The following is a 57671-nucleotide window of genomic DNA, read 5'->3' as shown; positions in this document are numbered from 1 at the left end:
TACTGTCCATCAAGGTGCCGTCCCAATCGAAGACGATCAGGTCGAATTGTTTTCTAGCCATAATTAGTGGCGGCCAGGCCGCCGGTCCCCTGTTGTTTTTTATTGGTGCGCTTTCGTACTTGCGCGATTCGATTGCTGTGCGCCAGGTGGTGTTACACCGGGGCGCCCAGACTTGTCAGGAAGCGCTCGCACTCGACCGGCATCGGCGCGCGCAAGGTCATGCGCTCGCCCGAATCCGGATGCGTAAACGTGATCTGGTGCGCGTGCAAAAACATGCGTTTGAGCGCGCCACGGCTTTCATTTGCCTTGTGCAATTGCTTGTTGAACGCGAAGTCACCGTATTTTTCATCGCACAGGATCGGGAAGCCCGACGACGCCAGGTGGACCCGGATCTGGTGCGTGCGCCCCGTCTTGAGCTCGGCTTCAAGCAAGGCGAAATTGTGCCATTTTTTTAACAAACTGAAAATCGTGTGCGCTTCCTGGCCGCCGGCCTGGACCAGCACGCGCTTCTCGCCTTCCGCGCTCGTGTATTTATGCAGCGGCAAGCGGATGTGCTGGCGCTTGTTCACCCAGTCGCCTTTTACGGCCGCAAAGTAACGCTTGTCGGTCGTGCCTTCGCGCATCTGGTCATGCAGATGCGTCAGCGCGCTGCGTTTCTTGCCGATCAACAGCAAGCCCGAAGTTTCGCGGTCGAGCCGGTGCACCAGTTCCAGAAACTTCGCTTGCGGCCGCGCAGCGCGCAATTGTTCGATCACACCGTACGACACGCCCGAGCCGCCATGCACGGCCACGCCGCACGGCTTGTCGATCACGAGCAGGTGCGCGTCTTCGTAGACCACCGCAAATTCGGCGCCGGGCGCGGCGTTTTCGGTCGACTTTTCGGCGATGCGAATCGGGGGAATACGGACGGTGTCGCCGGCGACCAGGCGATACAACTGGTCGATACGGCCCTTGTTGACACGCACTTCGCCGGAGCGAAGGATGCGGTAGATGTGGCTCTTTGGTACGCCTTTACAGACACGCAACAGGTAGTTGTCGATGCGCTGGCCGGCTTCTTCTTCGTCGATTGTCACAAACTGCGCTTGCAGTGCTGCGGGGGATGAAGGGGGGACGCTATCGTTCTGCATTGCCATTCGGTCTGTCTTCCCAGAAATTCTCTCTAAGTCCTTCATTTTGAATATATAATCGACAGGCGGTGGTCAAACCTCTGCTGGTGTAAGAATTAAAATGAAATTTTACACTGGGGCACGCCCCATCGGCCCCGCCAAGTGCAAATTCGATGGAAAGAACGTGTACGCACATCCTTGCGCCAATCAAGGTTGCAACCGATTTGTAATCGGATTGCGCGCAATGATGCCGGATTGGATTGTCAGGATTCTTAAGGATAAGTACCAGCAAGCATCCTTAACAAAGTGCTTGCCGGTTGATGGTGTCGATAACGCTTGTCGTTTTCGCCGACCCCGCTGCTGCAGCATCCACACCGCTTGAGCAAGGCTGTCTCTTCGCCTCCAGGCCGGCTGATGGTTGCTGGCGCCCAGGTTCGGCTGGCTGTGGCACACCCTCCCTTGTTCGCTGCTGTGCCAACCCCAATGTGGTGGCAGGTGACGAACAAAAGTTGCGGCGTGTTTAGACAATGACGTTCGGCCCCACAGCGCCCTGTTGCGGCAGCGAAATCACTTTGCTGTTTTTGCTGTATCGCACGCCCGGGCATACCCCCTCCTGTCACCCGTCCCCGCATACATCCCTGTAGCTGCGCCGCCCGTGAGGGCGGCCTTCACACGGCCCCCGGGTCACGGAGTACTAAAAATGAAACGCATGTTGTTTAACGCGACGCAGCAAGAAGAGCTGCGCGTCGCCATCGTCGACGGCCAGAAGCTGATCGACATCGATATCGAGACTGCCGGTCGCGAACAGCGCAAGTCGAATATCTACAAGGGTGTCATCACCCGCATCGAACCCTCCCTCGAAGCCTGCTTCGTCAGCTACGGCGAAGACCGCCACGGCTTCCTCCCCTTCAAAGAAGTCGCCCGCACGTATTTCCGTGAAGGTGTCGACGTGCGCAATTGCTCCATCAAGGAAGCGCTGCGCGAAGGCCAGGAAATCATGGTCCAGGTCGAAAAAGAAGAACGCGGCAACAAGGGCGCTGCCCTGACCTCGTTCATCTCGCTGGCCGGCCGCTACCTGGTCTTGATGCCGAACAACCCGCGCGGCGGTGGCGTATCGCGCCGTGTCGAAGGCGAAGAACGCCAGGAACTGCGCGAAACGATGGACAAGCTCGATTTGCCGCAAGGCATGTCGGTGATCGCCCGCACTGCCGGCATCGGCCGCAATGTCGAAGAACTGCAGTGGGACCTGAACTACCTGATGCAACTGTGGCGCGCAATCGAAGGCGCCGGCAAGTCGTCCAACGGCGCGTTCCTGATTTATCAGGAGTCGTCGCTCGTCATTCGCGCGATCCGCGATTACTTCCAGCCGGACATCGGTGAAGTGCTGATCGACACCGACGAAATCTATGAACAGGCGCAGCAGTTCATGAGCCACGTGATGCCCGACATGGCGCACCGCGTGAAGCGTTACAGCGACGACGTGCCGCTGTTCTCGCGTTTCCAGATCGAACACCAGATCGAAACCGCCTACGCGCGCACCGTGCCGCTGCCATCGGGTGGCGCGATCGTGATCGACCACACCGAAGCGCTGGTCTCGATCGACGTCAACTCGGCCCGCGCCACGCGCGGTTCGGACATCGAAACGACCGCCTTCAACACCAACTGCGAAGCGGCCGACGAAGTGGCGCGCCAGTTGCGCCTGCGCGATCTGGGCGGCCTGATCGTGATCGACTTCATCGACATGGAAGTGGCCAAGAACCAGCGCGAAGTCGAACAGCGCCTCAAGGACGCGCTGCACCATGACCGTGCCCGCGTCCAGATGGGCAAGATTTCCCGCTTCGGCCTGATGGAACTGTCGCGCCAGCGCCTGCGTCCGTCGCTGTCGGAAGGCTCCCACGTGACCTGCCCGCGCTGCTCGGGCACCGGCCACATCCGCGATACCGAATCGTCGGCCCTGCAAGTCCTGCGCATCATCCAGGAAGAGGCGATGAAGGAAAACTCGGCCGCGATCCACGTGCAGGTGCCGGTCGATGTCGCTGCATTCCTGCTCAACGAAAAGCGCGGCGAAGTACTCAAGATCGAGAACCGCCATCGCATCACCGTGATCCTGATCCCGAACAAGCATCTGGACACGCCGCATTACAAGCTCGAGCGCATCAAGCACGACGATCCGCGCCTCGAAGATGCGCACGCCAGCTACGCGATGGCCGAGTCGGCCGATACCGACATGGCCTACGCGAAACGCCAGAAAGAAGAAACCAAGCCGCGCCAGGAAGCCGTCGTCAAGACGATCACGCCGGCCCAGCCTGCGCCACTGGTCGACCGCAGCGAAGCAGCCAAGCCAGTCAAGCCAGCCGCCGCCCCTGCCGTGGCGGTGCCCGTGCCTGCGCCGGTGGAAGAAGAAGGTTTCTTCGCCAAACTGCGCAACTTCTTCTTCGGCAAGCCCGAACCGAAAGGCGTCGCACCAGCTGTCCTGGTCGAAGTGCCTGTCACCACCCCTGCCCAGGCAGAGCGCGACCGCAACAATCGCAGCAAGAATGGCCGCACCGGTGGCCGTCCGGCTGGCAAGCCGGGCCGTGAGCGTGAAGAGCGCGAGCCGGTTGCCAAGACTGGCGCACCGGGCGAAGAGCTGGCCAAGGGCCCGGACGCCGAAGCGCGTCCGCCACGCCCGCCGCGTCCTCCACGTCCACCGCGCGAAGGCCGTGAACCACGTGAACCACGCGACCCGGCCGACGCCGCGCCACGCGCCGAAGGCGCCGAGCGTCCTGAACGTGCCGAACGCAAAGAGCGCCAGCCGCGCCAGCCACGCGAGCGCACCGAGCGTACCGAACGCACCACCCAGGTCATCGAAGCCAAGCTCGACGAAATCAATGTCAGCCAGGTGGTGTCGAACACCACTGTCGCCGTGACCACCACCGGTCCGGAAGGCAGCCAGGAAGTCGTGCAGCAAGTCATCAAATCGGTGACCACGATCGGCCCGGATGGCGAAGAAGTCGAGATGGATGGCGACGAGCCACGCCGTCGTCGTCGTCGCGGTGGCCGTAACCGCAACCGTCGCGATCGTGACCAGATCGAAGGCGAAGGCGGCGAAGGCAACGAAGACGCACCAGCGTTCGCGCCGGTAGCGGACGAAGAAGTGGCCAAGGTCGCGGCAGCAGCGCGCGCTGCCAAAGCCAAGCCGGCCCAGGGAGGCGCCCAGGCGCCATGGCCGTTCCCGACCTCGGCATCGATCGCTGCCAGGGATGTTGTGGCGCAATCGTCAGTAGCAGCGCCAGCACCAGCGGCAGCGCCGGTGGTGGCCCACGCGGCGCCGGTCGAGGGCAATATGTTCCCGACATCGGCATCAATGGCGGCAGCGGCGGCCGAAGCTGCGCCGACCAACGTCGAGCCAGTCAACTTCCCGACGGCAGCGTCAATGGCGGCGTCGGCAGCGGTATCGGCACCAGCACCGGCATCGGCCGAACCGGTCATGTTCCCGACGGCGGCATCGGTGGCGGCTGATCATGCTGCGGCAGAGCCTGTCGTGGCCGAGCCTGCACCTGCACCGGCGCCGGTCGAACCGGCGCCAATGGTGGAAGTTGCCGCTGCGCCGGTGGTGGAACCCGTGGCTGCCGTGGCGGTCGAGCCGGCGCCGGTAGCAGCAGCGCAAGTGACCACGGCGCCTGCGCCAGTGGCTGCAGCGCCAGCGCCGAAGCTGGACGACATGCTGGCCGAAGCCGGCCTGCAACTGGCCGCGACCGACCCTGAAAAGCTGCGCGCCGCCCAGGCCGCAGCAGCGCAAACAGCCACGCCGGTGCGCGTGGGCCGTGCCCGCAAGCCGGTCGTCGTACCGGTCGATGAGCCACTGGTGCAGGTCGATACCAGCCGCGAGTAAGCAGTAAGCAGTAAGCAGTAAGCAGTAAGCAGTAAGCAGTAAGCAGCAGTACCGTACGTCGTTCCCGCGCAGGCGGGAACCGAAGTTTATTAGCGTGACGATAACGCTAGCAACTTAGGTTCCCGCATGCGCGGGAACGACGCATTTGGGCCGCGTTACCACCTCCAACGACACACCCTCGCCCGGCAGTATTCACGGGCGCATGCTATCGTATTGGAATGGCTGAAAAAATCATCCTTATCAATGACCTGCGCTCATCGAAGCTGCGGGTCCCGGCTGTGCCGGAAGCACCGACTGGCCTGCTGAGCGACGCGCTCGGCAGGCCGCTGCACGACTTGCGCATTTCCGTCACCGACCGCTGCAACTTCCGCTGTGTGTATTGCATGCCGAAGGAAGTGTTCGACAAGGATTACCAATACCTGCCGCACGGCGACCTGCTGTCGTTCGAAGAGATCACGCGCGTGGCGCGCCTGTTCGTCGCGCACGGCGTCGAAAAGCTGCGCCTGACGGGCGGCGAGCCGCTGCTGCGCAAGAATCTCGAACGCCTGGTGGGGATGCTGCGTGCGTTGCCTAAGCCCAGCGGCCGCCCGCTCGACCTTACATTGACGACCAACGGCTCGATCCTGGCGCGCAAGGCGCAAGCCCTGAAAGACGCTGGCCTGGACCGCGTCACGGTCTCGCTCGACGCGCTCGACGATGGCGTGTTTCGCAGCATGAACGACGTCGACTTTTCGGTGGCCGACGTGCTGCACGGCATCGACACCGCGCATGCCGTGGGGCTGGGGCCGGTCAAGGTCAATATGGTCGTCAAGGGCGGCACCAATGTCGACCAGATCCTGCCGATGGCGCGCCACTTCAAGGGCTCGCCCACGATCCTGCGCTTCATCGAATTCATGGATGTGGGCGCGTCGAACGGCTGGGACATGCGTGACGTCGTGCCGTCGGGCGACGTGGTGCGCCGCATCTCGGCCGAGCTGCCGCTGGCACCGGTGGCCGCCAACTACAGCGGCGAGACCGCGTCGCGCTGGCGCTACCTCGATGGCGATGGCGAGATCGGTGTGATTTCCAGTGTCACACAAGCGTTCTGTGGCGACTGCAGCCGCCTGCGCCTGTCGACCGAAGGCAAGCTGTACACATGCCTGTTCGCCACCCGTGGCCACGATCTGCGCGAATTGCTGCGGGCCGGCCACGACGATCTGGCACTCAGTGGCGCGATCGCGCAACTGTGGCGCGGGCGGGCCGACCGCTATTCCGAAACCCGCACGGCAGAGACCGGCATTGGGCAGCTGGACGGGCCACGACGGGTTGAAATGTCGTATATCGGTGGCTAATTGACGATGCACACAGGCTTGATCAGCGGATTGGTTCTGGCGGGCGGCCGTGGCTCGCGCATGGGGAACGTGGACAAGGGCTTGCAGCCGTTCCGTTCCAGCACGATGGTCGAGCACGTACTGGCGCGCCTGCGGCCGCAAGTCGGGCCGCTGGCCATCAGCGCCAACCGCAATCTCGAGACCTACCGCGCGTTTGGTGCGCCCGTGCTGACCGACGAGATGGCCGACTTTCCGGGTCCGCTGGCCGGGCTCGAAACGGGTTTGCGCCACTGCGCCACGCCGTATCTGCTGACCGTGCCGTGCGATTCGCCGTTCCTGCCATCCGATCTGGCCGCGCGCCTGTTCGCTGCGCTGCAAGAACAGAATGCGGACGTGGCCTACGCCGCGACGCACGAGGCAGGCCTGCGGGTCCAGCCGCATCCGGTGTTCTGCCTGGTGCGCGCTGACCGTCTGCCTGCCCTGTCCCGTTATCTGGCCGAAGGCGGCCGCCGGGTCGAAGGCTGGTACGGCGAGCTCAAGGCCGTCGAGGTCGTGTTCGACGACGCGGATGCGTTTCGCAACATCAACACGCTCGACGAACTGCGCGGGCTCGAGCAACCTGCCTTCCCCGCCAGCCTGGCCCAGGTGGCCAGCTGCATCAACGGCTACGACCCGGACGCGCTGCCGGTGCGCGATGCCCAGCGCATCATCCGCGAATTCGTCCAGCCGGTGCGCGCCATCGAGATGGTGGCGCTGCGTGCAAGCCTGGGCCGCGTGCTGGCGCGCGACCTGGTCTCGCCGATCAACGTGCCGGCGCACGACAATTCGGCAATGGACGGCTACGCGCTGCGCGGCGCCGATCTTCCGCAGGCTGGGGTGGCGGGTTTCAAGGTGGTCGATATCGTCTATGCGGGCAAGCCGTCCGCTGTCGTGCCCGGTCCCGGTGAGTGCGTACGCATCACGACGGGCGGCGTGATGCCGGCTGGCTGCGACAGCGTGCTGCCGCAGGAATTTGCCGACAGCGGCGACGACGTTGCGATGACCGTGCGCGCCGGCGCCATCCGCGCCGGCGACAACCGCCGGCGGGCGGGCGAAGACCTCAAAATCGGCAGCGCAGCGCTGAAGGCCGGCCGCATCATCCGCCCGGCCGACCTGGGACTATGCGCCTCGCTGGGCTTTGCCGAAATCCCGGTGCAACGGCGCCTGCGCGTAGCATTCTTTTCCACCGGCGACGAGCTGCGTTCGATCGGCGAGCCGCTGGCCGAAGGCTGTGTCTATGACAGCAACCGCTACACGATCTACGGCATGCTGACTCGCCTGGGCTGCGAGATCATCGACATGGGCGTCGTGCCCGACAGCCCGCAAGCGCTGGAAGACGCGCTGCGCACCGCCTGTGAAAATGCCGACGCGATCATCACGTCGGGCGGCGTCTCGGTCGGCGCCGCCGACTACACCAAACAGGTGATGGCGCAGCTGGGCGACGTCACGTTCTGGAAAGTGGGCATGCGCCCGGGCCGCCCGCTGGCATTCGGGCGCGTCGCATCGAACGGCCGCAGCGCCTTCCTGTTCGGTCTGCCGGGCAATCCGGTGGCCGTGATGGTGTCGTTCTATTTCTTCGCGCGCGACGCGCTGCTGCAGATGATGGGCGCGAACGCGCCGCTGCCGCTGCTGCAAGCGCGCTCGTCCGAGGCGATCCGCAAAAAGCCAGGCCGCACCGAATACCAGCGCGGCATCGTCGCACGCGGCCCCAACGGCGCCCCCGAAGTGCGCCTCACTGGCGCCCAAGGCTCAGGTATCCTGCGCTCGATGTCCGAAGCCAACTGCATGGTCGTGTTACACGATGAGCAAGGCAACGTGGCAGCCGGCGACATGGTGGACATCCTGCCCTTCGAAGGCCTGTTCTAAGCACCCGCATCAACCCAAATGTTGCCCGCCAGCCCTTACGATCCAATTAGGGTCAGAGTCGAATTGTTTGACAACTTTGGGTAATTGCCCATTAATTCGACTCTGACCCTAATTAATTTTGGCCGGTTTTGCGACCAAATCGAGTCACCCTGGAAATTGAATTCCAACCGGAATCAGATTCGGCGTTTTGCGGCTGCAAACGCGCCAAAACAATTAGGGTCAGAGTCGAATTCTTTGACAACATTGAGAAATTGCCCATTAATTCTACTCTGACCCTGATTGTTTTTTGGGGCTTGCGGGCGCTGTGCCGGGGTGTCAGTCTTCGCGTTCCAGGCCGTCAGAGCCTAGGAGTAATTGTGCGGCTTCGGTCGGCAACGCCTCCACCGACTTGAGCTTGCGGGCCATCTGGCGGCTGCGCACCTCGGCGTTTTCGATGTTTTTGGCGGCGCGCTCCAGCGTCGTCCTGGTTGCGGCCAGCACGTCGCCGAACTTGGTGAACTCGGTTTTTACTGCGCCCAGCACCTGCCACACTTCGGATGAGCGCTTTTCCAGCGCCAAGGTGCGGAAACCCATTTGCAGGCTGTTGAGCAAGGCGCTCAGTGTCGAGGGGCCGGCGATCGTCACGCGCAGCGTACGCTGCAGGTCGTCGGCCAGGCCCGGGCGGCGCATCACTTCGGCGTACAGGCCTTCGGTCGGCAAAAACAGGATCGCGAAATCCGTCGTCTGTGGCGGCGAGACGTATTTGTCGCAGATGGTCTGGGCCTCGCGCCGCACCGCCCGTTCCAGCTCGGCGCCGGCGCGGATGACGCCCTCGGCATCGGCGATGTCGGCTGCGGCCTGCAAGCGCTCGTACTGCTCCTTCGGGAACTTGGCGTCGATCGGCAGCCACAGTGGCGCGCCGCCTTCGACGGCGCCCGGCAGCTTGATCGCGAACTCCACCCGCGCGTTCGATCCCGCCACCGTCTCGACGTTCTTCGCATACTGCTCGACCGTCAACACCTGCTCGAGCAGCATCTCCAGCTGCACTTCGCCCCACGTGCCGCGCGTTTTCACATTGGTCAAGACGCGCTTGAGGTCACCCACGCCGATGGCCAGTTGCTGCATCTCACCCAGGCCCTGGTGGACTTTTTCCAGCCGTTCGGAGACCTGGCGGAACGACTCCGTCAGCCGCGTTTCCAGCGTCGCGTGCAGCTTTTCGTCGACCGTCTGGCGCATCTCTTCCAGGCGCTTGCCGTTGTCCGCCTGCAGGTCGCGGATTTTGGATTCCAGCGTGTTGCGCACTTCGAGCATGCGCTGGGCGTTCGATTCGGTCAGATTGCCCAACGTTTGCTGCAGCGTGTCGGCAAAGCGCTTCAGCGCGCGCGCCTGCTCTTCACGCCCGCTGCTCGATTGCAGCTGCATCTGCTGGCGCATGCTGTCGAATTGCTGGACCGATGCATTGTGATATTGGGCCAGGTGGCCGGCGGTCTCCTGGCGCGTCGACTGCGCGCTGGCCTGCAGTTCCTGGCGCAGCTCGCGCTCGAGCCGTTCGATGTGCGCGCCATCGCCGCTGCCGCGCAGGCGCAGCAAGGCCAGCACCAGCAACGCGATGATGAGCGCGAGGCCCGCCAGGATCAGGATCTCTGCTGTCGTCATCAAATCAATCGGCCTTGTTGCGCATCCAGTCGGCGGTCTGGAAGAAGGACGTCATCAGGCGTAGCCGCAGCGCCTCGTCGTAGCCCAGGTCTTCCATCGCCCACGCCATCGCGCGCAGCCACGCGTCGCGCTCCTTCGTGCCGATCGCGTACGGCAGATGGCGCGCACGCAGGCGCGGGTGGCCGTAGCGCTCGATGTACAGGTCCGGGCCGCCCATCCACCCGGACAAAAACATGAACAGCTTGTCGCGCGAGCTGTCGTTGGGCACCGGGTGCATCACGTGGATGTTGGCGAAATCCGGCTCGAGCTGCATCAGGTCATAGAAGCGGTCGACCAGCGCGCGCAGGCGCTCGGCGCCGCCCATGATGTCGTACAGCGTCTGCGAGTCGGTCGGCGCGGCGGTCTGCATATCCGTCATTGCCTACGCTTCCCGCAAGGTCTGCAGCGGCGGCTGACGCAGCACGCCGCGCAGGCCGAACCAGCCGCCGATGATCGCGCACAGGATCCCCACCACCAGGCCAGCCAGCCACACGCTTGGCGCGAACGTCCACGGGAATTTAAATTGGTACGTCGCCAGTGCCCAGCCCAGCGCTGCGGCGCCGGTCGCGGCGAGAAGGCCGGACAGCCCGCCCACCAGCACGAACTCGATCCGCTGCGCCCGCGCCAGTTGCTGACGCGTCGCGCCCAGCGCCCGCAGCAGGCCACCTTCACGCGTGCGCTCGGACGTCGATCCCATCAGCGCCGCATACAGCACCAGCACACCCGAGGCCAGCGTGAACAGGAACAGGAACTCGACCGCGACCACCACCTGATCCAGCACGTCCTGCAGCTGGCGGATGATGCCCGAGACGTCGACCACGGTCAGGTTCGGGTACGCGCGCGTGAGCGCATTGCCCAGATTCGCGCCTTCGGCCGGCACGTGGAACGCCGTCATGTAGGTGGTCGGCGCATTGGCCATCGCCGCCGGATTGATGATGACGAAGAAGTTGGCGCGCATCGAGCCCCATTCGAGCTTGCGCACGCTGGTGATCTTCGCGTCCACCATCAGCCCCGCCATGTCAAAGCGCAGGCTGTCGCCCAGCTTCAGGCCGAGGCGCTCCATGATGCTCTTTTCGACCGAGGCTTCGGCCAGACCAGGGGCGTCCTTGAACCACGCGCCCTCGACGACCTCGTTCCCCTCTGGCAGGGCATTGGTCGTCGACAGGTTGAATTCGCGATTGGCCAGGCGGCGCGCCTCGCCATCGGCGAAGGTATCGCTCTTGATGGCAGCGCCGTTGATCGCCGTGAGGCGCCCGCGGATCATCGGGAACAGCACCGGTTCCTTCACGTTGGCCGCCACCAGCTGGCCTTCGACGCCCTTGGTTTGCTCGGGCAGGATGTTGATCACGAAGCGGTTCGGTGCGTCGGCCGGCGTGGCCGACTGCCAGGCCGTCATCAGGTCGCCCCGCACGACGGTCAAGAGCAGCAGCGCCATCAGGCCGAGCGACAGCGACACCACCTGCACGACCGTGGCGCCGGGCCGGCGCTGCAGCGACGTGACGGCAAAGCGCCAGGCCTGCTGCGGGAACAGGTTGCGCATGCGGCGCAGGAGTTTGAGGCCAAGCCAGGCCACGAGCGCGAACAAGGCGAAGCCGCCGAGGAAGCCCCCGGCCGTGATCAGCGCCAGCGTCAGGTCGCCCGCCTGCCAGAACAGCAGCAGGAAGAAGGCGCCCACGCCCAGGCCATAGGTCGCCAGCGCGGCCGGTTGCGGCGTGCCGGCTTCGCGCCGGATCACGCGGTTGTGCGGCACATTGCGTAACTGCAGAATCGGCGGCAGCGCAAAGCCCACCAGCAGCAGCATGCCCGTGGCCACGCCCTGAAGCGCCGGCAGGAGCGAGACCGGCGGCAGCTCGGTGCGAATCAGCGACGCGATCAGTTCGAGCAGCACGAAGTGCGCGCCAAAACCCACCAGCACGCCGATCACGCTGCCCAGCAAGCCGACGAGGGCAAACTCTGTCACGTACATGACGGTGACCTGGTTCTGGGTCAGGCCCAGGCAACGCAGCATCGCGCAGGCATCCAGGTGGCGGCCCATGAAGCGGCGCGCCGCCATCGCCACGGCCACCGCCGCCAGCATCGCCGACAAGAGGCCCACGAGCGACAGGAACAACCCCGCCCGATCGAGCGTCGCCCGCATTTCAGGGCGCCCGTTCTCCAGCGTTTCGATGCGCACGCCCTTGAGGTTGCCGTCCTTGATCTGCGCGCGCAGCCAGGTTTCGTAGGCTTTGATGGCCGCCAGGTCATTGCGGTTGGTCGAGGCAATCTGCAGCCGGAAGTCCACGCGGGCGAAATCGTCAACCAGGCCCGTGGCTTTCAGATCGTCGGTCGACAGCATCACGCGCGGCGCAAAGTTCGCGAACGACCCACCTTTATCGGGCTCGGTAGCGATCAGCTGTGCGATGCGCAACTGGCTGTTGCCCAGCGTGAGCATGCCGCCCACTTGGGTCGACAGCTGCGCGAGCAGGCCCGGATCGACCCACACCGTGCCGGGTGCCGGCACGGCGCGTGTCGGCTCGCCGCGCGCGCCACTGGCCGCGACAGGATCGGTCGTGATCTTCATCTGGCCGCGCAGCGGATAGCCTTTTGATACGGCCTTGATCGACGAGAGCTGCGCCAGCGACTCGTCGCCCTCGCCTGCCTGCGCCATGCTGGGGAAGGTCACCGTGTCGGCCAGCAGCAGGCCGCGCCGCGTGGCTTCGTCGCGCCAGGCCTGGGGCACCGGGTCATCGGTCTTGACCAGCAGGTCGGCGCCCAGCAACTGGTGCGCGTCGCGGTCCATGCCGGCGCGCATGCGGTCGGTGAAGAAGCCGACCGACGTAAGCGCCGCCACGGCGACGATCAGCGCCACGAGCAGAAAGCGCAGTTCACCGGCGCGCCAGTCGCGCGCCGTCATGCGAAGTGCCTGGACGAACATGGCGTCGCTCCGTGGTTGGATTAGGCGTTAGCGAAAAAGTCGTCGACTTCGGCCAGGAAGGCGCGCTTGCGCTCCGGGTCGATGAAGGCGGCCTGGAAGCTGTTGCGTGCCAGTTGCTGTGCGTGCGAGGCATCCAGCGGCAAGGCATCGAAGGCAGCGAAGTAGTTCTCGTTGACGTAGCCGCCGAAGTAGGCCGGATCGTCCGAGTTGACCGTGACGGCCAGGCCCGCGTCGAGCAAGGTACGCAGATTGTGCGAACCCATGACGTCGAACACGCGCAGCTTGATGTTCGACAGCGGGCACACCGTCAGCGCCATCTGCTCGCGCACCAGGCGCTCGACCAGGGCCGGGCTTTCCAGACTGCGTACGCCGTGGTCGATGCGCTCGACCTTGAGCACGTCGAGCGCGCTTTCGATATAGGCTGGCGGCCCTTCTTCGCCGGCATGCGCGACCAGGCGCAGGCCCAGGTTACGGGCGCGCTCGAACACGCGCGCGAACTTCTCGGGCGGATGGCCGACCTCGGACGAATCGAGGCCCACGCCGATGAACTTGTCACGGTATGGCAGCGACTCGTCGAGCGTGGCGATGGCGTCGTCTTCCGACAGGTGGCGCAGGAAGCACATGATCAGTTCGGCGCTCAGCGGCGCATCCTGGCAGGCGCGCCAGATACCGTTGATGACGGTCTCGAACGGCACGCCGCGCGCGGTGTGCGTTTGCGGGTCGAAGAAGATTTCGGTGTGGCGGATATTGTCGGCATGCGCACGCGCCAGGTAGGCGGCGGTCATGTCGTAGAAGTCCTGCTCGGTCAGCAGCACGCTGGCGCCCGCATAGTAAATGTCGAGGAACGATTGCAGATCGTTGAAAGCGTAGGCATCGCGCAACGCTTCGACCGAGGCATAGGCCAGCTGGACGTTATTTCTTTGTGCCAGAGCAAAAATCAGTTCTGGCTCGAGCGAGCCCTCGATATGGATGTGCAGTTCAGCCTTGGGCATGTTCTGCAGCAGGGTGCGCAAGCGGTCGTCAAGCATGGTGTTCTCCAACAGGTGTTCAGTGAATAAGGTCGCGGTGAAGCGACCGGCAAGTGTAACGCATGCGTGCGATCGGCTCATGCCATAGCGAAAAAGTGTGGGTTCATCGTTTGGGCAGCGCACGATTGGCGTGCGTCGCCTGTTGTACAGCCGGCGAAAACTCGCTACGCTTTGCATGAACCTGCATGTGCTCCAGGCCGCGTTCCTGCACCTTCCGCGCGCACGGTCCGCGCAGGTCAAAATCCGATTTTCTGTTGTTAAATCAGACACTTGTTGCAGCTTCATTATGTCGTGCAACAGGACTTTGACTTCGGAAACTATTAGGCACATAATAAATTTCAGTGACGCAAAACGACGCTCTCCACACTGCAGTCTGTTCGATATGTTCGGATCGACAACAAGCAATCGCACGCGCACCTTCCATGACGCCGACCACACTGGCGCCGCACGTGACGAACGAACAAGGAGTACGCCGAAATAACCGGGGCCCCGGGCAGCGCCATGCGCTGTTGTGACAGTGATTCGTTGTTGGCACATTAAAGGAACTTCAATGAGCATCTTTGAAAACTACACGGCCCGCTATGAGCGTACTCGGGAAGAGGAATACTCGATGTCCGAGTTCCTGCAGATGTGCAAGCGTGACCCCCTGACGTATGCCAGCGCACCTGAACGCATGCTCGCCGCCATCGGCGAACCCACGCTGGTCGATACCCGTCTCGATTCGCGCATGTCGCGCATCTTCGCCAACAAGGTCATCAAGATCTATCCGGCGTTTCGCGAGTTTTATGGCATGGAAGAAGTGATCGAACAGGTCGTTTCGTATTTCCGCCACGCGGCGCAAGGCCTGGAAGAACGCAAGCAGATCCTGTATTTACTGGGCCCGGTGGGTGGCGGCAAGTCGTCGATTGCCGAGAAACTCAAGAGCCTGATGGAGCTGGTACCCTTTTATGCGATCAAGGGTTCGCCCGTCAACGAGTCGCCGCTGGGCTTGTTCAGCGAAGACGAAGACGGCAAGATTCTCGAAGAAGATTACGGCATCCCCCGCCGGTATCTGCGCGCGGTGCCGAGTCCCTGGGCTGTCAAGCGCCTGCACGAATTTGGCGGCGACATCAACAAGTTCCGCGTCGTGCGGCGCTACCCGTCGATCCTCAAGCAGGTCGCCATTTCCAAGACCGAGCCGGGCGACGAAAACAACCAGGATATCTCGTCCCTCGTCGGCAAGGTGGATATCCGCAAGCTCGAGGATTTTTCGCAGGACGATCCGGATGCCTACAGCTATTCGGGCGGCCTGTGCCTGGCCAATCAGGGCCTGATGGAATTCGTCGAGATGTTCAAGGCGCCGATCAAGGTGCTGCACCCGCTGCTCACGGCCACGCAGGAAGGCAATTACAAAGGCACCGAAGGCTTTGGCGCGATCCCGTTCGACGGCATCGTGCTGGCCCACTCGAACGAATCTGAATGGAAGACCTTCCGCAACAACCGCAATAACGAGGCATTCCTCGACCGCATCTATATCGTCAAGGTGCCGTACTGCCTGCGGGTGTCGGATGAAGTGAAAATCTACGACAAGCTGCTGCGCAATTCGTCACTCGACAAGGCGCCCTGCGCGCCTGGCACGCTGCGCATGATGTCGCAGTTCGCTGTGCTCTCGCGCCTGAAGGATCCCGACAATTCCAGCATCTATTCCAAGATGCTGGTGTATGACGGCGACAACCTGAAAGATACCGACCCGAAAGCCAAGTCGCTGCACGAATATGTCGATTACGCGGGCGTGGACGAAGGCATGAACGGCTTGTCGACCCGCTTTGCTTTCAAGATCCTGTCGAAGGTATTTAATTTCGACAATACCGAAGTGGCGGCCAACCCGGTCCACCTGCTGTACGTGCTCGAACAGCAGATCGAGCGCGAGCAATTCCCGCCCGAGACCGAGCAGCGCTATCTGTCGTATATCAAGGAACACCTGGCGCAGCGCTACGTCGACTTCATCGGCAAAGAGATTCAGACGGCCTACCTGGAAAGCTATTCCGAGTATGGGCAGAACATCTTCGACCGCTACGTCACGTTCGCCGACTTCTGGATCCAGGACCAGGAATTTCGCGATCCCGATACCGGCGAGAGTTTTGATCGCGAGTCGCTCAATGCCGAACTGGAAAAGATCGAAAAGCCGGCAGGGATTTCGAATCCGAAGGATTTCCGCAACGAGATCGTCAACTTCAGTCTGCGTGCGCGTGCCACCAATGCTGGGAAGAATCCCGCCTGGACCAGTTATGAAAAGTTCCGCAGTGTGATCGAGAAAAAAATGTTCTCGAATACCGAGGAACTCCTGCCGGTGATTTCATTCAATGCCAAGGCGAATACCGACGATGCGAACAAGCACGCCGATTTCGTGGCGCGCATGGTCGAGAAAGGCTACACGCCGAAGCAGGTGCGGTTGCTGTGCGAATGGTATCTGCGCGTGCGCAAATCTTCGTGAGCAACCGCGCGTAAGCAACCGCGTTGCCGACTGACCGCAGGCCGCCGGTCGGCAACGTCCCACGCTGTGCGTGCGTCGCACGTGCGTTCGCGTAGCGTATTAAGATAGGGGCGCTGCTGGTTGACTGGCAGCGCTACAGCGCCAACCAGCGTGTCCAAAACGCCAGATCCGCGCTTACATTGAGCAGGAGGCCTGTTTTGACTCACCTCATCGACCGTCGCTTGCAGGGCAAGAACAAGTCTGCGGTCAACCGCGAACGCTTCCTGCGCCGCTACAAGGCGCAGATCAAGGATGCCGTCGGCCGCGCTATCAAGGGCCGCTCGATCACCGACATCGAAAACGGCGAAAAGGTCACCATTCCCGTCAAGGATGTGAACGAACCGCATTTCGGCCATGCCCATGGCGGCGTATGGGAAACGGTCAACCCCGGCAATACCGAATATCAAAAAGGTGACCAGTTCACCCGTCCGCGCGGCGGTGGCGCTGGCGCCGGCCGCGGCCGCGCTGGCAACAGTGACCAGACCGTCGAGGATGATTTCATTTTTGAATTGTCGCGCGAAGAATTCATGAATTATTTCTTTGAAGACCTCGAGCTGCCAAATATGGTCAAGACACAGTTGACCCAGACCATTGAATACAAGAATCAGCGCGCTGGTTACAACGTCTCGGGCACGCCCTCGAATATCCACGTGCTGCGCTCGCTGCGCGGCGCGTTGGGCCGGCGCATCGCCGTGGGCGGTCCGGCGCGGCGCCAGTTGGCCGAAGCCCAACAACAATTGCAGGCCTTGTTCGACGAAGGCGCACCGGGCGACGACCAGGGCGTCATCGAACTGAGGGACCACATTCATCACCTGCGCATCCGGCTCAATGCGATTCCGTTCATCGACCCGTTCGACCTGCGCTACGCCAATCGGATCAAGGTTCCCAAGCCAAGCACACAGGCAGTGATGTTTTGCATCATGGACGTGTCGGGATCGATGGACGAAACACGCAAGGACACGGCCAAGCGCTTCTTCATCCTGCTCTACCTGTTCCTGAAACGCGTGTACGAGAAAATCGATGTGGTCTTCATCCGCCACCACACGGCTGCGGCCGAGGTCGACGAGAACGAGTTCTTCCATTCGCGCGAATCGGGCGGCACCGTCGTCTCGTCCGCCCTGCACCTGCTGCAAAAAGTCATCACCGAACGCTATGGCAGCGCCGACTGGAACGCGTACGTAGCGCAAGCCTCCGACGGCGATAACTGGGACAACGATTCGGTGCTGTGCAAGCAGATCCTGTCCAATGCGATCATGCCGCGCGTCCAGTACTACACCTATGTCGAAATCACGGACGGCCCGCCACAGAACCTGTGGGAACAATACTGCGACGTCGCCAGCCAGCACCGTAACTTTGCGATGCAAAAGATCGTGACCCCGGCCGATATCTATCCCGTGTTCCGGGAATTGTTTAAAAAGCAGGCCAAGTAGCCGCGCGAACAGCCGAACCAGACAACAGCAGCGAGGTGCACCATGCCAAGATATCCGGACAACCCGCGCGCCCTGCCCGAACAGTCGGAATGGACTTTCGACCTGATCGAGCAGGCGCACGAAGAAATCAAACGCGTGGCCCAACGCTACGGGCTCGACACCTACCCGAACCAGCTCGAGATCATCACCGCCGAGCAAATGATGGATGCCTACACCTCGGTCGGGATGCCCGTGTCATACAACCACTGGTCTTTCGGCAAGCATTTCCTGAGCACCGAGAAAAGCTACCGCCGTGGCCAGATGGGCCTGGCCTATGAGATCGTCATCAATTCCAATCCCTGCATCGCTTACCTGATGGAAGAGAACAGCCTGACGATGCAGGCCCTGGTGATTGCCCACGCTGCCTATGGCCACAATTCCTTCTTCAAGGGCAATTACCTGTTTAGAAGCTGGACCGACGCTGACGCCATCGTCGACTATATGGTGTTCGCCAAGAACTACATCGCCGAATGCGAGCAGCGGCATGGCATCGATGCGGTGGAAGAATTGCTCGATTCATGCCACGCCCTACAAAACCATGGCGTGGACCGCTACAAGCGCCCGGCCAAGCTGTCGGTGGCGCAAGAGGCGGCGCGCACCAAAGAGCGCGAAGACTATGCGCAGTCGCAGGTCAACGCCATCTGGCGCACGCTACCGCTGCGCGAAGAGCAGGTGCAGAGCAGCGCGCCCGTGCGCTTTCCGCCCGAGCCCGAAGAAAACCTGCTGTACTTCATCGAAAAATATGCGCCCCTGCTGGAGCCGTGGCAGCGCGAGCTGGTGCGCATCACGCGCAAGATCTCGCAATACTTTTATCCGCAGCGCCAGACCCAGGTCATGAATGAAGGCTGGGCCACGTTCTGGCACTACACGATTTTGCAGGACCTGTACCAGGAAGGCATCGTTGGCGACGGCTTCATGCTCGAATTCTTGCAGAGCCATACCAATGTCGTCTATCAACCACCGGCCAACAGCCCCTATTACAGCGGCATCAACCCGTATGCGCTTGGCTTCGCGATGATGAGCGATATTCGCCGCATCTGCGAACACCCGACCGATGAAGACCGCACCTGGTTCCCTGACATCGCCGGAAGCGACTGGCGCAAGACGCTGGACTTTGCAATGCGCAATTTCAAGGACGAAAGTTTCATTGCGCAATACCTGTCACCAAAGCTGATCCGCGAGTTTCACTTCTTCGCCGTACTCGACGACGACCGCAGCGATAAATTGTCGATCTCGGCCATCCACGACGACGCCGGATACCGCCATGTGCGCCACAAGCTGGCCGAACAATACAACTTGGGCAGCCGCGAGCCGAACATTCAGGTGTGGCAAGTCAATACGCGCGACGACCGGGCGCTGACGCTGCGCCATACGCAGTACAACCGGCGCCCGCTCAACCAGCAGGCCCAGGAGGTACTCAAATACGTTTCCCGCCTGTGGGGCTTCGACGTGCGCCTTGAAACAGCCGATCTCGACGGCCACGTCATCAGCTTCATCGAATGTCGCCGCGAAAAGCGCACGCGCTGACAGCGATCTTGGTGGGTAGACGAATGGTGGACGGCGATGTCGTCCACCATGCGGCGCGCCTGTCCGTTCCTTGCACCCGCTAACACTAGGTGCATTGACCGTCAATTTTCTTGCGGCTTGAGTCGTCCACGGCGCCTGCCGCCCCTCCTTCCAGAGCTCTTCACCTGCAAATGCCAGGCGTGCGTAGCAATACGTACGTGCCCGCGTTCTCTTGGTATCGCCAATTTCGGCATTTCATGGTATGTTGCCGTCATCACATGTTGGCGCTGTCACATCTACGTCATGGCAATATGGTGGTGAAGCACCTAGCAAAACTAAGTAATATAGTTTGGCGAAGCAGGTGTGGGGGCTCGCAGCTGTCACTCCTGTCAAGTTGAACCCTTTTTGGGCGCACGGTTGAGTTATCTCAATGGTGACAAGTCATATAACTTTTATCTATAACTTGTAACGGCAGGCATCTGTTCCAGATGATTCCTTGGCCGACGCACCGCGCGGCGAATGGTGATAGTTTGCAGAAAACCCGTCGCCCAGTCATAGAAAATTTGCCGGACAGCACAATTAACGATAATTATTCGGAAAAACCAGCCTGAGCATTGATGTTCCATGTGACGAGGAGAATCCATAGATAAAACGAACCATTTTCCGGACCTCCAGACCCCGCCGTGTAGCCCATCCATCCTTGTATAGATGAGCTGGTTTGCCTGCTTTTACAAGCAGTTAGCGGTCCTTTCGCTGCCGTAAAAATGTATGTGCAAAAAAGAAATCGTAGGTATAATTCCTCGAATGTCCCGGATGCGGCTCTAGGTTTCCGTCGTATTTAGTGGGTTTGGTAGCAACAAAAAAGAGTTGGCATTGGAGAAATATGGCATGAATTTTTCGAACGAAAAGCAACCCGGGAAAAATTTCACAGGATTCATCGTTGTGCTCATCTTCCACATCCTTGTGGGTTGGGCACTCGTTGCTGGCCTGGGTACCCGGATCGTCAGCACGGTGACCGAAGCTGTGGAGACCAAGCTGATTGAAGAAGTGGCTCCACCGCCACCACCGGAAACCCCGCCACCGCCGCCACCGCCGGAAATGAAGGCGCCACCGCCTCCATTCATCCCGCCGGTCGAAGTGCAGGTGCAGCAGCCACCACCGCCGCAGAACGTGATCGCCGCCGCGACGTCGACGCCGCCACCGACCACGTCGCTGGCACCGCCTGCACCACCGGCACCATCTGCGCCGCCAGCACCACCGGCACCGCGTGGCGTCAGCCGTAGCGAGGCAGTAGCAGACTTTAATACTTGCGCACGTCCGGAATATCCGCGTTCGTCGCAACGAAATGAAGAAACGGGTACCACGACCCTGCAATTCCTGATTGGTGTCGATGGTCGCGTGTTGGAAGCCAAGCTGGCGAAGTCAAGTGGCTTCCGAGACTTGGACCGGGCCGCGCAATCGGCTCTGAGCAAATGCCGATTCAAGCCAGCCATGGTCGATGGCAAGCCGGAACAGGCGTGGACAGCGGTGCAGTACGTCTGGACGCTGGAATAAAACCGGGACAAAGCACCGTCTCAAACTTTGATTGTCGTTGTCGTAAGTTCAGCGAACTGTCTATTTAAATATTTTGGAGGAAGCATGTTTAAGAATACCCGTTTGTCCGCTTTCCTGGCGGCTGTCCTGTTGTCGGTAACCGCAGCATCGGCGCTGGTGTCGGCACCAGCCTTCGCTCAAGCAACCCCGGCAACGGACGCAGCTGCTCCAGCGGCGACCGATGCAGCTGCACCAGCTGTTGATCCGGCTGCTGCTCCTGCTGTTGACGCTGCTGCTACCGCCGATGCCGGCGCGCCAGCTGCTGCGCCAGGCACCGAAAAAACCGAAGAAGTCTACAACCCGTACGGCCTGCAGGCCATGTGGGAACACGGCGACTTCGTCAACAAGGGCACCCTGATCATCCTGTCGCTGATGTCGATCGGTTCGTGGTACATCATCATCACCAAGCTGATCGATCAGCAAAAAGTGATGAACCAGGCTAAAGACATGAAGGCCAAGTTCTGGAAAGCACCGTCGATCGTTGCTGGTTCGGCTCAGCTGAAAGAAGGTTCGCCATTCCGCTTCATCGCTGAAACCGGCACCAAGGCTACCCAGCACCACGACGGCGCCCTGCTCGAGCAGATCGACCTGTCGACCTGGGTTACGATGCAGATCCAGCGCGCTGTTGACCGTGTTCAGTCGCGTCTGCAAGATGGCCTGTCGTTCCTGGCAACCGTTGGTTCGACCTCGCCGTTCATCGGTCTGTTCGGTACCGTCTGGGGCATCTACAACGCACTGACCGCCATCGGCATGTCGGGTAACGCATCGATCGACAAGGTTGCAGGTCCAGTCGGTGAAGCACTGATCATGACCGCCTTCGGTCTGTTCGTTGCAGTTCCTGCCGTGCTGGGTTACAACTGGCTGGTCCGTCGTAACAAGACCGTGCTGGAAGATGTCCGCTCGTTCTCGGCTGACGTGCACTCGGTGCTGATCTCGGGCGCAATGTCGACCTCGAACGCAGCAACCAGCGCCAAAAAGATTGGATAAATTATGTCGATGAGTGTCGGATCCGATAACGGAGAAGATGAGCTGAATTCAGAGATCAACACGACGCCACTCGTTGACATCATGTTGGTTCTGCTGATCATCTTCCTGATCACGAGTCCGGTGGTTCTTAAACTGCAGACGGTTGCACTGCCTGCAGAAGAGAACCAGGTCACACTGACCAAGCCGGAAGACGTTAACATCACCGTCAATAAAGACGGCGAAATGTACTATAACCAGCTGCACCTCGCGAATACGGACGAGCTGTTCAAGTTCCTCGCGGAGCAGTCGGTGAAAGTGCCGCAACCGGCAGTGAAAGTTCGTGGTGACCAGGAAGCCCGCTACGAAGCGATCGGTCGGGTCATTTACACGGCACAACGTGCTGGGGTGCAGAAGGTTGGTTTCGTGATCGAGCCACCGGGCTGATAGCCCTGCACGCGGCGCCAGGCTCATCGAGTCGGGCGCCGCGCCCTTCTCCCAACATTTGAAAAGGAAACACCATGAGTATGAGCGTAGGTTCGAGCTCCGCTAAGGATGCTGATCCGGAACCGATGATGGAAATGAACATGACGCCGTTGATCGACGTCCTGCTCGTTCTGATCATTATGCTGATCATCACGATTCCGAAGCAGAACCACTCGGTCAATCTGAACATGCCAACGGGTACCCCGCCACCGCTGACGGATGTCAAGCCGGTCGTGGTCACCATCGACGTGGACTTTGACGGCACCATCCTCTGGGATGGCGAAGTGATTCCGGATCGTGCAGCCCTCGAAGCAAAGATGAATGCAGTCGCAGCGATGGCTGACCAGCCTGAAGTGCACCTGCGTCCAAATAAGCTGGTAGAGTATAAGGTTGTAGCTGGCGTGATGGCATCTGCCCAGCGCATCGGCGTCACCAAAATCGGCATGGTCGGTAACGAGCAATTCCAGTAATCGTTCCATGTTTTGACCAACACGGCAGGGCTACCCCCTGCCGTGTCCATTTTGAAATAAGGATTTTTCAGATGATCAAGTTCCGTCTCGCTCACCTCAGTATCGCGATGGCCGCACTCGGCTTCGTTGCCGCCACGCCGGTGATCGGCCTGTCCTCCGCTGTCGCTGCAGAAGCACTGCGCGCGGAGATCGGCAAACCACTGCAGCAAGCCCAGGCCCAAATGAAACAGGGCAAGCACAAGGATGCACTGGCGACCCTGCGTGGACTGGACAAAGTGGGCAACAAGACCGCCAACGAGACCTACACGATCGAGCGCGTTCGCGCTGCGGCAGCCTCGTCGGCCGGTGACTTTGACACCGCCGCCAAATCGTTTGAAGCACTGCTCGATTCGGGCAAGCTGAACGCCACCGAGCGTTCGCAGTTTTCAGAAGGCCTGGTCGGCATCTATATGCGCGCCGGCGATCTGAATAAAGCCAACAGCACGATCCAGTCCCTGCTCAAGCAGAAAGACGATCCGAAGCTGCGCGCTTACCTGCTGCAAAACTACTACAAGCAAGGCAACACTGCCGCGCTCGAGCAAGAACTGCGCACCATCGAAAAAAGCGGCCGCCTGAGCGAAGATCAGCTCGGCATGCTGGCCAATATCCAGCTCAAGAAAAACGATACGGCCGGCTATGTCCGCACCATCGAAAAGCTGGCGGCAAGCTATCCGAAAGCCCAGTACTGGACCGACCTGCTCAACCGTGTGCAGCGTCAGCCAGGTTACTCGCAGCGTCTGAACATCGACGTCTACCGTCTCAAGCTGGCCAACAACCTGCTCAAGAAGCCAAGCGAGTTCATGGAAATGGCCCAGCTGGTGCTGCAGGCGAAAGCCCCGGCTGAAGCGCTCAAGATTATTGACCGCGGCTACAAGGCCGGCGCACTGGGCACCGGTACCGATGCCGCGCGTCACCAGCGCCTGAAGGAACTGGCCGAGAAAAACCTGGCCGAGCAAAACAAGAACTTTGCTGCGCTCGAAGCCGAGTACGCCGCCGCCAAGGACGGGGACCAGATGGTTGGCCTGGGTTACGCGCTGGTGCAGGCTGGCCAGGCCGACAAGGGCCTGAAGATGATGGAAGCGGCGATCAAGGCCGGCGGCCTGCGCAACGCTGAAGAAGCCAAGCTGCGCATGGGCGAAGCCTACGCCGTGGCAGGCAAGAAGTCGCAAGCCATCGCTGCCTTCAAGACCGTTGGCGGCAAGGACGGCACGGCCGAACTGGCCCGTTACTGGATCCTGGCAGTCAACCACCCACTGTCGTAAGCGCACGTTGCAATCGGCTGACTGCCTCGCCTGGCTTTAACGGCGTTGAGTTGGCAGGTAGGGTGGACGGCATAGCCGTCCACCCTACGTTGCAATTGACCAGAACGCCGCCCTCGGGCGGCGTTTTTATTTGGCCAGCGTCCGAATGCCGTGGCATGCACCGTCAGTGGCCATCCATTCCTTCCATGCAACGTCGGTTTGCCGCGCAGTTCCCGTATAATCAGGCTTTTGGCGCCGCATACCGACAGCATGGCGCGCAACCGGAACCAGACTTGATGAAGGTATTTCGCGGACTTCCCAACGACAGGGCGCGCGCACCGTGCGCGCTCACGATCGGCAATTTCGACGGCGTCCACCGGGGCCACCAGGCCCTGCTGGCGCAAGTGCGGGGCGCAGCCGACCGGCTCGGCCTGGACGCGGCCGTGATGACGTTCGAGCCCCACCCCCGCGAGTATTTTGCCCATAAACTGGGTGACCCGTCCAAGGCCCCGGCCCGCGTGGCCAATCTGCGCGACAAGCTCGAAGACCTGGACCAGGCCGGCATCGACCGCGTCATCGTCGAACATTTCAATGAACAGTTTGCCGCCATGTCGCCGCAGGATTTCGTCCAGCGCGTGCTGGTCGATGGCCTGCACGTCAAGTGGCTGATGGTCGGCGACGATTTCTGCTTCGGCGCGCGTCGCGCCGGCAATATTGCCATGCTGACCGAGGCCGGCCGCAAACATGGATTCGAAGTCCACACGCTGGGCACCGTGATGCAGGGCACCGAACGCATCTCGTCATCGGCCGTGCGCGCGGCGCTGGCCGGGGGCGACTTTTGCGCCACCAGCAAATTGCTCGGCCATCCCTACGCGATGTCGGGCCATGTGATCCATGGCGCCAAGCTCGGCCGCACGCTGGGCTTTCCGACCCTGAACCTGCGTGTCACGCACCGCCCTGCCCTGTCCGGCATCTTCGTCGTGCAGGTGCACGGCTTGGCCGAGCATCCGCTGCCTGCCGTGGCCAGCCTGGGCGTGCGCCCCACCGTCGAAGACGCCGGGCGCACCTTGCTCGAAGTGCATGTGTTCGACTATGCCGGCCAGTGTTACGGCAAGCTGGTGCGCGTGGAATTTCTGGCCAAGCTGCGCGACGAAGAAAAATACGCCGACCTGGCCACGCTCACGGCCGCGATCGACAACGACGCGCTGCAGGCGCGCGCGTTCTTCGACCGGCGTAACGGCGCCCTGAACGCGACCGACCGAATTTGAGTGCGCTTCCCGGCCAGTCGATGATTGGCAGGAAGCGCCTCCCCCAGTTTGCCAGACCCAATTCGACGCGGCGCACGGCGCCGTGCACACGAACACCCAACAAAAGAACCTTATGTCCGATACCAAACAGCACAACCCTGCCAAGGGCGCCAAGAAGCCTGAGAGCAAATACCCGGTCAATATGACCGATACCCCGTTCCCGATGCGCGGCGACCTCGCCAAGCGCGAACCAGGCTGGGTCAAGCAATGGCAAGACAAGAAAATCTACGAGCGCGTACGCAAGGCGGCCAAGGGCCGCCCAACCTTCATCCTGCACGACGGGCCGCCGTACGCGAATGGCGATATCCACCTGGGCCACGCCGTCAACAAGATCCTGAAAGACATGGTGTTGAAGTCGCGCACGATCGCCGGCTTCGACGCGCCATACGTGCCGGGCTGGGATTGCCACGGCATGCCGATCGAGATCCAGATCGAAAAACTGTACGGCAAGAACCTGCCGACAGCCGAGGTGCTGCAGAAGGCCCGCGCCTACGCGCTCGAGCAGATCGACCGCCAGCGCGCCGGCTTCATCCGCCTGGGCGTGCTCGGCGAATGGGACAACCCGTACATGACCATGGCCTACAGCAATGAAGCCGACGAGCTGCGCGCGCTCGGCACGCTGCTCGAAAAAGGCTATGTCTACCGTGGCCTCAAGCCCGTGAACTGGTGCTTCGACTGCGGTTCGGCGCTGGCCGAAGCCGAAGTCGAATACCAGGACAAGCGCGACCCGGCGATCGACGTCGGCTTCCCATTTGCCGAGCCGGAAAAAATCGCCGCTGCCTTTGGCCTGGACCAGCTCCCGGCAGGCGACGGCTTCATCGTCATCTGGACCACGACGCCATGGACCATCCCGTCGAACCAGGCGCTCAACGCCGGTCCGGAAGTGCAATATTCGCTGGTGCAGACCGAACGTGACGGCAAGCCGCTGCTCTTGATCCTGGGTTCCGAGCTGGTCGAGTCGTGCCTGACGCGCTACAAGCTCGAAGGCACCGTGATCGCCACCACCGTCGGCGAAGCGCTGGCCGGCATCAACTTCAAGCACCCGCTGCATGCGCAGGACGCGTTCTATGACCGTCTCTCGCCGCTGTACCTGGCTGATTACGTCACGGTCGACAGCGGTACCGGCGTCGTGCACTCCGCGCCTGCCTACGGTCTGGAAGACTTCGTGTCGTGCAAGGCGCATGGCATGCAGGACGACGACATCCTCAAGCCGGTCATGGGCGACGGCCGTTTTGTCTCGACGCTGCCGCTGTTCGGCGGCCTGACGATCTGGGAAGCGAGCAAACCAATCTGCGCCGCGCTGACCGAGGCCGGCGCGCTGTTCGAACTGAAGATGTTCGACCACAGCTACATGCACTGCTGGCGCCATAAAACGCCGATCGTCTACCGCGCCACCAGCCAGTGGTTCGCCGGCATGGACCTCACGCCAAAAGACGGCGGCCCGACCCTGCGCCAGAGCGCGCTGGCCGGCATCGCCAAGACCCAGTTCTTCCCGGACTGGGGCCAGGCGCGCCTGCACGGCATGATCGAGAACCGCCCGGACTGGACGCTGTCGCGTCAGCGCCAGTGGGGCGTGCCGATGGCCTTCTTCATCCATAAAGAGACCGGCACGCTGCACCCGCGTACGCCGGAGCTGCTCGAGCAAGTGGCCAAGCTGTTCGAAGCCGGCGGCATCGATGCCTGGCACACGCTCGACCCGGTCACGCTGCTGGGCGAGGACGCCGCCATCTACGAAAAGAACAAGGACACGCTGGACGTCTGGTTCGATTCGGGCTCGACCCACCAGACCGTGCTGCGCGGCTCGCACAAGGAACAACTGGGCTTCCCGGCCGACCTGTACCTAGAAGGCTCGGACCAGCACCGCGGCTGGTTCCACTCGTCGCTGCTGACGTCGTCGATGCTCAACGGCGAGCCACCGTACAAAGCGCTGCTGACGCACGGCTTCACCGTCGACGAGCATGGCAAGAAGATGTCGAAGTCGCTCGGCAACACGATGGCGCCGCAGAAAATCTCCGACACGCTCGGCGCCGACATCCTGCGCCTGTGGGTGGCCTCGACCGATTACACGGGCGAGCTCTCGATCGGCGAAGAGATCCTGAAGCGTGTGACCGAATCGTACCGCCGCATCCGCAACACGCTGCGCTTCCTGCTGGCCAACACGTCGGACTTCAACCCGGTCCAGCACGCGGTGCCGATGGGCGAGCTGCTCGAGATCGACCGCTATGCGATCGCCTCGATGGCCCAGTTGCAGAAGGACGTGGCAGCGCACTTCGAGCGCTACGAATTCCACCCGGTCGTCTCGCGCCTGCAGAACTACTGCTCGGAAGACCTGGGCGGCTTCTACCTGGACATCCTGAAGGACCGCCTGTACACGACCGGCATCGATTCTGCCTCCCGCCGCTCGGCGCAGACCGCGCTGTGGCACATCGCGCATGCGCTGCTGCGCCTGATGTCGCCGGTGCTGTCGTTCACGGCCGAAGAAGCATGGGCCGTGTTTGCGGACCAGGAAACGTTCAACGCCAGCGACGAGACCATCTTCACGCAAACCCTGTGGACGTTCCCTGAGCTGCCGGATGGCGACGCGCTGCTGGCCAAGTACGCCTTGCTGCGCCAGGTGCGCCTGGACGTGACGAAGCAACTGGAAGAAGTACGCACCTCTGGCGCGATCGGTTCATCGCTGCAAGCCGAACTGGCCATCAAAGCGTCGGGCGAGAAGTACCGCGCGCTGGCCAGCCTGGACGACGACCTGAAGTTCGTCTTCATCACGTCGCAGGCGAGCGTCACGGAAGTGGCGGGCGAGGCTGACGAAGCCGTGGCCGTCGTGCCGTCGGACGCCGAGAAGTGCGAGCGCTGCTGGCACTATCGCCGCGACGTCGGCCACGATGCAGCGCATCCAACGCTGTGCGGCCGCTGCGCGAGCAATCTGTTCGGCGCCGGCGAAACGCGCCGCTTCGCATAAGTTCCGAGACCAGACACCATGGCAACCAAAAAGAAACCTGCGCCTTCGGGCGCCACCCTGATCAAGCGCAGCACGAACAAGAGCGTCGGCGCCAGCATGTTCCCGTGGATCGGACTGTCCCTGATCATCGTCCTGCTCGACCAGGTCACCAAGCTCACCGTCGAACGCACCTTTGCCTACGCCGAGACGGTGCCGATCACGAGCTTCTTCAACCTGATCAAGGTCTACAACCCGGGGGCGGCGTTCAGCTTCCTGGGTGACGCGAGCGGCTGGCAGCGCTGGCTGTTCCTGGGTATCGCCATTGGCGCCGTGGTGTTCTGCCTGGTCATGATGAGCAAGAACGCGACGCAGCGCCTGTTCTGCTTCGCGCTCGCCTTGATCATGGCCGGCGCGATCGGCAACGGCATCGACCGCGTCGTGCACGGCCACGTGATCGACTTCCTCGATTTCTACTGGACCGGCATTGGGCACTTCCCGGCCTTCAATATTGCCGACATCGGCATCTCGGTCGGCGCCGTGCTGTTCGTGCTGGATGAATTCCGGCGCGTAAACAAGTCGTGACCGGGATAGAAGAATGAGCATGGACCTCGAAGGCAAGCGCATCGTCCTGGGCCTCACCGGCGGCGTGGCCTGCTACAAGGCCGCCGAACTGTGTCGCGCCCTGGTCAAGCACGGCGCCAGCGTGCAGGTGGTAATGACCGAGGCGGCAACGCAGTTCATCGGCGCCGTCACCATGCAGGCGCTGTCGGGCAACCCGGTCTACCTGGACCAGTGGGATGCGCGCATGGCCAACAACATGGCCCACATTGACCTGACCCGCGGCGCCGATGCGATCCTGATCGCGCCCTGCTCGGCTGACTTCATCCGCAAACTCGTGCACGGCGCCGCCGACGACCTGCTCTCGCTGCTGTGCGTGGCGCGCCCGCGTCACGTGCCGCTGCACGTGGCGCCCGCGATGAACGTCGAGATGTGGGACAACCCGGCCACGCAGCGCAACGTGGCGCAGCTGCGCGCCGACGGGATTTGCCTGTTCGGTCCCGGCCGCGGCGCGCAAGCCTGTGGCGAAACGGGCCTGGGGCGCATGCTCGAAGCGGACGAACTGGTCGACGAACTGATCGCCTCGTTCCAGCACAAGGTGCTGGCGGGCCGGCGCGTGATGATTACGGCGGGGCCGACGTTCGAGCCGATCGATCCGGTGCGCGGCATCACCAATCTGTCGTCCGGCAAGATGGGTTACGCCATCGCGCGCGCCGCGCGGGAAGCCGGCGCCGATGTCACGCTGGTCTCCGGGCCGGTATCGCTGCCCACGCCGCACGGCGTGCGCCGCATCGACGTGCTCACCGCGCAGCAGATGCACGACGCCGTGATGGCCGGTGTCCCGGGCCAGCACGTGTTCATCGGCGTGGCCGCGGTGGCCGACTGGCGCGTGGTCAATGCCAGCGACCAGAAACTCAAGAAGACGCCTGATGGCGCCCCGCCGGCGCTGGAATTCGCACAGAACGCGGACATCCTGGCCTCGGTCGCGGCCACCGTGTCGCTGTCGGGCTGGCCGTATTGCGTGGGCTTTGCCGCCGAATCCGAGCAGCTCGAAGCCTACGGCGCGGCGAAGCGCGAGAAGAAGGGCATTCCGCTTTTGGTTGGTAATATCGGGCCGCAGACGTTCGGGCAGGACGACAACACGATCATCCTGTTCGATGAACACGGCCACGTGCTGCTCGAGCGCGCCGACAAGCTCACGCTGGCGCGCCAGCTGGTGTCCGAGATCGGCAAGCGCCTCGAACAACGCTCCCTGCTTACCTGACCTGCTTACCTGCTTACCTGATTACCTGATTACCCAAGAATTTGTCATGAAACATATCGACCTCAAAATCCTCGACCCACGCATGCAGGACCTGCTACCGGCCTACGGCACACCGGGCAGCGCAGGCCTGGACCTGCGCGCCTGCCTGGATGCGCCGTTGACCATCGCGCCGGGAGAAACCGTGCTGGTGCCAACCGGTCTGGCGATCCACATCGGCGATCCGGGTTACGCCGCGATGATCCTGCCGCGCAGTGGCCTGGGCCACAAGAGCGGCATCGTTCTGGGCAATCTGGTAGGCTTGATCGACTCGGATTACCAGGGCCAGCTGATGGTCTCTACCTGGAATCGCAGCAGCACCGCCTTCGTATTGCAGCCAATGGACCGGCTCGCGCAGCTGATCATCGTGCCGGTACTGCAAGTGGCGTTCAACGTGGTGACCGACTTCGCGTCAAGCGACCGTGGCGTCGGTGGCTTCGGCAGCACCGGCAAACAATAACCATCCATGAGGAGCACCCTGATGCGCATCCAGCGCCTGCATCGACTCACTTCCCCGGCCTTCGTCGTCGCCACCGCAGCGCTGCTCGCTGCCTGCAGCACGCCGGGGCCAATGCAATCGTCGACCGGGCCGGGCGCCGTGCCGGTCGAACAGGTGCCGGGCAAGCCCGAGGTCACGCCGCAGATGGCTGCCGCGGGCGAGGTGCTCCAGCGCATGGCCACGCAGCACGACCGCCTGTACCGCGTCGCCGCGCCGCTCCTGATCGACAACGCCGCGCTGTGCACCAAGCATGCGCGCAACCTGCTGGGCTTCACCGCCAAAAACCGCTACACGTATCCCGGCCAGTACAACGAGGCGGCATGGGTGGTGCTGGGCATGGACGAGCGCCTGCAGGTCACCAATGTGCTCAATGGCAGCGGCGCGGCCAAGGCTGGCCTGCGCCAGGGAGATCGCCTGCTGGCGGCGGCCGGCACGCCGCTGCCAGCAGGCCCGAATGCGCTGAGCAAGGCCGGCGCCGTGTTCGGCCCGATCATGGCCAAGCAGGCCAGCCTGCCGCTGTCGATCGAGCGTGGCGGCAAGCCGCGCGACCTCACCATTCCTGTCACGCGCGCCTGCGCCTTCGCCATCGAGCTGGGCAACGCCGACAACATCAACGCGTACGCCGACGGCAGCCGCGTGATGGTCACGCGCGGCATGCTGGGCTTCGCGCAGGACGACGACGAACTGGCCTACGTGGTGGCGCGCACGATGGCGCACAATATGCTGGGCCACGCGGCAACCCAGCGCAATGCAGCCACCATCGGCAGCATCATCGACAACCTGACCGCGATCACGCCCGACACCTCGATGCTGATCGGCAGCGGCGGCATCAAGGCGATGCCCGCGGCCGACGACGTGGCGGCCGACCGCCTGGCGATCTACCTGCTGGCACGCGCCGGCTACCGCTACGAGGGTGCCTCAAGCTTCTGGAAGCGCCTGGCGGCGGCCTACCCGGCCAAGATCCTCAATGGCTACACGGCGAATCATCCGGCCACGCCAATGCGCGTAGCCGCCATCGACAAGACCGTGGTGGAAGTCAAGGCCAAGCAAAGCGCGAAAAAACCGCTGGTGCCTTGAGCGCTGGTCTGCGCGCCGACACGTGCGGCGCTTTTTTTGTATGATTGTCCATCTTATTCACCCGCCCCGGCGACACGAACACCATGGACAGCATCGACCTCGACGTACTGAAAACCTGCGCCGCCTGGCTTGACGGCGGCCAGCGCTGCCAGCTGGTCACGGTCATCAAGACCTGGGGTTCCAGCCCGCGCCCGGTAGGCGCCACGCTGGCCATCTGCGAAGACGGCCAGGTGGTCGGCTCGGTCTCCGGTGGCTGCATCGAGGACGATCTGATCGCCCGCGTGCGCGACAACGGCATCGAAATCACCCTCCCCGAGATCATCAGCTACGGCATCAGCGCCGACGAAGCGCACCGCTTCGGCCTGCCCTGCGGCGGCACCATCGAGCTGGCCATCGAACCGCTGTCGGTCGACAGCGGCATCAAGGCGCTGCTGGCGCGTCTTGGCCAGGGCGAACTGGTCGAGCGCAGCGTGCAGCTGGCCACGGGCGCCGTCACGCTCGCCACGGCCGAGGCCACGGCCATCCAGCGCGTCGAGGACGGCGTGCTGCACACGCTGCACGGCCCGCGCTGGCGCCTGTACATCATCGGCGCCGGTCCGCTGTCGCGCTTCTTGGCGCAAATCGCCGCCGGCATGGATTACCGCGTCACCGTGTGCGACCCGCGCGAAGAATACCGCAGCGGCTTTCACATTCCCGGCGTGACGCTGGTGCACGCGATGCCCGACGATCTGGTGATCGATGCGAAGCTCGATGCGCGCAGCGCCGTCGTGGCGCTCACGCACGACCCGAAGCTCGATGACCTGGCGCTGATGGAAGCGCTCAAGTCCGAGGCCTTCTACGTCGGCGCGATCGGCTCGCGCGCCAACAACGCCAAGCGGCGCGAACGTCTCAAGCTGTTCGACCTGACTGACGTCGAACTCGCGCGCCTGCATGGCCCGATCGGCCTTTACATCGGCAGCAAGACGCCGGCCGAAATCGCGGTCTCGATCATGGCCGAAATGACGGCCGTGAAGAACGCGGTGCCACAGACCTTGCTCATGCCGCACGCGGCTGCACTGACGCTCGCCAGCGCGGCCTGATATCGATGGCAAGAAGCGGCTGGCACATTGATGCCTGCCCTGCCACAATGGTCAACTTAACAACTGGCCATTTTTTCGACCTGATGAACACCGCGAACATGCTGCGCCTCGTTGCGCTCGCCGCCATCTGGGGCGGCTCTTTCCTCTTCATGCGCATCGCCGCGCCGGTGCTCGGCCCGGCCGTGCTGATCGAATACCGGCTCGCGCTGGCGGCCGTGTTCCTGGCGCTGGTGAGCTGGGTGCTGCATCTGCGCGGGCGCGGCGCGCCGCTGAACGTGCGGCGCCATTGGAAGCATTACCTGATTCTGGGCCTCTTCAACTCCGCCCTGCCCTTTCTGCTGTTCGCGTTTGCCGCGCGTACGCTGTCGGCGTCTGTGCTGGCGGTGCTCAACGCCACCGCGCCGATGTGGGGCGCGCTGGTCGGCGCCGTGTGGGCGCGCCAGCAAGTCACGCGGCGCAGCGCTCTTGGCCTGCTGCTGGGCACCGCGGGCGTGGCGCTGCTGGTCGGCTTTGATCACGTGGCCGAACGGCCCGGCGCGGGCCTGGCCGTGGCCGCCGCATTGATCGCCGCCTTCAGCTACAGCGTCGCCAGCCAGTATACGAAGTCGGCCGCCGCCAGCAAGGGCGGCGTGGCGCCGTTCGCCAATGCGCACGGCTCGATGTGGGCCTCGGCCCTGCTGGTGCTGCCGCTCGTCGCGTTCTTCCCGGCGCCGGGCGAGCCGACCATTGGCATCATGGGCGCCGTGGTGACACTGGGCGTGGTCTGCAGCGGCATCGCCTACATTGTGTATTTCAAGCTGATCGAAGACGTGGGCGCCACGTCGGCGCTGACGGTCACGTTCCTCAGCCCCGTGTTCGGCATCCTGTGGGGCGCGCTGTTTTTGCATGAGGTCATCGGCTGGCACACGATCCTTGGCTCCGCGATCGTCCTGTTGGGCACGGCGCTGGTCACCGGGTTCAAGCCCGCCTGGCGGCGCGTGCCGGTGTCGACGGGCATTTGATGACGCCGATGACCGACACGCACGTGATTGCGCTGCCGCCCGGCTACCGCGTCGCCGACGCGCTGGCGTTCCACGGCCGCGATCCCGAACGCGTGGCCGAACAGATCGACGCCGATGGCTTGCGCAAGGGCGTGCTGTTCGGTGGCGTGCCAACGCTGTTCGACATCCGGTTCGGGGCCGGTGCCGCGCACTGCCGCGTGACGTTCGACGGGCCGGCTACACAGGATGTGCAGGCACGGACGCGCGAGGCGCTGCTGAATGTGCTGGGCCTGCGGATCGACCCGGCTGCATTCGGCGCCCTCGTCCAGGACGATCCCTGGCTAGGGCCAGTGGTGGCGCGCCAGCCAGGCCTGCGCATCGTGCAGTCGGCCACGATCTTCGAAGCGCTGACCTGGGCCATCATCGGCCAGCAGATCAACCTGACCTTTGCCATTGCCCTGCGCCGCACGCTGATTCAACTGGCGGGCCGCGCGCATGCATCTGGCTTGCGGTGCTATCCGGAGGCCCCCGACGTAGCCCGGCTCGACATCGGCGAACTCACGAGCCGCAAATTCTCGAACGCCAAGGCCGAGACGATCCTGCGCGTGGCGCGGATGGTGGTCGATGGCAGCCTGGTGCTCGAGCGGGGCACTGGCGTGGAAGACATTTCTTGCCCTGCGAGCGCCGACGTCAGCGAAACACTATTGGCCATCAAGGGCATCGGCCCCTGGACCGTCAACTACGTGCTGCTGCGCGGCTATGGCTATCCCGATTGCTCGCTGCACGGCGACGTCGCGGTGCGCGCCGCGCTGCACACGTTGTCGGGCAGCGCAGCCCGGCCAACGGTACGGGAAGCCGAGCAGATGCTGGCACGCTACGCGCCACACCGCACGATGGCGGCGGCGTACCTGTGGGCGAGCCTGGCCGACACGCCATCGGCGGACGAGCCCGCGTAGTTTTTAGTTTCTAGTTCCAGCGCGGCAGCCCATCGTACTGCTGCGCGCCTTCGCCCGAAAACCGGATCAACGCCGCCAGCGGCGCGATGGCCAGGTTATCGCACCCGTACTTTCCGCCCAGGGCACTGGGAATCCTGAGGCAGTAGGTGCGCCCGTCGGTGAGCGGCCCCAGCGCGGCTTCGGCCAGGCACACTGCCTCGGGCATATACCAGTCGTTGAGAAAATCCTGGTTGTACGACAGCGCGTCGAGCGCGGCGCGGTTGCTGGCGAGCGGCTCGCAACAGAGCTCGTGCGGACGCAGGCACCAGAACCGGTCGTCCTCGTCGCGAATGATGAGATTGCCGAAGGCATTGGCGCCGAGCACTTCGACTGCGCTCATGCCCACCCAGCCCCAGGATTGATTGATGTCGTCTACATTGATCATGGTGCGCCCCTGACTTGTCGTCCGTTGCGGGTTGGACCGGGCACGGCCCCCTGCATTGCAGGGGCGGCACGCGGGGTTGATCTGCATCGAGGCGGTTACAGCGGAGCAAGAGGTACACAAGACGGGGCCAGAAAAACGAAAAGCCGCTGATTCTTTCGAATCAACGGCCTCTAATCTTGGTTGCGGGGACAGGATTTGAACCTGTGACCTTCGGGTTATGAGCCCGACGAGCTGCCAGACTGCTCCACCCCGCGTCTGTGAAATGAATTATACGCGCCCCTGGGTCATTAAGCAAATCTAATCCTCCTTGCATCCCCTATTGAAGAAACTTATCACTCGCTTGAGCGCGCGACCATCAGCCGCAAACACCCCCTGCCCCTGCCGACGCCGCATTCGGTGTACAGTATTGTCACGACCAACCTGCCCTATCCACCATGAAATTCTGCTCCGAGTGCGCCCACCCTGTCGTGCTGGCCATTCCCGAAGGCGACAACCGGCCGCGCTACGTGTGCACGCACTGCGCCACGGTCCACTACCAGAACCCGAAGCTGGTCGTCGGTTCGATTCCCGTATGGGAGCGCGATGGCGAACTCCAGATTTTGCTCTGCAAACGCGCCATCGAGCCGCGCTACGGCTACTGGACGCTGCCGGCCGGGTTCATGGAAAACGAAGAGACCACCGAACAGGCGGCGCAGCGCGAAACCGAAGAAGAAGCCGGCGCCAATATCGAACTTGGCCCGCTGTTTTCGTTGCTCAACGTTGCCCATGTGCACCAGGTTCACCTGTTTTATCTCGCGCGCCTGCGCGACCTCGACTATGCGGCCGGCATCGAAAGCCTCGATGTGCAATTGTTCACCGAAGCGACCATTCCCTGGGACGACCTGGCCTTCCCCACGATCCGCACGACGCTGGAACTGTTCTTTGCCGACCGGATCAAAGTGCGCGAGGGTGGCGACTTCGGCTTTCACAGCGTGGCCGTGAACCGCCCGATGATGGCCCCAGGCGAACCGTACTGACATGATTCCCTGGCTCGAGATCGACACGCCGTTTCCCGACGTGTCGAAGGCATTGACGGTTGAAGCGCCGGGCCTGCTTGCCGCCGGCGCCGACCTGTCGCCGGCGCGCTTGCTGCAGGCCTACCGCAAGGGCATCTTCCCGTGGTTTTCCGAAGGCCAGCCGATCCTGTGGTGGAGCACCGATCCGCGCATGGTGCTGTACACCGACCAGTTCAAGGTTAGCAATAGCCTGGCGAAAACGCTGCGCAAGATCGAGCGCAGCCGCCTGGACGGCGGGCGCTGGGACGTGCGCTTCGACAGCGCGTTCGACGACGTGATGCGCGCCTGTGCTGCGCCGCGGCGCGACGGGCCAGGCACCTGGATTTCGGACGAGATCATCGCCGGCTATACGGGCCTGCACGCGCTGGGCTATGCGCATTCGGCCGAAGTCTGGCTCGATGGCGAACTGGTAGGCGGCGCGTACGGCGTCTGCATCGGGCACATGTTCTATGGCGAATCGATGTTCGCGCGGGTGTCCGATGCGTCCAAGGTCGCGCTGGCGTATCTGGTTGCGTTCCTGCAACGCCATGGCGTCGACATGGTCGACTGCCAGCAAGAAACCGGGCATCTGGCGTCGCTCGGGGCTGCGCCGATCCCGCGCAGCCGCTTTCTCGAACACGTCCACCGCGTGACCGCCAGGCCGGGCATCGGGTCATGGACGGTGGTGTCACCGTTGCCTGACTAACGGAATCGCGGCCTGGTTTTCGCTAGAATAGACGGCAACCCCACGTCGTCCCGAGAGCTCTTTGCATGACGCACCTACACGACCTGCCCTTCGCCACGTTGCAGTTCTACACCACGGCGCCCTACCCCTGCAGCTATCTCGACGCACGCCAGGCGCGCTCGCAGGTCGCGACGCCCTCGCACCTGATCAATGCCGATGTGTATTCCGAGCTCGTCAAGAATGGCTTCCGGCGCAGCGGCATCTTTACCTACCGCCCGTATTGCGACGGCTGCCAGGCCTGCATCCCGGTGCGCGTCAAGTGCGCCGACTTCACGCCCAACCGCACCCAGCGCCGCGCCTGGAAGCGCCATGGCAATCTGGTTGCGATGGTGGCCAACCTGGCCTTCTCGGATGAGCACTACGCGCTCTACCTGCGCTACCAGACCACGCGCCATGTCGGCGGCGGCATGGACCAGGACAGCCGTGACCAGTACGCGCAGTTCCTGCTGCAAAGCCGCGTCAACACGCGTCTGGTCGAATTCCGCGAGCCTGACGGCACCTTGCGCATGGTGTCGATCATCGACGTGCTGTCCGATGGCCTGTCGTCGGTCTACACCTTCTTCGACCCGGATATCGAGAACGCGTCGTACGGCACCTACAACATCCTGTGGCAGGTGAACCAGGCGCACGAACTCGGGCTGTCGCACGTGTATCTTGGCTACTGGATCGCGCAGAGCCCCAAGATGGCCTATAAAATCAACTTCCGGCCACTGGAAGCGCGCATCGACGGGCAATGGGGCGTTCTCGGCGCCTGAAGCTGTTGCTTACGGAGTCAGCGGACACACCCGCTAACAATTGCATTGGCACTTCGTTATGTACTGGCCCCCGCCGCACGTTAGAATGACGGGGATACGTCAACCGAGTACCCCATGCCAGACAAAATCCTGTATACCCTCGTTCGACCCGCACTGTTCTCGCTCGATCCCGAAGCGGCGCACAATCTGACCTTGCCCATGCTGCGTCGCGCAGCAGCACTCGGCCTGACCGGCGCCATCCGGAAACCACGGCCCGATCCGCGCACCGTCATGGGTATCACGTTCCCCAACCCCGTCGGCCTGGCCGCCGGGCTGGACAAGGATGGCGCGTATATCGACGGTCTGGCCGCGTTGGGCTTCGGGTCGATCGAAATCGGTACGGTCACGCCGCGTGGCCAGGCCGGCAACCCGAAACCACGCATGTTCCGGCTGCCGCGCGCGCGCGGCATCATCAATCGCATGGGCTTTAACAACGGCGGCGTCGACGCGTTCGTGGCCAATGTGCAGGCCTCGCGCTTCTTCCAGGAGAAGCAGGGCGTGCTGGGTCTGAACATCGGCAAGAACGCCGATACGCCGATCGAGCGCGCTGCCGACGACTACCTCGAATGCCTGCGCAAGGTCTACCCGTACGCCAGCTACGTGACGGTCAATATCTCGTCGCCGAACACGCAGAACCTGCGCCAGTTGCAGGGCGCTTCCGAACTCGACAGCCTGCTGTCGCAGCTCAAGCAAGAGCAGATGCGCCTGGCCGACCAACACGGCCACTACGTGCCGCTCACGCTCAAGATCGCACCGGACGTCGACGGCGACCAGATCCGCGATATCGCCGGCGCGCTGCTGCGGCACAAGATCGACGGCGTCATTGCCACCAATACCACGCTCAACCGACGCGATGTCGAGGGCATGAAGCATGCGCAGCAGGCGGGCGGCCTGTCGGGCGCGCCCGTGTTCGAGCAGTCGAACATCGTGATCCGCGCGCTCAAGACCGAGCTGCGCGACGACATCCCGATCATCGGCGTGGGCGGCATCATGCGCGGCGCCGATGCACGCGCGAAGATCGCGGCCGGCGCCAAGCTGGTGCAGTTGTACAGTGGTTTGATCTACGCCGGGCCAAGCCTGGTGCGCGAATGCGCGGACGCGCTGCGCGAGAAGACGAAGTAAGCAGCAAAGACGGCCGGCGCGCCAGCGTGGGGTGCCGGTGACGCTACCCTATTCCGCCGTCGCAATCGCCTTTTCGATATCGGCTCGCGTGTAGCCTTGCGCGAAGCGCTCGATGAAGTGAAACGCGTAAGAGCGCAGGTACGAGCCGCGCCGCACCGCCAGGCGCGTCACGTTCTGCGCGAACAGGTGCGATGCCTCGATCGCACGCAGGCCCTTGTCGCGGCTATTGTCAAACGCCATCGACGCCACGATTCCCACACCCATCCCCAGTGATACGTATTGCTTGATCACGTCCGAATCCATCGCCGTGAGCACGATGTCCGGCGCCAGCCCGGCTTCGAGGAAGGCCGCGTCGATGTGGCTGCGGCCAGTAAAGCCCTGGTCATACGTGATCAGGGGATGGTCGGCCAGGTCCTCCAGGCGCAGCGGCGAACCGCTGGCGAAGATCGGATGGCCTTCGGGCGCGACGATCACGTGGCTCCAGCGGTAGCACGGGAACGACACCAGATCGGGAAATGCGGCGATGCCCTCGGTGGCGATGCCGATATCGGCCTTGCCCGACACCACCCATTCGGCAATGTGTTCGGGCGAACTTTGCTGCAAGGCGATGCGCACGTTGGGGAACGCAGCGCGAAACGATTGCACCACCTGCGGCAGCGCGTAACGGGCCTGCGTGTGGGTCACGGCCACCGTCAGCGTGCCGCTGTCCTGGCCGGCGAATTCGCGGCTGGCCTGCTGCAGGTTCTCGGCTTCGACCAGCAGCTTTTCGACGATGCGCAGGATGCCTTTGCCGGGCGGCGTCAGGCCAGTCAGGCGCTTGCCGTTACGTTCGAAAATCACCACGCCCAGTTCATCTTCGAGTTCGCGGATCTGGCGCGACACGCCAGGCTGCGACGTGAACAGGGCGTTGGCCACTTCGGTGAGGTTGAAGTCGCGCCGGGCCGCTTCGCGCACCGAGCGCAGCTGCTGGAAATTCATGCGGCGCTTCCGTGGTCGACAAAGACTTCGATCCGGCGCGGACGCACCACGAGCGTGTCGCCTTCTTTCAGGCCCAGGCTGGCAAAGCGTTCGTTTGGCAGCACCGCTTCGATCATCTGGCCATTGTCGGCGCGCTCCAGGTCGAGCTGGGCCAGCGGGCCAATGGCATGCGCGCGGCGCAGCTTGGCCACGACGCCCTCGGCGCCCGGGGTGTAGCGCTCGACATCGAGATCGTGCGGGCGCACGTAGCCGATACCGGCGCCATCGCGCACGTCGATATGCTGCGGGGCCTGGAAATTGACATCACCACTGGCCAGCACGCCTTCGTGGATGCGGCCATGGAACAGGTTGACGTTACCCAGGAAGCCGTACACGAACGGCGATGCCGGATGGTTATACACCTGGTCGGGGCTGCCCAGTTGCTCGACGCGGCCCTTGTTCATCAGGACCACCTGGTCGGCCACTTCAAGTGCTTCTTCCTGATCGTGCGTGACGAAGATCGACGTCACGTGCAGATCGTCGTGCAGACGACGCAGCCAGCGGCGCAGTTCCTTGCGCACCTTGGCGTCGAGCGCGCCGAACGGCTCGTCGAGCAGCAGCACGCGCGGCTCGACGGCCAGCGCGCGCGCCAGGGCGATGCGCTGGCGCTGACCGCCCGACAGCTGCGGCGGATAGCGGTCGGCGATCCAGTCGAGCTGCACCAGCTCGAGCAGTTTTTTGACCTTGTCACGGATCTGGTCTTCGCTCGGGCGCTCGCTGCGCGGCTTCACGCGCAGGCCGAACGCGACGTTCTCGAACACGGTCATGTGCTTGAACAGCGCGTAGTGCTGGAACACGAAACCCACCTGGCGCTCGCGCACGTGGCGGTGCGACGAATCCTGGCCGTCGAGCAGCACGGTGCCCGAGTCCGGGTATTCCAGGCCGGCGATAATGCGCAGCAGCGTGGTCTTGCCGCAGCCCGACGGGCCGAGCAAGGCGGTCAGTTCGCCGTCCGGGAACTGCAACGAGACGTCGTCGAGCGCCTTGAACTGGCCGAAATTTTTACGGATGTGTTGGACTTCAATCGTCATGCGTGGCTCCGGCGGAAATTCAGTGAGGGGCGTTCAGCGAGGCCGACTTGGCCTGGTGCAGACGCCATTCGATAAAGGACTTGATGGCCAGCGTCACCAGCGCGAGCAGCGCCAGCAGCGACGCCACAGCAAATGCGGCCGTGAAGTTGTATTCGTTGTAGAGGATCTCGACGTGCAGCGGCATCGTGTTGGTCTCGCCGCGGATGTGGCCCGAGACCACCGAGACGGCGCCGAACTCGCCCATCGCGCGGGCGTTACACAGGATCACGCCATACAGCAGGCCCCATTTGATGTTCGGCATCGTCACGCGCCAGAACGTCGACCAGCCCGACGCGCCCAGCACCAGCGCCGCTTCTTCTTCTTCGGTGCCCTGCTGCTGCATCAGCGGAATCAGCTCGCGCGCCACGAACGGGAACGTGATGAACACGGTGGCCAGCACGATGCCCGGCACGGCGAACAGGATCTTGATGTCGTGCTCGGCCAGCCACGGGCCAAACCATCCCGACGCGCCAAACAGCAGCACATACATCAGGCCGGCAATCACGGGCGAAATCGAGAATGGCAGATCGATCAGCGTGAGCAGGATGCTCTTGCCACGGAATTCGAACTTGGTGATCGCCCAGGCAGCCGACACGCCGAACACGAGGTTCAGCGGCACCGAGATCACGGCAGCGATCAGCGTGAGCTTGATGGCCGAGATCGCATCGGGGTCGATGACGGATTCGACATACACTTCCCAGCCCTTCTTGAGCGCTTCGGTAAACACCGCCGCGAGCGGGATGAACAGAAACAGCGTCAGGAAGACCAGCGCAATCGCGATCAGGAGAACGCTGACCCAGCGCGGCTCGAGCACGCTGGTGTCGAGGCGCTTGCCGCGCGCCGCCGGTGGGCGCGGCGGCGTGACTTTGTCGAGGACGGCGCTCATGATTTGCCCGCCCGTTTGCGTGTCCAGGCCTGCAGCAGATTGATCGTCAGCAGCAGGATGAACGAGAACACCAGCATCACGACGGCAATCGCGGTAGCGCCGGCGTAATCGTATTGTTCGAGTTTGGAGATGATGAGCAGCGGCGTGATCTCGGACACCATCGGCAGGTTGCCGGCGATGAAGATGACCGAGCCGTATTCGCCGGTGGCGCGCGCAAAGGCCAGCGCAAAGCCGGTGAGCAGTGCCGGCACGATCGTCGGCAGCACCACGCGGGTGAAGGTCTGCAGCGGCGGCGCGCCCAGGCTGGCGGCGGCTTCTTCGAGTTCACGTTCGGCTTCTTCAAGCACCGGCTGCACCGTGCGCACGACGAACGGCAGCCCGATGAAGGTCAGCGCCACCACAATGCCCAGCGGCGTGAACGCGACCTTGATGCCCCACTCGGCCAGGTATTGACCGATCCAGCCATTCTGCGCGTACAGGGCAGTCAGCGTGATGCCGGCCACCGCGGTAGGCAGCGCAAATGGCAAATCGACCAGCGCATCGACGAAGCGCTTGCCGGGAAATTTATACCGCACCAGCACCCAGGCGACGATGCCGCCGAAGACGACGTTCAGGGCCGCTGCGATCAGCGACGCGCCAAAGCTGAGGCGATACGACGCCATGACGCGCTCGGACGTGACGGTGGCCCAGAACTCGGCCCAGGTCATGCTGAAGGTATTGAGGAACACCGCCGACAGCGGGATGAGAACGATCAGCGCCAGGTAAAACAGCGTGAAGCCAAGCGAAATGCCAAAGCCGGGAATGACCCGGCCCGGTGCTTTCGACGACTTGGACGCTGCCGTGCTGCCTGGCATAGCAAGCGATGTCATGCGAGTCCTTATTACAAATTCTTCTATCGGACTGGCATATTCTCACGTGATCTACATAACGCAAACGAAAGAATCCTTATTTGTATAGACACGAAACGCTATGTAGCGGCGCGCTTTTCGCATGTCGATATGCGGAAAACTTCGTTGGTCGGAAAAAAAAAATGGCCCAGGCAATCGCCTGGGCCATTTTTCTGGTCGCGTAAGACGTGGCTTACTTGTTCGGCTGCGGCGTCATGCGCAGGTAAGGACGCGGCGCTTCAAAGCCTTTCGGGTACTTCTGCTTGATCACGTCAGGATCGGTCACGGTCAGCGGAATGATGACGTCGTCGCCATCTTTCCAGTTGCCCGGCGTGGCAACGGTGTAGCCATCGGTCAGTTGCAGGGCGTCGATCACGCGCAGCACTTCGTCGAAGTTGCGGCCGGTGCTCATCGGGTAGGTGATAGTCAGGCGCACTTTCTTGTTCGGATCGATGATGAACAGCGAACGCACGGTGGCGGTGGCCGACTGTTCCGGGTGGATCATGTCGTACAGCGTCGAGACCGAGCGGTCGGCATCGGCGATGATCGGGAAGCCCACCACGGTTTGCTGGGTTTCTTCGATGTCGCGGATCCAGTCGCGGTGCTTTTCGGCCGCATCGACCGACAGCGCGATCGCCTTGACATTGCGCTTGTCGAATTCAGGCTTGAGCTTGGCGGTCAGGCCCAGTTCGGTGGTGCAGACTGGCGTGAAGTCGGCCGGGTGCGAAAACAGCACGACCCACGAGTCGCCTGCCCATTCGTGGAAACGGATGGTGCCAATGCTGGAATCTTGTTCGAAATCGGGGGCGGTATCGCCGAGGCGTAAGGTCATGGTCATCTCCTGTGATTGATCAAACTTGTTCGGGGCGCCATCCGTGCCGGACAGCGCGTTGCATGGTCTACATGAAGCGATTGTAGAGGACGACGGCCCAGACCGCGAACGCCAGCAGCAGCGTCAGTGCGACGGCGGCGCTGCCGATGTCCTTGGCCGCTTTCGACAATGGATGGCGCTCGAGCGAAATACGGTCGACGACCGCCTCGATCGCCGAATTGATCAGCTCGACGATCAGCACCACGACCAGCACGCCGATCATGGCCAGGCGCTGGAAGCCCGAGACGGGCAACAGCAGCGCGATCACGCTGGCCACGACGATCAGCACCACCTCTTGCCTGAACGCCGCTTCGCTGCGCCAGGCCCAGCGCAAGCCGTCCCAGGTGTTGCGGCACGCCGCGCCAATGCGCTCGAGGCCGCGCAAGGTCTTGAATTCGCTGATCGGGTTGTCCATCGTTGTCCAGTGAAGATGCAGGAACGTCATTATGCAGCCTCCCGATCAGCATGTGGCAATCACGCCCACAATGCAAGGGCGGGTTTGCGCGAGCGTTTCACATCATGGTATAAAGAATGGGCCTACCGCACCGCACCAACCATCATATGAAAATGGAAACGCCCCAACCCGCCAAGACCTCGATCCAGGTGATCGAACGCATGACGTCGCTTCTGGACGCCCTTGCCACCTATTCCGACCCGGTCAGCCTCAAGGAGCTGGCGCACGTGTCGGGCCTGCACCCGTCCACGGCGCACCGGATCCTCAACGATATGGTGGTCACGCGCTTCGTCGACCGTGTCGAGCCGGGCACGTACCGCCTGGGCATGCGCCTGCTGGAACTGGGCAATGTGGTCAAGAGCCGGCTGTCGGTGCGCGAAGCGGCGCTCGACGCCATGCGCGCCCTGCACCGCAAGACGCAGCAGACGGTGAATCTGTCGGTGCGCCAGGGCGACGAGATCGTGTACATCGACCGGGCCTTTTCGGAGCGCTCGGGCATGCAGGTCGTGCGCGCCATTGGCGGGCGTGGTCCGCTGCATCTGACGTCCACTGGCAAGCTGTTTCTGTCGGTGGACGACGTCAAAGCCACGCGCGCCTACGCGACCCGCACGGGCCTCTCAGGCCACACGCGCAACTCGATCACGGAGCTGGCGCGGCTGGAGCGCGAGCTGAGCCTGGTGCGCTCGCGCGGCTATGCACGGGACAATGAAGAGCTCGAACTTGGGGTGCGCTGCATGGCCGCTGGCATCCACGATGATAGCGGCAAGCTGGTGGCGGGCTTGTCGATTTCGGCGCCGGCCGACCGCCTGCAGGAAGACTGGCTTGAGGACCTGGTGCAGACGGCGGCGCGCATTTCGTCGACGCTCGGGTATCGGCCGATGCCGACCGTATAAACGATAAGAGCAGACACAATAAGGGCAGGCGCGAGGCCTGCCCTTCCGTTTCAGCGCGTCAACCCCGGCGCGCTGGCGGTGATGGTCGATGGCCGGATGGCCTCGACATCCATCCGGTCCGGCAGCGACTCGATCAGGCGGCGAATCCGGCCGGCATCGGCCGTGCGCGACATCTTGCCCTTCGAATCCAGGAACACCATCACGACATTGCGGCCATGGATCATGGCCTGCATCACCAGGCAGCGCCCTGCTTCGTTGATGAAGCCGGTCTTTTGCAGGCCGATATTCCAGTCAGGCAGCGACACCAGGTAGTTGGTATTGCGATAGTGCATCGTGCGACCGCTGGCTTGTACGGTGGAATTGGGCGTGGTCGAGAATTCGCGCAGCACCGGGTCGCCATGCGCAGCCATGACCAGCTTGGCCAGGTCGCGCCCGCTGGAAACATTGCGGCTCGACAGGCCGCTGGAGTCGACGTAATGGGTGTCGCGCATGCCCAGTTGGCGTGCCTTGGCGTTCATTGCACCGACGAAGGCGTTGATACCGCCCGGATAGTTGCGGCCCAGCGCCGACGCGGCGCGGTTCTCGGAACTCATCAGGGCAATATGGAGCAGTTCGCGGCGCGTCATGCTGGCGCCCACCGGCAGGCGTGAGCTGCTGAACTTGTGGCGATCGACATCGTCGTCAGTCACGCGCAACACTTCATCGAGGTCTTGTCTGGCGTCCATCACGACCATGCCTGTCATGAGCTTGGTTAGCGACGCGATCGGCAGCGCGACATTGGCATTTTTCTCGAACAGCACTTCGGCGCTGTTCTGGTCGACCACGTAGGCCACGTTCGAGCGCAGCGCCAGCGGATCGACGGTGTCGTCGAGACCAGCCATGTCGCCGACGGTCTTGGCAGCAACGCCGACTGCGACAGCGGCGGCGGCCGTGCGCACCGGCTGATACGTGACGACCCGCTTGCCGCGCACCGTCTTGACCCGGCGGATCATGCGCGGACGCTCGCCCGCAACTGCCAGTTCCTGGCGTTTGGCGCGCTTGGACGTGGCTTTGCGCACGACCTTGCGTTTGACTTTTTTCTTGGCGGCGGAAGATTTTTTGGCCTGCTCAGTGGCACCCGCACCCGCACCCGCACCAGCACCGGCGGCCTGGACCGGGGAAAAGGCAAATAAAGCGGCCACCACAGTAGCCACAGCAAGTTTGAACATGATGAAGCCCCTGACCCGAACAGATGAGAAACGTAGTGAAGTGTAGCGGAACGACGTTCGTTCGCAAGCAAAATTCACATTCTGTACGGCAATAACCGATTAAAACAACACGAACCTGAAAACAATTTTTCTTTTGATATCAACAGGATATTGACGGTATTTACGCTACTCCATGAAGCGGGCGAAGCCGTGGCTGGGCTCGCGCTCGGTGACCAGGCTGTTCTCGATGCGCTCCGGATCGGCCCACCCCAACGCCATACCGCAGACGACCATCTCGCTGGCCGCCAGGCCAAGTTCGGCACTGATAATCCGATGATACTGCGTGAATGCCGCTTGTGGGCAAGTGTCGAGGCCGCGCGCGCGCGCCGCCACCATGATGTTCTGTAAAAACATGCCATAGTCGAGCCACGAACCCTGCGCCATGATCCGGTCGATGGTGAAGATCAGCCCCACGGGTGCATCAAAGAACGCGTAATTGCGGGCATGCTGGGCGGCCATGCCGGCCTTGTTGTCGCGCCCCAGGCCGAGCAGGCTGTACAGATCCCAGCCAACCTTGCGCCGGCGGTCGATATAGGGCGACGTCCACTCACGCGGATAATACGCGTATTCCTCGGTATGCCCGCGCGCTTGTTCGGGATCGGCATTGACCGCCAGGATCGCGCCCGACAGCCGAACACGCGCAGCGCCAGTGAGCACATACACCTTCCACGGCTGCGTGTTGGTGCCGGACGGGGCACGCGCGGCAACGTCGAGGATGCGTGCGATCTCGTCGCGTTCCACCGGCTTGTCGAGAAAGGCGCGGATCGAGCGGCGCGACGTGATCGCGGCATCGACCGCTTCCTGGCTGGGACTGCTGATCATGGGGAGTTCCTTGGCTTCTTGACGACAAAGGCGACGCCGGTGACGGCGACGATCATCCCGACCAGGCCGAGCAGGCTGAACGATTCGCCGAACAGCAGCCAGGCCATGACGGCGGTGGCAGGCGGGGTCAGGTACATCAGGCTCGTCACTTCCGTGGCCTGGCTGCGCCGGATCAAGGTAAACAACAGGAAGATGGCGCCGATCGACAGCGCCAGCACCGACCACACCAGCGCGAGAATGAAGTCGCCGCTCCAGGTGATGCGGCTGAACGCAAGATCAAGGTCTTCCAGCCAGATGGCCAGTGGAATCAGTACCAGCACGGTGGCGCCAAACTGGATCGCCGTGCCGGTGCGCAGATCGAATCGCGGACAGAAGCGGCGCTGGTACAGCGTGCCGGTGGTGATGGAGAGCAGCGCGAGCAGGCACAGGGCCAGCGCGGTGGGCGACATGCCGGCCAGGCCGAGCTTGGCATACACGACAAGGGCCACGCCAGACAGGCCCAGCAGCAACCCAAGCCACTGCAGGCCCCGCACGCGCTCGCCGATGAGCGGCGCGGCTGCGGCCGTCAGGATGGGTTGCATGCCGACGATCAGCGCCGTCAATCCGGCCGGCATGCCCAGGTCGATGGCAGCCCAGACGCCGCCCAGATACCCTGCCTGCAACAGCAGGCCAGCCAGCGCGATGTGCAGGATCTGGCCACGCGGCCAGGGCGCGCGCCAGACCAGCACGATCGGCAGCAACACCGCCAGCACGCCCAGGCAACGCACGATCAGGAAGGTCAGCGGCGGCGCATAAGGCAGGCCGAACTTGGCGACGATGAAGCCTGAGCTCCACAGCAGGACAAAGAACAGCGGCACGGGCGACAGCCACGGGGCTGTCGGGACGGCAGCGGAAGCGGGCGGCGAAGTGGCGCTCTGTGACATGGATGGCGCAATGTCCCGAATGAATAGACAGAAGTTAAGGTAAAGACAAGAGCCGAGTCTAGCACACAGTTTTGGTGCAATTAAGCAGCAAAAAAGAATGTTCGTTTGCGGTAGATCAATTGAGATTTCTCACGGCAAATGCATTCTTGTCACTTCTTTACCACGGATTGTGCATCGCATCAAAATCGCTTGACGCCTCAAACGAAGTGGCACAAAATCTGCCCTGTTGCGGTGCACAAAAGAAGAGCTTCATCGCGTTTGCCAAAGAACTGCCATAAACCGAGCAACAGTCCATTCACGAAACGTAACATTTTGGAGAGACACATGTTTGCAATCCCTGAACAGTTTTCGACCGCCACCAAGACCAGCCTGGAATCGCAGTTCGCCCTGTTTTCGTCGCTGACGTCGAAGACGTTCGAAAGCATGGAAAAACTGGTTGCGCTGAACATCAGCACCGCACGCGCCAGCCTCGAAGAATCGTCGGCTCTCACCAGCAAGCTGCTGAGCGCCAAGGATCCGCAAGAATTCTTCTCGCTGGCCGCCACCCAGGCACAGCCAAACGCTGAAAAAGCCATGGCCTACAGCCGTCAGCTGGCATCGATCGCCAGCGGCACCGGCGCCGAATTCTCGAAAGCGGCCGAAAGCCAGATCGTCGAAGCCAACCGCAAGGTGATTTCGCTGGTCGATGAAGTGAGCAAGAATGCACCGGCCGGTTCCGAAAACTTCGTCGCCGCCGTCAAGACCGCCATCAGCAACGCCAATGCCGGTTACGAGCAGTTCAGCAAGACCTCGAAGCAGGCTGTCGAAGCCATCGAAACCAATGTGAACGCCGCTGTGTCGCAATTCTCGGCCACCGCTGCCAAAGCCACCAACGCCGCCACATCGGCGACGGCTGCTGCTGCGTAATACTGCAGCATCACTGATCGGTAAAAAAATGGCCGGGTTGCGCAAGCAACCCGGCCATTTTTACGTGCGGAACCCTTATTCGCCCAGATAAGCGGCCTGCACGCGCGGATCGGTCAGCATGTCGTGCGCATTGCCGGTCATGGTGATCTCGCCCGACTCCATCACATAACCGCGGTGCGCGGCCTGCAGCGCCAGCTTGGCGTTCTGCTCGACCAGCAGGATCGTGATGCCTTGTTGCGATACATCACGGATCACCTCGAAAATCTTCTCGACCATGATCGGCGACAAGCCCATTGAGGGCTCGTCGAGCAACAGCAGCGTCGGATGGCACATCAGCGCGCGCGCCATCGCCAGCATCTGCTGCTCGCCGCCCGAGAGCGTACCGGCCAGCTGGCCCGCGCGCTCCTTCAGACGCGGGAACACCGCATACCATTTCTCGATATCGGCATCGATCCCGGCCTTGTCATTGCGCGTGTAAGCGCCCATCAACAGGTTTTCGTGAATCGACATGCGGGTGAATACGCCCCGCCCTTCCGGCACCATGGCCAGCTTTTGCTGGACCATACGGAACGATTGCGTACCGCGCAGTGGTTGTCCCAGATAGCTGATGTCGCCTTCGACCTTGCACGGCGGCAGCGTGCCGGTAATGGCCTTCAGCGTCGTGGTCTTGCCTGCACCATTCGCGCCAATCAGCGTCACCAGTTCGCCCTTGGCCACTCGCAGATCGATCCCCTTGACCGCCTTGATGCCGCCGTACGCGATCTTCAGACCCGAGATCTGCAGGATCGCGTCACCCGTCATTGCGCCCATCGTTGCGTCTATCATTGCATCCATCAGTGGGCACCTCCCAGATAAGCATCGATCACGGCCTGGTTTTTCTGGATCTCGGCCGGCAAACCTTCGGCGATCTGCTTTCCGTATTCGAGCACCGTGATGCGGTCGCACAAGCCCATCATCAGTTTCACGTCGTGCTCGATCAAGAGCACGGTCTTGCCCTGTGCCTTGATCTTGACGAGCAGTTCACGCAAGCCCAGTTTTTCGGTGGCGTTCATGCCGGCCGCCGGTTCATCCAGCGCCAGCAATTGCGGATCGGTCGCCAGCGCGCGCGCGATTTCCAGGCGGCGCTGGTCGCCGTACGACAGGAACTTTGCCGTGCGGTTGGCGAACTGGCCGATGCCCACGAAATCGAGCAGTTCCTGGGCGCGGATGCGAATCGCCCGCTCTTCTTCACGCGCCGCCTTGTGGCGCAGGATCGCGCCGAGCACGCCCTGCTTCGTGCGCACGTGGCGCCCCACCATGACGTTTTCCAGCGCGCTCATCTCGCCGAACAGGCGAATGTTCTGGAACGTGCGCGCGATGCCGGCCCTGGCCACATCGTGCGGTGCCGATGGCGAGTACGCCTTGCCGGCCAGCTCGAACGTGCCGCTGTCGGGCTGGTACAAGCCCGTGATCACGTTGAAGAATGTCGTCTTGCCTGCGCCGTTCGGGCCGATCAGGCCGTAGATCTGGCCCTGCATGATCCGGATGCCGACATCGGTCAACGCCTGCAGGCCACCGAAGCGCTTGTTGACGCCGGCAATGTTCAGAATAACTTGTTCGCTCATGTGGCCCTCGCTTCTTCGTCCTCACGCGCCAGCGCAGCGTTCGGGCGCTCTTCCTTGTTGGGCGACGGCCACAGGCCGGCCGGGCGCACCAGCATGATCAACACCAGCGCCAGGCCGTACAGCAACTGGCGCAGCACTTCGGCCTCGATGATCACCTTGCCGAACAGCGCCTGCTGGGCCGGGTCGACCACGTGGCGCAGCACTTCCGGCAGGGCAGCCAGCAGTACGCCGCCCAGCACCACGCCCGGGATGTGGCCGATACCGCCGAGCACCACCATGGCCAGCACGGCGATCGACTCGGTCAGCGAGAATGATTCCGGCGAGACAAAGCCCTGGAACGCCCCGAACATTGCGCCGGCCACGCCGCCGAACGACGCGCCCATCGCGAAGGCGAGCAGCTTGACGTTGCGGGTATTGATGCCCATCGCCTTGGCGGCGATTTCGTCTTCGCGGATCGCGACCCAGGCGCGGCCCAGGCGCGAGTGCTGCAGGCGGCCGGTAATGAAAATCGACGCAATCACCAGCGCCAGGAACAGGAAGTAATACGCGTTCACGGACGGCATCGCGTAGCTGCCGATATGCACCGTGGCGTTCGACCCCGCCTCACCCGCCAGCGACACGCCGAAGATGCGGATCGGGTCGATCATATTGATGCCCTGCGGCCCGTTGGTGAAGTTGATCGGGTCGTTCAGGTTGTTCATGAAGATGCGGATGATTTCGCCGAAGCCCAGCGTCACGATGGCGAGGTAGTCGCCGCGCAGTTTCAGGGTCGGTGCGCCCAGCAGCGCGCCGCACAATGCAGCGGACAAGGCCGCCAGCGGCACGATCGCCCACAGCGACAGGTGGATACCGTTCTGCTGGATTTCGGGACCGAAGAACGCGACGAGCGCTTCGCCGATGACGGGCGAATAATAGATCACCGATTCCAGCAGCGCGGCGAACTGCGGCGACGAGAACAGGCCGACCAGATAGGCGCCGACGGCAAAGAACGCGATATAGCCCAGGTCGAGCAGGCCGGCAAAGCCCACCACGATGTTCAGGCCAAGCGCGAGCATGATGTACAGCAGCGCGATGTCGATGATGCGTACCCACGAGTTGCCGAATTGCGCGGCAAAGAACGGGAAGATCAGCAGCAGCACCAGCACGATGGCCATGCTGGTGTAGGCCTGGCGCGGCTTGTGCTGGGTGTCGAACGTCAGGAATGCCATGGTGTACTCCCGGTTAAGCGCGGTCAGCCACGCGTTCGCCCATGATGCCGGACGGGCGCAGGGTCAACACAAGGATCAGCACCACGAAGGCGAAGATGTCCTGATAGTGGCTGCCGAGGAAGCCGCCGGTCAGGTCGCCGATATAGCCGGCGCCCAGCGCTTCGATGATGCCCAGCACGAGACCACCGATCATGGCGCCATAGATATTGCCAATCCCGCCCAGCACCGCAGCGCAGAAGGCCTTCAAACCCGGCAGCACGCCCATCGTGAACGTGATCGACGCGTAGTTGGCGCCCCACATCACGCCGGCCACGGCGGCAAGCGCGGCGCCGATGGCAAAGGTGGCGACAATCACGCGGTTCGTATCAATGCCCATCAGCCCGGCCACGCGCGGGTTTTCAGCCACGGCGCGCATCGCGCGGCCCATCCGGGTGCGCTCGACCAGCAGCACGAGGCTACCCATCGCCAGCGCGGCCAGTACCAGCAGCAATACCTGGGTTTGCGAAATCATGGCGCCGCCGATCATGATCGGCTCGGACGACAGCAGTTGCGGGAACGGCAACGGGCTGCGGCCCCAGATCATCATCGCGAACGTTTGCAGCAGGATCGAGATGCCGATGGCCGTGATCAAAGGCGCCAGGCGCGGCGCATTGCGCAGGCGGCGATAGGCGATGCGTTCGATCAGAATATTGACCAGCATGGTGACGGGAATAGCGCCAAGGATCGCCAGCGCCAGTTGCACATAGCCAGGCAGGCCCGGCATATAGGCTTCAAGCAATTGCAGGATGGTCAGGCCGATCATCGCGCCGATCATCAGCACGTCGCCGTGGGCGAAGTTGATCAGATTAAGCACGCCGTACACCATCGTGTAGCCGAGCGCGACCAGCGCATACATACTGCCGAGCACGAGCCCGTTCAGTAGTTGTTGGATAAAGGTTTCCATCGTTCCGCCTGTTGTGCAATAACAAAAAACGGCACGCCGGGGTATCCCGACGTGCCGCTCATGGTCTGAAGCTGCTGCTTTACCAAGGTGACCTGCAGACATCTGCGGCCGGACAATGCGCTGGTGGGCGCAGCGCCACGACAATTCCGAGCGCCGCCATCATAGCTTGGCTGCCGGAAAACTAACAACGGTAAATGCCGGCAGTAGCAAATTTTGTTTTCTGCCGGAACAAAAAATAATGTTCAGCCCTCAGCCTTGAAGGCAACCTGCCGAACCCCATCCAGGCCTTTAGGCAGCGGGAACGTCACGTTCTCTTCGACGCCTTCAAGGGCGCGCACACTGGCGGCGCCCAGTTGCTTGAGGCGATCGATCACGGCTTGAACCAGTACCTCGGGCGCCGACGCGCCGGCCGTGACGCCGATGCGTTTCTTGCCGTCGATCCAGGAAGGATCGATGGCGGCGGCATTGTCGACCATATAGGCAGGCGTGCCCATCTTGTCGGCCACTTCACGCAGGCGGTTCGAGTTCGAGCTGTTCGGGCTGCCGACGACGATCACCACTTCCACTTGCGGCGCGAGGAACTTGACGGCTTCCTGGCGGTTGGTGGTGGCGTAGCAGATGTCGCCTTTCTTCGGCTCGATGATGTTCGGGAAACGCACCTTGAGCGCGTCGATGATGTCGGCCGTGTCGTCGACCGACAGCGTGGTTTGCGACACGTACGCGAGCAGGTCGGGATTGCGCACCTGCAGGCTCTGGACATCGGCGACCGTCTCGACCAGGTGCATGCCTTCTTCGGCCTGGCCCATCGTGCCTTCGACTTCCGGGTGGCCATCGTGGCCGATCATGATGATCTCGGCGCCGAGTTTGCGCATCTTGGCCACTTCGACGTGCACCTTGGTCACCAATGGGCAAGTGGCATCGAAAATCGTCAGGCCGCGCGCTTCGGCGTCGGCCCGGACCGCTTTCGAGACGCCATGGGCCGAGAACACCAGGGTGTTGCCAGGCGGAACGTCTTCGAGCTGTTCGATGAAGATCGCGCCCTTGGTGCGCAGGTCGGCCACCACGTACGCGTTGTGCACGATTTCGTGGCGCACATAGATCGGAGCGCCGAATTGGGTCAGGGCGCGCTCGACGATTTCGATGGCACGGTCCACGCCAGCGCAAAAGCCGCGCGGCTGGGCAAGCAGAATCTCATTTTCCATAGGGTTCCTTTACAGCACCGAGATCAGTTTCACTTCGAACTGGAGCGCCCGGCCAGCCATCGGATGGTTGAAGTCGAACAGGGCCGAGTCGTCATGCATTTCAAGCAGCACGCCGGCAAACCGGCCACCCTTGGGCGCATTGAACTCGACCACTTCGCCGACCAGGTAATCGGCGCCCGGCACCGAATTTTCTTCCAGCGTCGCCTTCGACACCGACTGGATCAGTTCGGGGTTACGTTCACCGAACGCTTCCTGCGCGCTGAGTTCGAATGTCTGGTGCGTGCCTTCGGGCAGGCCGATCAGGCGTTCTTCGAGGAACGGCGCCAGCTGGCCCTGACCGAGCAACAGCGTTGCCGGTGTGCCATTGAAGGTGGTGATCACATCAGAACCGCCGGCAACAGCCAGACGGTAATGCAGGGTCAGGTACGAGGATTCATTGACGACAGGAGCAGCGTTGGCCATGTTCTTTGCGACGTTTCGTATGAGTGCGGGCAGCCCCGGTGGGGCAAACCGCTATTGTAAGCCACGCGCGCAGCTTGCGCCCGGGCTGCCTCTTTTTTTGGCGAGGAATCACGATGGGCATTTGTGACTGGCCTGAGCAGGACCGCCCCCGCGAGCGCTTGCTGCGCGACGGCCCGGCGGCATTATCGGACACCGAATTGCTGGCGATCTTCCTGCGCGTGGGCGTAGCCGGGAAAAGCGCCGTGACGCTGGCCGGCGACACCCTCGCCCACTTCGGCTCGCTGCAGCGCCTGCTGCATGCGGATGCCGGCGAGTTCGGGCAACTGCACGGCCTCGGGCCGGCCAAGTATGCGCAGCTCCAGGCGGCGCTGGAGCTGGCGCGGCGCGCGGTGGCCGAACAATTCCGGCGCGAGGCGCTGTGCTCGCCCGAAGCGGTGCGGCACTATCTGCGCAGCCACTTCGCGCTGCGCACCCATGAATCGTTCATCGTGCTGTTTCTCGACGTGAAAAATCGCCTGATCAATTGTGACGACATGTTCAGGGGGACACTGACGCATACCAGTGTGTATCCGCGCGAAGTGGTCAAGGCGGCGCTGCGGCGCAATGCGGCGGCCGTGATCCTGGCGCACAACCATCCGTCAGGCGTGGCCGAGCCCAGCGACGCGGATCTGCGGCTGACGAGTGCGCTCACGCAGGCGCTGTCACTGGTCGACATCCGGGTGCTGGACCATTTCGTGGTGGCTGGCAACCATGTGTACTCGTTTGCCGAGAATGGGCAGTTGTGACGTATTTGCCACCAGCGCGTGGTTCGGTCATTGGCATAAATTACATCGCGTAAACAGAGGCTTACCCGCGCGAACGTACCCACATCGGTAATTGTTAAATTTTTTAATCACTGTAATTGACCATTGTTTTTCGCAAGTGATTGATTCCGCTTCATTTTTCGCGCTATACTCTCGTTTTTCCAGTCCTGGAACATATTTAAGGAGTGCACTATGGCACGTGTTTGCCAAGTAACCGGCAAGGGTGTGATGGTTGGTAACAACGTCTCCCACGCTAACAACAAAACGAAGCGTCGTTTCCTGCCTAACCTGCAGAATCGTCGTATCTACGTCGAATCGGAAAACCGCTGGGTTTCGCTGCGTTTGTCGAACGCCGGCCTGCGCCTGATTGACAAGCTCGGCATCGATGCCGTGCTGGTCGACATGCGTGCTCGTGGCGAAAAAGTTTAATTAGGGAGCTATCATGGCAAAAACTGGCCGCGACAAAATCAAGCTGGAATCGACTGCAGGTACGGGTCACTTCTACACCACCACCAAGAACAAGCGCACGATGCCGGCGAAAATGGAAATTACCAAATTCGACCCTAAGGCACGTAAGCACGTGATCTACAAAGAAACCAAGATCAAGTAATCGATCCTGTTGTCTTTCAAAAAGCCGCCGGCGCAAGCCTGGCGGCTTTTTTTATGGCCGCACAGCGTCCGCGTTACCATGGCGGAATGACAAGCCCGTCCCTGCCCTCCCTCTCTCCCGTCACCGACCGCCTCGACGCACTCGACGTGCTGCGCGGCTTTGCGCTGATCGGTATCTGCATCGCCAACGTCGAATTTTTCAACCGGCCCGTGGTCGAATCCGGACAAGGCATGCCGGCCGGCCTGCATGGCCTGGATTGGCTGGTGGCGTTCCTCGTCGCGTATCTGGTGGGCGGCAAATTCTGGACGATCTTTTCGCTGTTGTTCGGCATGGGCTTCGCGCTGATGCTCGAGCGCGCCCGGGTGGCCGGGCGGCGGTTCGCGCCGACCTACGGTCGCCGCGTCGCCGTGCTGCTGGCGATCGGCTTGTTGCACCACACCTTGCTGTGGAGCGGCGATATCCTGATCAGTTATGCAGTCGGCGCGCTCGCGCTGATGCTCGCCCTGCTGGCGCCGGCGCGGGTGCTCGTGATCGCGGTCATTGCCTGCGCGGTGCTGCCGCAGATCCCGGGCCTGGGCTGGCTGGGCTGGCTATTGGGTCCCGTCATTCTGGCGGCGCTGGCCGCGCTGTATCTGCGCGCGCAGCAAGCCTGGCTGTTTCCACTGGTGACGATCAGTGCCGGTGTGTTGATGCTGCTGGCGGCGCTGACCGCAGCATGGACCAGCAAGGGCGACGACACGACCATGCTGGTCGCGATGGGCGCCATCTCAACCGGCCTTGGCCTGCTTGCCTGCTGGCGCGGACCGGCCGGACACAAGCCGCTGCGGCTCGGTGCCCAGATCGTGATGCTGACCTATTGCCTGATCGCTGTGGAAGCCGGCGTACGGCACTTCGCACCTGCCACTGCACAGATGACGAGCGCCAGCGCCAGCAACGATGGCGCCGACGTGCGCGCGGACGATGGGCGCGTGCTGCGCTACCGTGAACAGGTCGCACGCAGCGCCGAAGAACGCGCCGTGCTCACGCAGGGAAGCTATCGCGATGGCGTAGCGATGCGGTTCAAGCAGCTGGCCGAACGCATGCGTGACGAGGTCGGGTTCTCGGTCTTGCTGGTGGGCGTGTTCCTGATCGGCGTCTGGTTCGTGCGATCGGGGGCAATTACACGCGCGAACGAGCACGAGCCGCTATACCGACGGCTGGCCATCGTTGGCATCCCGCTGGGCGTCGGACTTGGCCTGCTTGGCAGCCTGATTGCGACGGGCCGGCCAGCGGGCGTCAACGACGGTGGCCATGATCTTGCCTACGCCCTGCTGTCTCTGGGCAGTTTGCCCGCTGCACTTGGCTATATCGGCGCGGTCATGTTGATGCTGCAAAGCCGTGGCGCGCTGGCACGGATCGACCTGCTGGCGCCGTTCGGACGCATGGCACTGAGTAATTACCTGGCGCAGTCGCTCGTGTTTTCTCTGTTGTTTTATGGCCACGGAACGGGGCTGTGGGGCATAGGACGGACAGCGCAAGTGGGCATCGCTCTGGGGTTGTGCGCGCTGCAGATCGGCCTGAGCCATTGGTGGCTGGCACGTTTCCAGTACGGCCCGGTCGAATGGATCTGGCGCGCCTTGACGTATCTGAGCTGGCCAACAATGCGCAGGCAGGCATGAGCAAATGCAAAACGGCTCCCGAAGGAGCCGTTCTTTATTCCCCTGATACGAAAAGCGAGGGTCACGAAAAGCGAGGGTCAGGTCTGACATTCGGACACGATCTCGACAGTCAGGTAGTCGGCTAGTCGAAAATAAATGGCACTGCGTCATACTAATTATGCGCAAGACACCATTAGAGGTTGCCAAGGCTGAGGTCGTGTCTGAATGTCAGACCTCGTATATTGAAGATGCCAGCGCACCAGTAGATAATAATGGTGATGTGGCCGGTCGGGGTGACACTGTTCAGACTGAGTGCCATTGAG

Annotated in this window: 52 protein-coding genes and 1 tRNA gene (1 of these 53 running past the window's edge); 30 read left to right on the top strand and 23 right to left on the bottom strand. The window is 62.5% G+C overall.

Annotation, left to right across the window (positions count from 1 at the left end):
* Both RCH14_RS20415 and RCH14_RS20410 read right to left on the bottom strand, forming a co-directional pair.
* On the bottom strand, positions 1-61 hold the 5' end (the start) of the coding sequence (locus tag RCH14_RS20415; RefSeq protein ID WP_343027925.1) for an HAD-IA family hydrolase. It extends 599 nt beyond the left edge of the window; only the first 61 of its 660 coding nucleotides appear in the window; its start codon is at positions 59-61; its stop codon lies beyond the left edge, outside the window.
* Between the two features lie 91 nt (positions 62-152).
* Positions 153-1133, bottom strand: a complete 981-nt coding sequence (locus tag RCH14_RS20410; RefSeq protein ID WP_343027924.1) for an RluA family pseudouridine synthase — start codon at positions 1131-1133, stop codon at positions 153-155.
* Between the two features lie 673 nt (positions 1134-1806).
* Between RCH14_RS20410 and RCH14_RS20405 the strand changes: the two genes are divergently transcribed.
* The 3 genes from RCH14_RS20405 (at position 1807) to glp (ending at position 8195) form a co-directional block, all read left to right on the top strand.
* Positions 1807-4980 carry an Rne/Rng family ribonuclease gene (locus tag RCH14_RS20405; protein ID WP_343027923.1) on the top strand — a complete coding sequence of 1058 codons (3174 nt, stop codon included), beginning with the start codon at positions 1807-1809 and terminating at the stop codon, positions 4978-4980.
* Positions 4981-5198: 218 nt separating this feature from the next.
* Positions 5199-6311, top strand: a complete 1113-nt coding sequence (gene moaA / locus RCH14_RS20400; protein WP_343027922.1) for a GTP 3',8-cyclase MoaA — start codon at positions 5199-5201, stop codon at positions 6309-6311.
* Between the two features lie 6 nt (positions 6312-6317).
* Positions 6318-8195 (top strand): gephyrin-like molybdotransferase Glp, encoded by a 1878-nt coding sequence (gene glp, locus RCH14_RS20395; RefSeq protein ID WP_343027921.1) that lies wholly within the window; start codon positions 6318-6320, stop codon positions 8193-8195.
* Between the two features lie 315 nt (positions 8196-8510).
* Here the strand turns inward: glp and rmuC are convergent, their stop codons facing one another.
* Genes rmuC through RCH14_RS20375 form a run of 4 tightly spaced genes read right to left on the bottom strand, consistent with a single transcriptional unit; the run spans position 8511 to position 13811 of the window.
* Entirely contained in the window at positions 8511-9830 is a 1320-nt protein-coding gene (gene rmuC / locus RCH14_RS20390) for a DNA recombination protein RmuC (RefSeq protein WP_343027920.1), read from the bottom strand.
* A gap of 4 nt (positions 9831-9834) precedes the next feature.
* On the bottom strand, positions 9835-10248 hold the full coding sequence (locus RCH14_RS20385; protein ID WP_343027919.1) for a group II truncated hemoglobin: 414 nt from the start codon (positions 10246-10248) through the stop codon (positions 9835-9837).
* A 3-nt stretch (positions 10249-10251) separates the two neighbouring features.
* The gene (locus RCH14_RS20380; protein WP_343027918.1) at positions 10252-12783 is read right to left on the bottom strand and encodes an FtsX-like permease family protein; all 2532 of its coding nucleotides are present in this window, start codon (positions 12781-12783) and stop codon (positions 10252-10254) included.
* A gap of 20 nt (positions 12784-12803) precedes the next feature.
* Positions 12804-13811, bottom strand: a complete 1008-nt coding sequence (locus RCH14_RS20375) for an adenosine deaminase (RefSeq protein ID WP_343027917.1) — start codon at positions 13809-13811, stop codon at positions 12804-12806.
* A gap of 550 nt (positions 13812-14361) precedes the next feature.
* On the opposite strand from RCH14_RS20375, the gene RCH14_RS20370 reads away from it, so the two are divergent.
* The 17 genes from RCH14_RS20370 (at position 14362) to RCH14_RS20290 (ending at position 34784) form a co-directional block, all read left to right on the top strand.
* Positions 14362-16284 carry a PrkA family serine protein kinase gene (locus RCH14_RS20370; RefSeq protein ID WP_343027916.1) on the top strand — a complete coding sequence of 641 codons (1923 nt, stop codon included), beginning with the start codon at positions 14362-14364 and terminating at the stop codon, positions 16282-16284.
* Positions 16285-16481: 197 nt separating this feature from the next.
* The gene (locus RCH14_RS20365) at positions 16482-17753 is read left to right on the top strand and encodes a YeaH/YhbH family protein (RefSeq protein ID WP_343027915.1); all 1272 of its coding nucleotides are present in this window, start codon (positions 16482-16484) and stop codon (positions 17751-17753) included.
* Positions 17754-17795: 42 nt separating this feature from the next.
* Positions 17796-19319 (top strand): SpoVR family protein, encoded by a 1524-nt coding sequence (locus RCH14_RS20360; protein ID WP_343027914.1) that lies wholly within the window; start codon positions 17796-17798, stop codon positions 19317-19319.
* An 867-nt stretch (positions 19320-20186) separates the two neighbouring features.
* Positions 20187-20852 (top strand): energy transducer TonB, encoded by a 666-nt coding sequence (locus tag RCH14_RS20355; protein ID WP_343027913.1) that lies wholly within the window; start codon positions 20187-20189, stop codon positions 20850-20852.
* Between the two features lie 84 nt (positions 20853-20936).
* A complete protein-coding gene (locus RCH14_RS20350; protein ID WP_343027912.1) occupies positions 20937-21878 on the top strand; it encodes a MotA/TolQ/ExbB proton channel family protein in 942 nt (313 codons plus the stop codon).
* A gap of 3 nt (positions 21879-21881) precedes the next feature.
* Positions 21882-22301, top strand: coding sequence for a biopolymer transporter ExbD (locus tag RCH14_RS20345; RefSeq protein WP_343027911.1), 420 nt, complete (start codon positions 21882-21884; stop codon positions 22299-22301).
* 74 nt (positions 22302-22375) lie between these two features.
* Positions 22376-22810 (top strand): biopolymer transporter ExbD, encoded by a 435-nt coding sequence (locus RCH14_RS20340; RefSeq protein WP_258835395.1) that lies wholly within the window; start codon positions 22376-22378, stop codon positions 22808-22810.
* Between the two features lie 71 nt (positions 22811-22881).
* Positions 22882-24111 (top strand): hypothetical protein, encoded by a 1230-nt coding sequence (locus RCH14_RS20335; protein ID WP_343027910.1) that lies wholly within the window; start codon positions 22882-22884, stop codon positions 24109-24111.
* Between the two features lie 275 nt (positions 24112-24386).
* Positions 24387-25358, top strand: a complete 972-nt coding sequence (locus RCH14_RS20330) for a bifunctional riboflavin kinase/FAD synthetase (RefSeq protein ID WP_343027909.1) — start codon at positions 24387-24389, stop codon at positions 25356-25358.
* A gap of 112 nt (positions 25359-25470) precedes the next feature.
* Entirely contained in the window at positions 25471-28356 is a 2886-nt protein-coding gene (gene ileS / locus RCH14_RS20325; protein ID WP_343027908.1) for an isoleucine--tRNA ligase, read from the top strand.
* 18 nt (positions 28357-28374) lie between these two features.
* The gene (gene lspA / locus RCH14_RS20320) at positions 28375-28917 is read left to right on the top strand and encodes a signal peptidase II (protein WP_343027907.1); all 543 of its coding nucleotides are present in this window, start codon (positions 28375-28377) and stop codon (positions 28915-28917) included.
* 19 nt (positions 28918-28936) lie between these two features.
* Positions 28937-30157: a bifunctional phosphopantothenoylcysteine decarboxylase/phosphopantothenate--cysteine ligase CoaBC gene (gene coaBC, locus RCH14_RS20315; RefSeq protein WP_343028057.1), complete on the top strand. Its 1221-nt coding sequence runs from the start codon at positions 28937-28939 to the stop codon at positions 30155-30157.
* A 46-nt stretch (positions 30158-30203) separates the two neighbouring features.
* A complete protein-coding gene (dut, locus tag RCH14_RS20310) occupies positions 30204-30653 on the top strand; it encodes a dUTP diphosphatase (protein ID WP_258835399.1) in 450 nt (149 codons plus the stop codon).
* A 21-nt stretch (positions 30654-30674) separates the two neighbouring features.
* Entirely contained in the window at positions 30675-31769 is a 1095-nt protein-coding gene (locus RCH14_RS20305; RefSeq protein WP_343027906.1) for a M48 family metallopeptidase, read from the top strand.
* An 83-nt stretch (positions 31770-31852) separates the two neighbouring features.
* The gene (locus tag RCH14_RS20300; protein ID WP_343027905.1) at positions 31853-32848 is read left to right on the top strand and encodes an XdhC family protein; all 996 of its coding nucleotides are present in this window, start codon (positions 31853-31855) and stop codon (positions 32846-32848) included.
* An 83-nt stretch (positions 32849-32931) separates the two neighbouring features.
* The gene (locus tag RCH14_RS20295; protein ID WP_343027904.1) at positions 32932-33849 is read left to right on the top strand and encodes a DMT family transporter; all 918 of its coding nucleotides are present in this window, start codon (positions 32932-32934) and stop codon (positions 33847-33849) included.
* 8 nt (positions 33850-33857) lie between these two features.
* Positions 33858-34784, top strand: coding sequence for a DNA-3-methyladenine glycosylase 2 (locus tag RCH14_RS20290; RefSeq protein ID WP_343028056.1), 927 nt, complete (start codon positions 33858-33860; stop codon positions 34782-34784).
* Positions 34785-34794: 10 nt separating this feature from the next.
* Here RCH14_RS20290 and RCH14_RS20285 read toward each other — a convergent pair whose 3' ends face one another.
* Both RCH14_RS20285 and RCH14_RS20280 read right to left on the bottom strand, forming a co-directional pair.
* Positions 34795-35208: a T6SS immunity protein Tdi1 domain-containing protein gene (locus RCH14_RS20285; RefSeq protein WP_343027903.1), complete on the bottom strand. Its 414-nt coding sequence runs from the start codon at positions 35206-35208 to the stop codon at positions 34795-34797.
* Between the two features lie 177 nt (positions 35209-35385).
* Positions 35386-35462 (bottom strand) — tRNA-Met (locus RCH14_RS20280).
* Between the two features lie 180 nt (positions 35463-35642).
* Between RCH14_RS20280 and RCH14_RS20275 the strand changes: the two genes are divergently transcribed.
* The 4 genes from RCH14_RS20275 (at position 35643) to RCH14_RS20260 (ending at position 38903) form a co-directional block, all read left to right on the top strand.
* On the top strand, positions 35643-36224 hold the full coding sequence (locus RCH14_RS20275; RefSeq protein WP_343027902.1) for an NUDIX hydrolase: 582 nt from the start codon (positions 35643-35645) through the stop codon (positions 36222-36224).
* Between the two features lies 1 nt (position 36225).
* Positions 36226-36948, top strand: coding sequence for a leucyl/phenylalanyl-tRNA--protein transferase (gene aat, locus RCH14_RS20270; protein ID WP_343027901.1), 723 nt, complete (start codon positions 36226-36228; stop codon positions 36946-36948).
* A gap of 65 nt (positions 36949-37013) precedes the next feature.
* Entirely contained in the window at positions 37014-37742 is a 729-nt protein-coding gene (locus tag RCH14_RS20265; protein WP_343027900.1) for an arginyltransferase, read from the top strand.
* A 114-nt stretch (positions 37743-37856) separates the two neighbouring features.
* Positions 37857-38903, top strand: a complete 1047-nt coding sequence (locus RCH14_RS20260; RefSeq protein ID WP_343027899.1) for a quinone-dependent dihydroorotate dehydrogenase — start codon at positions 37857-37859, stop codon at positions 38901-38903.
* Positions 38904-38951: 48 nt separating this feature from the next.
* On the opposite strand, the gene RCH14_RS20255 is transcribed toward RCH14_RS20260, so the two are convergent.
* The 6 genes from RCH14_RS20255 to RCH14_RS20230 form a co-directional block, all read right to left on the bottom strand.
* The gene (locus RCH14_RS20255; RefSeq protein WP_343027898.1) at positions 38952-39881 is read right to left on the bottom strand and encodes a CysB family HTH-type transcriptional regulator; all 930 of its coding nucleotides are present in this window, start codon (positions 39879-39881) and stop codon (positions 38952-38954) included.
* Positions 39878-40951 (bottom strand): sulfate ABC transporter ATP-binding protein, encoded by a 1074-nt coding sequence (locus RCH14_RS20250; RefSeq protein ID WP_343027897.1) that lies wholly within the window; start codon positions 40949-40951, stop codon positions 39878-39880. Before RCH14_RS20250 ends, RCH14_RS20255 begins: the two co-directional genes overlap by 4 nt.
* 19 nt (positions 40952-40970) lie before the next feature.
* Complete coding sequence (gene cysW, locus RCH14_RS20245; RefSeq protein WP_343027896.1) at positions 40971-41876, bottom strand: sulfate ABC transporter permease subunit CysW; 906 nt, start codon at positions 41874-41876, stop codon at positions 40971-40973.
* Positions 41873-42745 (bottom strand): sulfate ABC transporter permease subunit CysT, encoded by an 873-nt coding sequence (gene cysT, locus RCH14_RS20240; protein WP_343027895.1) that lies wholly within the window; start codon positions 42743-42745, stop codon positions 41873-41875. Before cysT ends, cysW begins: the two co-directional genes overlap by 4 nt.
* A gap of 211 nt (positions 42746-42956) precedes the next feature.
* Positions 42957-43595: a peroxiredoxin gene (locus tag RCH14_RS20235; protein ID WP_343027894.1), complete on the bottom strand. Its 639-nt coding sequence runs from the start codon at positions 43593-43595 to the stop codon at positions 42957-42959.
* Between the two features lie 67 nt (positions 43596-43662).
* On the bottom strand, positions 43663-44049 hold the full coding sequence (locus tag RCH14_RS20230; protein WP_343027893.1) for a diacylglycerol kinase: 387 nt from the start codon (positions 44047-44049) through the stop codon (positions 43663-43665).
* Between the two features lie 146 nt (positions 44050-44195).
* On the opposite strand from RCH14_RS20230, the gene RCH14_RS20225 reads away from it, so the two are divergent.
* Positions 44196-44981 carry an IclR family transcriptional regulator gene (locus RCH14_RS20225; RefSeq protein WP_343027892.1) on the top strand — a complete coding sequence of 262 codons (786 nt, stop codon included), beginning with the start codon at positions 44196-44198 and terminating at the stop codon, positions 44979-44981.
* 50 nt (positions 44982-45031) lie between these two features.
* On the opposite strand, the gene pbpG is transcribed toward RCH14_RS20225, so the two are convergent.
* From pbpG to RCH14_RS20210, 3 genes are all read right to left on the bottom strand, one after another.
* Positions 45032-46189, bottom strand: coding sequence for a D-alanyl-D-alanine endopeptidase (pbpG, locus tag RCH14_RS20220; protein WP_343027891.1), 1158 nt, complete (start codon positions 46187-46189; stop codon positions 45032-45034).
* Between the two features lie 165 nt (positions 46190-46354).
* Complete coding sequence (locus RCH14_RS20215; RefSeq protein ID WP_343027890.1) at positions 46355-47050, bottom strand: nitroreductase; 696 nt, start codon at positions 47048-47050, stop codon at positions 46355-46357.
* A complete protein-coding gene (locus tag RCH14_RS20210; protein ID WP_343027889.1) occupies positions 47047-47973 on the bottom strand; it encodes a DMT family transporter in 927 nt (308 codons plus the stop codon). Before RCH14_RS20210 ends, RCH14_RS20215 begins: the two co-directional genes overlap by 4 nt.
* Before the next feature lie 324 nt (positions 47974-48297).
* Between RCH14_RS20210 and phaP the strand changes: the two genes are divergently transcribed.
* Positions 48298-48879, top strand: coding sequence for a TIGR01841 family phasin (gene phaP / locus RCH14_RS20205; RefSeq protein ID WP_343027888.1), 582 nt, complete (start codon positions 48298-48300; stop codon positions 48877-48879).
* Between the two features lie 75 nt (positions 48880-48954).
* Here phaP and RCH14_RS20200 read toward each other — a convergent pair whose 3' ends face one another.
* The 6 genes from RCH14_RS20200 to RCH14_RS20175 form a co-directional block, all read right to left on the bottom strand.
* Entirely contained in the window at positions 48955-49704 is a 750-nt protein-coding gene (locus RCH14_RS20200; protein WP_407070103.1) for an ABC transporter ATP-binding protein, read from the bottom strand.
* 8 nt (positions 49705-49712) lie between these two features.
* Positions 49713-50483 carry an ABC transporter ATP-binding protein gene (locus tag RCH14_RS20195; RefSeq protein ID WP_343027886.1) on the bottom strand — a complete coding sequence of 257 codons (771 nt, stop codon included), beginning with the start codon at positions 50481-50483 and terminating at the stop codon, positions 49713-49715.
* Entirely contained in the window at positions 50480-51691 is a 1212-nt protein-coding gene (locus RCH14_RS20190) for an ABC transporter permease subunit (RefSeq protein WP_343027885.1), read from the bottom strand. Before RCH14_RS20190 ends, RCH14_RS20195 begins: the two co-directional genes overlap by 4 nt.
* A 13-nt stretch (positions 51692-51704) precedes the next feature.
* Positions 51705-52634 (bottom strand): branched-chain amino acid ABC transporter permease, encoded by a 930-nt coding sequence (locus RCH14_RS20185; RefSeq protein WP_343027884.1) that lies wholly within the window; start codon positions 52632-52634, stop codon positions 51705-51707.
* 242 nt (positions 52635-52876) lie between these two features.
* Entirely contained in the window at positions 52877-53836 is a 960-nt protein-coding gene (gene ispH / locus RCH14_RS20180; protein WP_343027883.1) for a 4-hydroxy-3-methylbut-2-enyl diphosphate reductase, read from the bottom strand.
* A 9-nt stretch (positions 53837-53845) separates the two neighbouring features.
* The gene (locus tag RCH14_RS20175) at positions 53846-54298 is read right to left on the bottom strand and encodes an FKBP-type peptidyl-prolyl cis-trans isomerase (protein WP_343027882.1); all 453 of its coding nucleotides are present in this window, start codon (positions 54296-54298) and stop codon (positions 53846-53848) included.
* Positions 54299-54411: 113 nt separating this feature from the next.
* Between RCH14_RS20175 and radC the strand changes: the two genes are divergently transcribed.
* The 4 genes from radC to RCH14_RS20155 all read left to right on the top strand — a co-directional run bounded on the left by radC (position 54412) and on the right by RCH14_RS20155 (position 57369).
* Positions 54412-55083, top strand: a complete 672-nt coding sequence (gene radC, locus RCH14_RS20170; protein ID WP_343027881.1) for a DNA repair protein RadC — start codon at positions 54412-54414, stop codon at positions 55081-55083.
* A gap of 210 nt (positions 55084-55293) precedes the next feature.
* The gene (gene rpmB / locus RCH14_RS20165) at positions 55294-55530 is read left to right on the top strand and encodes a 50S ribosomal protein L28 (RefSeq protein ID WP_183555830.1); all 237 of its coding nucleotides are present in this window, start codon (positions 55294-55296) and stop codon (positions 55528-55530) included.
* Between the two features lie 13 nt (positions 55531-55543).
* Positions 55544-55711, top strand: a complete 168-nt coding sequence (gene rpmG, locus RCH14_RS20160) for a 50S ribosomal protein L33 (protein WP_005665735.1) — start codon at positions 55544-55546, stop codon at positions 55709-55711.
* Between the two features lie 86 nt (positions 55712-55797).
* On the top strand, positions 55798-57369 hold the full coding sequence (locus RCH14_RS20155) for a DUF418 domain-containing protein (RefSeq protein WP_343027880.1): 1572 nt from the start codon (positions 55798-55800) through the stop codon (positions 57367-57369).
* Positions 57370-57671 lie beyond the last annotated feature (302 nt).

The sequence above is a fragment of the Massilia sp. MP_M2 genome (assembly GCF_039123635.1).
In the GTDB taxonomy this organism is placed as follows: Bacteria; Pseudomonadota; Gammaproteobacteria; order Burkholderiales; family Burkholderiaceae_D; genus Telluria.
The sequence above is the reverse complement of the archived record's forward strand: the minus strand, read 5'-3'. Positions and strand labels throughout refer to the sequence as shown.

Excerpts from the sequence above, each read along its gene's own strand:
- RCH14_RS20410 (WP_343027924.1), bottom strand. The coding sequence starts at position 1,133 with ATGGCAATGCAGAACGATAGCGTCCCCCCTTCATCCCCCGCAGCACTG.
- RCH14_RS20405 (WP_343027923.1), top strand. The coding sequence starts at position 1,807 with ATGAAACGCATGTTGTTTAACGCGACGCAGCAAGAAGAGCTGCGCGTC.
- moaA (WP_343027922.1), top strand. The coding sequence starts at position 5,199 with ATGGCTGAAAAAATCATCCTTATCAATGACCTGCGCTCATCGAAGCTG.
- glp (WP_343027921.1), top strand. The coding sequence starts at position 6,318 with ATGCACACAGGCTTGATCAGCGGATTGGTTCTGGCGGGCGGCCGTGGC.
- rmuC (WP_343027920.1), bottom strand. The coding sequence starts at position 9,830 with ATGACGACAGCAGAGATCCTGATCCTGGCGGGCCTCGCGCTCATCATC.
- RCH14_RS20385 (WP_343027919.1), bottom strand. The coding sequence starts at position 10,248 with ATGACGGATATGCAGACCGCCGCGCCGACCGACTCGCAGACGCTGTAC.
- RCH14_RS20380 (WP_343027918.1), bottom strand. The coding sequence starts at position 12,783 with ATGTTCGTCCAGGCACTTCGCATGACGGCGCGCGACTGGCGCGCCGGT.
- RCH14_RS20375 (WP_343027917.1), bottom strand. The coding sequence starts at position 13,811 with ATGCTTGACGACCGCTTGCGCACCCTGCTGCAGAACATGCCCAAGGCT.
- RCH14_RS20370 (WP_343027916.1), top strand. The coding sequence starts at position 14,362 with ATGAGCATCTTTGAAAACTACACGGCCCGCTATGAGCGTACTCGGGAA.
- RCH14_RS20360 (WP_343027914.1), top strand. The coding sequence starts at position 17,796 with ATGCCAAGATATCCGGACAACCCGCGCGCCCTGCCCGAACAGTCGGAA.
- RCH14_RS20355 (WP_343027913.1), top strand. The coding sequence starts at position 20,187 with ATGAATTTTTCGAACGAAAAGCAACCCGGGAAAAATTTCACAGGATTC.
- RCH14_RS20350 (WP_343027912.1), top strand. The coding sequence starts at position 20,937 with ATGTTTAAGAATACCCGTTTGTCCGCTTTCCTGGCGGCTGTCCTGTTG.
- RCH14_RS20345 (WP_343027911.1), top strand. The coding sequence starts at position 21,882 with ATGTCGATGAGTGTCGGATCCGATAACGGAGAAGATGAGCTGAATTCA.
- RCH14_RS20340 (WP_258835395.1), top strand. The coding sequence starts at position 22,376 with ATGAGTATGAGCGTAGGTTCGAGCTCCGCTAAGGATGCTGATCCGGAA.
- RCH14_RS20335 (WP_343027910.1), top strand. The coding sequence starts at position 22,882 with ATGATCAAGTTCCGTCTCGCTCACCTCAGTATCGCGATGGCCGCACTC.
- RCH14_RS20330 (WP_343027909.1), top strand. The coding sequence starts at position 24,387 with ATGAAGGTATTTCGCGGACTTCCCAACGACAGGGCGCGCGCACCGTGC.
- ileS (WP_343027908.1), top strand. The coding sequence starts at position 25,471 with ATGTCCGATACCAAACAGCACAACCCTGCCAAGGGCGCCAAGAAGCCT.
- lspA (WP_343027907.1), top strand. The coding sequence starts at position 28,375 with ATGGCAACCAAAAAGAAACCTGCGCCTTCGGGCGCCACCCTGATCAAG.
- coaBC (WP_343028057.1), top strand. The coding sequence starts at position 28,937 with ATGGACCTCGAAGGCAAGCGCATCGTCCTGGGCCTCACCGGCGGCGTG.
- dut (WP_258835399.1), top strand. The coding sequence starts at position 30,204 with ATGAAACATATCGACCTCAAAATCCTCGACCCACGCATGCAGGACCTG.
- RCH14_RS20305 (WP_343027906.1), top strand. The coding sequence starts at position 30,675 with ATGCGCATCCAGCGCCTGCATCGACTCACTTCCCCGGCCTTCGTCGTC.
- RCH14_RS20300 (WP_343027905.1), top strand. The coding sequence starts at position 31,853 with ATGGACAGCATCGACCTCGACGTACTGAAAACCTGCGCCGCCTGGCTT.
- RCH14_RS20295 (WP_343027904.1), top strand. The coding sequence starts at position 32,932 with ATGAACACCGCGAACATGCTGCGCCTCGTTGCGCTCGCCGCCATCTGG.
- RCH14_RS20290 (WP_343028056.1), top strand. The coding sequence starts at position 33,858 with ATGACCGACACGCACGTGATTGCGCTGCCGCCCGGCTACCGCGTCGCC.
- RCH14_RS20285 (WP_343027903.1), bottom strand. The coding sequence starts at position 35,208 with ATGATCAATGTAGACGACATCAATCAATCCTGGGGCTGGGTGGGCATG.
- RCH14_RS20275 (WP_343027902.1), top strand. The coding sequence starts at position 35,643 with ATGAAATTCTGCTCCGAGTGCGCCCACCCTGTCGTGCTGGCCATTCCC.
- aat (WP_343027901.1), top strand. The coding sequence starts at position 36,226 with ATGATTCCCTGGCTCGAGATCGACACGCCGTTTCCCGACGTGTCGAAG.
- RCH14_RS20265 (WP_343027900.1), top strand. The coding sequence starts at position 37,014 with ATGACGCACCTACACGACCTGCCCTTCGCCACGTTGCAGTTCTACACC.
- RCH14_RS20260 (WP_343027899.1), top strand. The coding sequence starts at position 37,857 with ATGCCAGACAAAATCCTGTATACCCTCGTTCGACCCGCACTGTTCTCG.
- RCH14_RS20255 (WP_343027898.1), bottom strand. The coding sequence starts at position 39,881 with ATGAATTTCCAGCAGCTGCGCTCGGTGCGCGAAGCGGCCCGGCGCGAC.
- RCH14_RS20250 (WP_343027897.1), bottom strand. The coding sequence starts at position 40,951 with ATGACGATTGAAGTCCAACACATCCGTAAAAATTTCGGCCAGTTCAAG.
- cysW (WP_343027896.1), bottom strand. The coding sequence starts at position 41,876 with ATGAGCGCCGTCCTCGACAAAGTCACGCCGCCGCGCCCACCGGCGGCG.
- cysT (WP_343027895.1), bottom strand. The coding sequence starts at position 42,745 with ATGACATCGCTTGCTATGCCAGGCAGCACGGCAGCGTCCAAGTCGTCG.
- RCH14_RS20235 (WP_343027894.1), bottom strand. The coding sequence starts at position 43,595 with ATGACCTTACGCCTCGGCGATACCGCCCCCGATTTCGAACAAGATTCC.
- RCH14_RS20230 (WP_343027893.1), bottom strand. The coding sequence starts at position 44,049 with ATGGACAACCCGATCAGCGAATTCAAGACCTTGCGCGGCCTCGAGCGC.
- RCH14_RS20225 (WP_343027892.1), top strand. The coding sequence starts at position 44,196 with ATGAAAATGGAAACGCCCCAACCCGCCAAGACCTCGATCCAGGTGATC.
- pbpG (WP_343027891.1), bottom strand. The coding sequence starts at position 46,189 with ATGTTCAAACTTGCTGTGGCTACTGTGGTGGCCGCTTTATTTGCCTTT.
- RCH14_RS20215 (WP_343027890.1), bottom strand. The coding sequence starts at position 47,050 with ATGATCAGCAGTCCCAGCCAGGAAGCGGTCGATGCCGCGATCACGTCG.
- RCH14_RS20210 (WP_343027889.1), bottom strand. The coding sequence starts at position 47,973 with ATGTCACAGAGCGCCACTTCGCCGCCCGCTTCCGCTGCCGTCCCGACA.
- phaP (WP_343027888.1), top strand. The coding sequence starts at position 48,298 with ATGTTTGCAATCCCTGAACAGTTTTCGACCGCCACCAAGACCAGCCTG.
- RCH14_RS20200 (WP_407070103.1), bottom strand. The coding sequence starts at position 49,704 with ATGATAGACGCAACGATGGGCGCAATGACGGGTGACGCGATCCTGCAG.
- RCH14_RS20195 (WP_343027886.1), bottom strand. The coding sequence starts at position 50,483 with ATGAGCGAACAAGTTATTCTGAACATTGCCGGCGTCAACAAGCGCTTC.
- RCH14_RS20190 (WP_343027885.1), bottom strand. The coding sequence starts at position 51,691 with ATGGCATTCCTGACGTTCGACACCCAGCACAAGCCGCGCCAGGCCTAC.
- RCH14_RS20185 (WP_343027884.1), bottom strand. The coding sequence starts at position 52,634 with ATGGAAACCTTTATCCAACAACTACTGAACGGGCTCGTGCTCGGCAGT.
- ispH (WP_343027883.1), bottom strand. The coding sequence starts at position 53,836 with ATGGAAAATGAGATTCTGCTTGCCCAGCCGCGCGGCTTTTGCGCTGGC.
- RCH14_RS20175 (WP_343027882.1), bottom strand. The coding sequence starts at position 54,298 with ATGGCCAACGCTGCTCCTGTCGTCAATGAATCCTCGTACCTGACCCTG.
- radC (WP_343027881.1), top strand. The coding sequence starts at position 54,412 with ATGGGCATTTGTGACTGGCCTGAGCAGGACCGCCCCCGCGAGCGCTTG.
- rpmB (WP_183555830.1), top strand. The coding sequence starts at position 55,294 with ATGGCACGTGTTTGCCAAGTAACCGGCAAGGGTGTGATGGTTGGTAAC.
- rpmG (WP_005665735.1), top strand. The coding sequence starts at position 55,544 with ATGGCAAAAACTGGCCGCGACAAAATCAAGCTGGAATCGACTGCAGGT.
- RCH14_RS20155 (WP_343027880.1), top strand. The coding sequence starts at position 55,798 with ATGACAAGCCCGTCCCTGCCCTCCCTCTCTCCCGTCACCGACCGCCTC.